Source organism: Labedella endophytica, from assembly GCF_003990045.1.
Classification (GTDB): Bacteria; Actinomycetota; Actinomycetes; order Actinomycetales; family Microbacteriaceae; genus Labedella; species Labedella endophytica.
The window spans coordinates 1-57671 of the sequence record NZ_RZGZ01000002.1; the positions used below are offsets into that span (position 1 = coordinate 1).

The 57671-nt window shown below is 67.7% G+C and carries 51 protein-coding genes and 1 tRNA gene (1 of these 52 running past the window's edge); 16 read left to right on the forward strand and 36 right to left on the reverse strand.

The features are described from left to right. Nucleotides 1–165: 165 nt before the first annotated feature. A complete protein-coding gene (locus ELQ94_RS03545) occupies nt 166–987 on the reverse strand; it encodes a TrmH family RNA methyltransferase (protein WP_127047305.1) in 822 nt (273 codons plus the stop codon). 99 nt (nt 988–1086) lie between these two features. Between ELQ94_RS03545 and ELQ94_RS03550 the strand changes: the two genes are divergently transcribed. After that, complete coding sequence (locus tag ELQ94_RS03550) at nt 1087–1956, forward strand: Sir2 family NAD-dependent protein deacetylase (protein WP_127047307.1); 870 nt, start codon at nt 1087–1089, stop codon at nt 1954–1956. Here the strand turns inward: ELQ94_RS03550 and ELQ94_RS03555 are convergent. Together ELQ94_RS03555 and ELQ94_RS03560 are read right to left on the reverse strand one after the other, a co-directional pair. After that, a complete protein-coding gene (locus ELQ94_RS03555; RefSeq protein WP_127047309.1) occupies nt 1953–2540 on the reverse strand; it encodes a hypothetical protein in 588 nt (195 codons plus the stop codon). The genes ELQ94_RS03550 and ELQ94_RS03555 overlap by 4 nt on opposite strands. Beyond that, complete coding sequence (locus ELQ94_RS03560; protein WP_127047311.1) at nt 2537–3430, reverse strand: alpha/beta fold hydrolase; 894 nt, start codon at nt 3428–3430, stop codon at nt 2537–2539. Before ELQ94_RS03560 ends, ELQ94_RS03555 begins: the two co-directional genes overlap by 4 nt. A gap of 104 nt (nt 3431–3534) precedes the next feature. Here ELQ94_RS03560 and ELQ94_RS03565 point away from each other — a divergent pair, with 104 nt between their 5' ends. Next, the gene (locus ELQ94_RS03565) at nt 3535–4236 is read left to right on the forward strand and encodes a 3'-5' exonuclease (protein WP_127047313.1); all 702 of its coding nucleotides are present in this window, start codon (nt 3535–3537) and stop codon (nt 4234–4236) included. A gap of 86 nt (nt 4237–4322) precedes the next feature. On the opposite strand, the gene ELQ94_RS03570 is transcribed toward ELQ94_RS03565, so the two are convergent. From ELQ94_RS03570 to glgA, 3 genes are all read right to left on the reverse strand, one after another. Continuing rightward, entirely contained in the window at nt 4323–4574 is a 252-nt protein-coding gene (locus ELQ94_RS03570) for a type B 50S ribosomal protein L31 (RefSeq protein ID WP_127047315.1), read from the reverse strand. Between the two features lie 169 nt (nt 4575–4743). Next, nucleotides 4744–5526, reverse strand: coding sequence for an ABC transporter ATP-binding protein (locus ELQ94_RS03575; RefSeq protein WP_127047317.1), 783 nt, complete (start codon nt 5524–5526; stop codon nt 4744–4746). Between the two features lie 41 nt (nt 5527–5567). After that, a complete protein-coding gene (gene glgA, locus ELQ94_RS03580; RefSeq protein ID WP_127047319.1) occupies nt 5568–6752 on the reverse strand; it encodes a glycogen synthase in 1185 nt (394 codons plus the stop codon). 74 nt (nt 6753–6826) lie between these two features. On the opposite strand from glgA, the gene ELQ94_RS03585 reads away from it, so the two are divergent. Together ELQ94_RS03585 and serB are read left to right on the forward strand one after the other, a co-directional pair. Continuing rightward, complete coding sequence (locus ELQ94_RS03585; RefSeq protein WP_127047321.1) at nt 6827–8071, forward strand: glucose-1-phosphate adenylyltransferase; 1245 nt, start codon at nt 6827–6829, stop codon at nt 8069–8071. Beyond that, nucleotides 8068–8739: a phosphoserine phosphatase SerB gene (gene serB / locus ELQ94_RS03590; protein ID WP_127047323.1), complete on the forward strand. Its 672-nt coding sequence runs from the start codon at nt 8068–8070 to the stop codon at nt 8737–8739. Before ELQ94_RS03585 ends, serB begins: the two co-directional genes overlap by 4 nt. Nucleotides 8740–8831: 92 nt before the next feature. Here the strand turns inward: serB and fabG are convergent, their stop codons facing one another. Next, nucleotides 8832–9542 carry a 3-oxoacyl-ACP reductase FabG gene (fabG, locus tag ELQ94_RS03595; protein ID WP_127047325.1) on the reverse strand — a complete coding sequence of 237 codons (711 nt, stop codon included), beginning with the start codon at nt 9540–9542 and terminating at the stop codon, nt 8832–8834. An 87-nt stretch (nt 9543–9629) separates the two neighbouring features. Here fabG and ELQ94_RS03600 point away from each other — a divergent pair, with 87 nt between their 5' ends. The 3 genes from ELQ94_RS03600 to ELQ94_RS03610 are packed head-to-tail and all read left to right on the forward strand — an operon-like array spanning nt 9630 to nt 11016. After that, nucleotides 9630–9947 carry a DUF3099 domain-containing protein gene (locus ELQ94_RS03600; protein WP_127047327.1) on the forward strand — a complete coding sequence of 106 codons (318 nt, stop codon included), beginning with the start codon at nt 9630–9632 and terminating at the stop codon, nt 9945–9947. Further along, entirely contained in the window at nt 9947–10168 is a 222-nt protein-coding gene (locus tag ELQ94_RS03605; RefSeq protein ID WP_424977177.1) for a hypothetical protein, read from the forward strand. Before ELQ94_RS03600 ends, ELQ94_RS03605 begins: the two co-directional genes overlap by 1 nt. After that, on the forward strand, nt 10165–11016 hold the full coding sequence (locus tag ELQ94_RS03610; protein ID WP_127047331.1) for an SURF1 family cytochrome oxidase biogenesis protein: 852 nt from the start codon (nt 10165–10167) through the stop codon (nt 11014–11016). The genes ELQ94_RS03605 and ELQ94_RS03610 overlap by 4 nt, the downstream gene beginning before the upstream one ends. Nucleotides 11017–11173: 157 nt before the next feature. On the opposite strand, the gene ELQ94_RS03615 is transcribed toward ELQ94_RS03610, so the two are convergent. From ELQ94_RS03615 to sufB, 7 genes are all read right to left on the reverse strand, one after another. After that, nucleotides 11174–12772 (reverse strand): ABC-F family ATP-binding cassette domain-containing protein, encoded by a 1599-nt coding sequence (locus ELQ94_RS03615; protein ID WP_127047333.1) that lies wholly within the window; start codon nt 12770–12772, stop codon nt 11174–11176. Nucleotides 12773–12852: 80 nt separating this feature from the next. Next, complete coding sequence (locus tag ELQ94_RS03620; protein WP_127047335.1) at nt 12853–14031, reverse strand: MalY/PatB family protein; 1179 nt, start codon at nt 14029–14031, stop codon at nt 12853–12855. Nucleotides 14032–14159: 128 nt separating this feature from the next. Further along, nucleotides 14160–14489 carry a metal-sulfur cluster assembly factor gene (locus ELQ94_RS03625; protein ID WP_127047337.1) on the reverse strand — a complete coding sequence of 110 codons (330 nt, stop codon included), beginning with the start codon at nt 14487–14489 and terminating at the stop codon, nt 14160–14162. Between the two features lie 5 nt (nt 14490–14494). After that, the gene (gene sufC / locus ELQ94_RS03630) at nt 14495–15259 is read right to left on the reverse strand and encodes a Fe-S cluster assembly ATPase SufC (protein ID WP_127047339.1); all 765 of its coding nucleotides are present in this window, start codon (nt 15257–15259) and stop codon (nt 14495–14497) included. 4 nt (nt 15260–15263) lie between these two features. Continuing rightward, on the reverse strand, nt 15264–15590 hold the full coding sequence (locus ELQ94_RS03635; protein ID WP_127047341.1) for a non-heme iron oxygenase ferredoxin subunit: 327 nt from the start codon (nt 15588–15590) through the stop codon (nt 15264–15266). Beyond that, on the reverse strand, nt 15590–16810 hold the full coding sequence (gene sufD, locus ELQ94_RS03640) for a Fe-S cluster assembly protein SufD (protein WP_127047343.1): 1221 nt from the start codon (nt 16808–16810) through the stop codon (nt 15590–15592). The genes ELQ94_RS03635 and sufD overlap by 1 nt, the downstream gene beginning before the upstream one ends. After that, nucleotides 16811–18229: a Fe-S cluster assembly protein SufB gene (gene sufB, locus ELQ94_RS03645; RefSeq protein ID WP_127047345.1), complete on the reverse strand. Its 1419-nt coding sequence runs from the start codon at nt 18227–18229 to the stop codon at nt 16811–16813. Nucleotides 18230–18558: 329 nt separating this feature from the next. Between sufB and ELQ94_RS03650 the strand changes: the two genes are divergently transcribed. Next, complete coding sequence (locus ELQ94_RS03650; RefSeq protein ID WP_127047347.1) at nt 18559–19551, forward strand: COX15/CtaA family protein; 993 nt, start codon at nt 18559–18561, stop codon at nt 19549–19551. A gap of 240 nt (nt 19552–19791) precedes the next feature. On the opposite strand, the gene ELQ94_RS03655 is transcribed toward ELQ94_RS03650, so the two are convergent. Further along, nucleotides 19792–20712, reverse strand: coding sequence for a heme o synthase (locus ELQ94_RS03655; protein ID WP_127047349.1), 921 nt, complete (start codon nt 20710–20712; stop codon nt 19792–19794). A 266-nt stretch (nt 20713–20978) separates the two neighbouring features. On the opposite strand from ELQ94_RS03655, the gene tkt reads away from it, so the two are divergent. Genes tkt through pgl form a run of 6 tightly spaced genes read left to right on the forward strand, consistent with a single transcriptional unit; the run spans nt 20979 to nt 29118 of the window. Beyond that, nucleotides 20979–23069: a transketolase gene (gene tkt, locus ELQ94_RS03660; protein ID WP_127047351.1), complete on the forward strand. Its 2091-nt coding sequence runs from the start codon at nt 20979–20981 to the stop codon at nt 23067–23069. 30 nt (nt 23070–23099) lie between these two features. After that, on the forward strand, nt 23100–24209 hold the full coding sequence (gene tal / locus ELQ94_RS03665) for a transaldolase (protein WP_127047353.1): 1110 nt from the start codon (nt 23100–23102) through the stop codon (nt 24207–24209). Continuing rightward, nucleotides 24206–25819, forward strand: coding sequence for a glucose-6-phosphate isomerase (locus tag ELQ94_RS03670; protein ID WP_127047355.1), 1614 nt, complete (start codon nt 24206–24208; stop codon nt 25817–25819). Before tal ends, ELQ94_RS03670 begins: the two co-directional genes overlap by 4 nt. 28 nt (nt 25820–25847) lie before the next feature. Beyond that, on the forward strand, nt 25848–27392 hold the full coding sequence (gene zwf, locus ELQ94_RS03675; RefSeq protein ID WP_127047357.1) for a glucose-6-phosphate dehydrogenase: 1545 nt from the start codon (nt 25848–25850) through the stop codon (nt 27390–27392). Then, complete coding sequence (locus ELQ94_RS03680) at nt 27389–28351, forward strand: glucose-6-phosphate dehydrogenase assembly protein OpcA (RefSeq protein WP_127047359.1); 963 nt, start codon at nt 27389–27391, stop codon at nt 28349–28351. The genes zwf and ELQ94_RS03680 overlap by 4 nt, the downstream gene beginning before the upstream one ends. Further along, nucleotides 28348–29118, forward strand: coding sequence for a 6-phosphogluconolactonase (gene pgl, locus ELQ94_RS03685; protein WP_127047361.1), 771 nt, complete (start codon nt 28348–28350; stop codon nt 29116–29118). Before ELQ94_RS03680 ends, pgl begins: the two co-directional genes overlap by 4 nt. Nucleotides 29119–29193: 75 nt before the next feature. On the opposite strand, the gene ELQ94_RS03690 is transcribed toward pgl, so the two are convergent. From ELQ94_RS03690 to polA, 17 genes are all read right to left on the reverse strand, one after another. Then, nucleotides 29194–29553, reverse strand: coding sequence for an RNA polymerase-binding protein RbpA (locus tag ELQ94_RS03690; RefSeq protein ID WP_127047363.1), 360 nt, complete (start codon nt 29551–29553; stop codon nt 29194–29196). Between the two features lie 10 nt (nt 29554–29563). Continuing rightward, the gene (secG, locus tag ELQ94_RS03695; protein ID WP_127047365.1) at nt 29564–29815 is read right to left on the reverse strand and encodes a preprotein translocase subunit SecG; all 252 of its coding nucleotides are present in this window, start codon (nt 29813–29815) and stop codon (nt 29564–29566) included. A gap of 67 nt (nt 29816–29882) precedes the next feature. Further along, the gene (tpiA, locus tag ELQ94_RS03700; RefSeq protein ID WP_127047367.1) at nt 29883–30671 is read right to left on the reverse strand and encodes a triose-phosphate isomerase; all 789 of its coding nucleotides are present in this window, start codon (nt 30669–30671) and stop codon (nt 29883–29885) included. Continuing rightward, on the reverse strand, nt 30662–31876 hold the full coding sequence (locus tag ELQ94_RS03705) for a phosphoglycerate kinase (protein ID WP_127047369.1): 1215 nt from the start codon (nt 31874–31876) through the stop codon (nt 30662–30664). Before ELQ94_RS03705 ends, tpiA begins: the two co-directional genes overlap by 10 nt. A gap of 10 nt (nt 31877–31886) precedes the next feature. Further along, nucleotides 31887–32891 (reverse strand): type I glyceraldehyde-3-phosphate dehydrogenase, encoded by a 1005-nt coding sequence (gene gap, locus ELQ94_RS03710; RefSeq protein ID WP_127047371.1) that lies wholly within the window; start codon nt 32889–32891, stop codon nt 31887–31889. Nucleotides 32892–33027: 136 nt separating this feature from the next. Then, nucleotides 33028–33654, reverse strand: coding sequence for a superoxide dismutase (locus tag ELQ94_RS03715; RefSeq protein WP_127047373.1), 627 nt, complete (start codon nt 33652–33654; stop codon nt 33028–33030). 157 nt (nt 33655–33811) lie between these two features. Next, complete coding sequence (gene whiA / locus ELQ94_RS03720; protein ID WP_127047375.1) at nt 33812–34792, reverse strand: DNA-binding protein WhiA; 981 nt, start codon at nt 34790–34792, stop codon at nt 33812–33814. A 53-nt stretch (nt 34793–34845) separates the two neighbouring features. Beyond that, on the reverse strand, nt 34846–35724 hold the full coding sequence (gene rapZ, locus ELQ94_RS03725) for an RNase adapter RapZ (protein WP_127047377.1): 879 nt from the start codon (nt 35722–35724) through the stop codon (nt 34846–34848). A 44-nt stretch (nt 35725–35768) separates the two neighbouring features. After that, on the reverse strand, nt 35769–37676 hold the full coding sequence (gene uvrC, locus ELQ94_RS03730; RefSeq protein ID WP_127047379.1) for an excinuclease ABC subunit UvrC: 1908 nt from the start codon (nt 37674–37676) through the stop codon (nt 35769–35771). Nucleotides 37677–37678: 2 nt separating this feature from the next. Further along, on the reverse strand, nt 37679–40570 hold the full coding sequence (gene uvrA / locus ELQ94_RS03735) for an excinuclease ABC subunit UvrA (protein WP_127047381.1): 2892 nt from the start codon (nt 40568–40570) through the stop codon (nt 37679–37681). A gap of 93 nt (nt 40571–40663) precedes the next feature. Then, nucleotides 40664–42733, reverse strand: coding sequence for an excinuclease ABC subunit UvrB (uvrB, locus tag ELQ94_RS03740; protein ID WP_127047383.1), 2070 nt, complete (start codon nt 42731–42733; stop codon nt 40664–40666). Between the two features lie 47 nt (nt 42734–42780). Further along, a complete protein-coding gene (locus ELQ94_RS03745) occupies nt 42781–43392 on the reverse strand; it encodes a pyroglutamyl-peptidase I (protein WP_127047386.1) in 612 nt (203 codons plus the stop codon). Next, nucleotides 43389–43994, reverse strand: a complete 606-nt coding sequence (coaE, locus tag ELQ94_RS03750) for a dephospho-CoA kinase (protein WP_127047388.1) — start codon at nt 43992–43994, stop codon at nt 43389–43391. The genes ELQ94_RS03745 and coaE overlap by 4 nt, the downstream gene beginning before the upstream one ends. 3 nt (nt 43995–43997) lie before the next feature. Beyond that, a complete protein-coding gene (locus ELQ94_RS03755) occupies nt 43998–44654 on the reverse strand; it encodes a TetR/AcrR family transcriptional regulator (RefSeq protein WP_166404649.1) in 657 nt (218 codons plus the stop codon). 251 nt (nt 44655–44905) lie between these two features. Continuing rightward, a complete protein-coding gene (gene rpsA, locus ELQ94_RS03760) occupies nt 44906–46360 on the reverse strand; it encodes a 30S ribosomal protein S1 (protein WP_127047392.1) in 1455 nt (484 codons plus the stop codon). 239 nt (nt 46361–46599) lie between these two features. After that, nucleotides 46600–48321 carry a DUF885 domain-containing protein gene (locus ELQ94_RS03765; RefSeq protein ID WP_127047394.1) on the reverse strand — a complete coding sequence of 574 codons (1722 nt, stop codon included), beginning with the start codon at nt 48319–48321 and terminating at the stop codon, nt 46600–46602. 73 nt (nt 48322–48394) lie between these two features. Further along, nucleotides 48395–51049, reverse strand: a complete 2655-nt coding sequence (polA, locus tag ELQ94_RS03770; protein ID WP_127047396.1) for a DNA polymerase I — start codon at nt 51047–51049, stop codon at nt 48395–48397. 59 nt (nt 51050–51108) lie between these two features. Here polA and ELQ94_RS03775 point away from each other — a divergent pair, with 59 nt between their 5' ends. Next, entirely contained in the window at nt 51109–51525 is a 417-nt protein-coding gene (locus ELQ94_RS03775) for a hotdog fold thioesterase (protein WP_127047398.1), read from the forward strand. Between the two features lie 77 nt (nt 51526–51602). On the opposite strand, the gene ELQ94_RS03780 is transcribed toward ELQ94_RS03775, so the two are convergent. Then, nucleotides 51603–52208, reverse strand: coding sequence for an ANTAR domain-containing response regulator (locus ELQ94_RS03780; protein WP_127047400.1), 606 nt, complete (start codon nt 52206–52208; stop codon nt 51603–51605). Between the two features lie 38 nt (nt 52209–52246). Between ELQ94_RS03780 and ELQ94_RS03785 the strand changes: the two genes are divergently transcribed. Continuing rightward, a tRNA-Leu gene (locus ELQ94_RS03785) sits at nt 52247–52329 on the forward strand. Between the two features lie 129 nt (nt 52330–52458). Here ELQ94_RS03785 and pyk read toward each other — a convergent pair. The 3 genes from pyk to gltB all read right to left on the reverse strand — a co-directional run. Next, nucleotides 52459–53874 carry a pyruvate kinase gene (pyk, locus tag ELQ94_RS03790; RefSeq protein ID WP_127047402.1) on the reverse strand — a complete coding sequence of 472 codons (1416 nt, stop codon included), beginning with the start codon at nt 53872–53874 and terminating at the stop codon, nt 52459–52461. Nucleotides 53875–53957: 83 nt separating this feature from the next. Beyond that, a complete protein-coding gene (locus ELQ94_RS03795) occupies nt 53958–55415 on the reverse strand; it encodes a glutamate synthase subunit beta (RefSeq protein ID WP_127047404.1) in 1458 nt (485 codons plus the stop codon). Continuing rightward, on the reverse strand, nt 55408–57671 hold the 3' end of the coding sequence (gene gltB / locus ELQ94_RS03800; protein ID WP_127047406.1) for a glutamate synthase large subunit. It continues 2311 nt past the right edge of the window; the window shows 2264 of its 4575 coding nt (coding positions 2312–4575); the start codon falls outside the window, past its right edge; the stop codon is at nt 55408–55410. Before gltB ends, ELQ94_RS03795 begins: the two co-directional genes overlap by 8 nt.

The following is a 57671-nucleotide window of genomic DNA, read 5'->3' on the forward strand; positions in this document are numbered from 1 at the left end:
GAGGACTAGGCGGGTTCCTCTCCCCGGGCCCGGAGGGCACCAGACGGCGAGGCCCACTCGCCCAGCCGGCGGAACTCCGCGAAGACTAGGCGGGTTCCTCTCCCCGGGCCCGGAGGGCACCAGACGGCGAGGCCCGCTCGCCCAGCCGGCGGAGTTGCGCGAGGACTAGGCGGTCGTCTCTCGCGGGGCGCGCAGGGCCCAGAGCGCGACGGCGCTCGCCGAGGCCACGTTGAGCGAGTCGATTCCGTGCAGCATCGGGATGGTGACGACGGTGTCCGCCGCGGCGAGGGCGGCACGGCTCAAGCCGTCCCCCTCGGTGCCGAGGGCGATCGCGAGCCTCTCCGGCGGGTCGACCTCGAAGGAGTCGAGGCCGACGGCCCCATCGGCGAGGGCCAACGCCGCCACGTGGAAGCCCGCCTCAGAGAGGACCCGCCGCGAGGTCGTCCAGTCGGGCAGTCTCGTCCACGGCACCTGCAGCACCGTCCCCATGCTCACGCGCACGCTCCGGCGGTAGAGCGGATCGGCGCATCGCTCGCTCACGAGCACGGCGTCGGCCCCGAGTCCCGCGACGGACCGGAAGATCGCCCCGACGTTCGTGTGATCCACGATGTCCTCGAGGATCACCACGCGCCGCGCGCCCTCGAGGACCTCCTCGACCGAACGCAGCGGCGGCCGGTGCATCGCCGCGAGAGCTCCCCGGTGGAGGTGGAAGCCCGTGAGCTCTTCGAGCACTGCGGGCTCGCCGACGTAGACGGGAACGTCCGGGAAATCCGCGAGGAGATGCTCGACGTCGGGCAACCACTTCTCCTGGAGGAGGACGGACCGCGGGCGGTGGCCGGCGGCGATCGCGCGCCCGATCACCTTCGTCGACTCCGCGATGTAGAGACCTCCAGCGGGTTCGGTCTTCTTCCGGAGGGCGACGTCCGTGAGTCGCGAGTAGTCCTCGAGGCCGGCCAAACCGTCGGCCGTGATCGTCTCGATGCGCATGTGTGCCCTTCCACCATTCGGTCGCGACCCTCCAGACGGAAACAAAACCGACAGGTGCGTCGTTTACCATCGTGTCAGGTCCGTGAGTCGGGAGGTTCCATGACGACAACCGTCGGGTCGAGCGCTGAGGGCACTGCTCTCGTCGGTGTCGACGACGCCGTCACGCTCCTGCGAGACCGCGTCTCCGTCTTCCTCACGGGCGCCGGGGTGAGCACCGACTCCGGTATCCCGGACTATCGCGGTGAGGGTGCACCCAAGCGGTCCCCCATGAACGTCGCACAGTTCCTCACCGACGACGCGTTCCGACGGCGCTACTGGGCCGGATCCCACCAAGGTTGGAAGCGGTTCGCCTCCTCCCGTCCGAACGACGGCCACCGCGCGATCGCCCGCCTGGAGAGCGCCGATCTGTCGACCGGCGTCGTCACACAGAACGTCGACGGACTGCACGTCCGCGCGGGCTCGCGACGCGTCGTGGACCTCCACGGCTCGATGGACCAGGTCCGTTGCCTCACGTGCGGACAGATGTTCAGCCGCGACAGCATCGCGGAGCGCATGGTCGAGCAGAACCCCGGCTTCGACCTCGACGAGGAACAGGAGCTCGGACCGGACGGCGATGTCCTCGTCTCGGGAATCGACTCGTTCGATGTGCCGTCCTGCACCGTGTGCGGTGGCGTCCTCAAGCCGGACATCGTCTTCTTCGGCGAGTACATCCCCCGCGAGAAGTTCGAGGAGGCCACTCAGATGGTCGCCGCCGCCGAGGTCCTCGTGATCGCCGGATCGTCGCTCGTCGTCAACTCGGGTATTCGCTTGCTCGAGCAGGCCCGCCGGTCGAAGAAGCCGGTCATCATCATCAACAGAGGTATCACCAAGGGCGACACCCGCGCCGCCCTCAAGATCGACGCCGGGGCTTCTCAGACCCTCACTGCGATCGCCGACCGTCTCCTCGGCGACTCGACGGTCGGTTCCTAGCTCCGCGACCCCAGCGCCGCGAACAGCTCGAGGAGGCGCTCCGCCGGTTCCGTCCACGCGTCGGGGTCGGGGGTGTCGACACGCGAGGGCGCGAGCGCGAGAACCGGCTGCCGCGTCCGACTCGCGCCGATGGCCGCTCGCTGATCGGACGCGGAGGTCGTGACGATCGCGTCGGCTCGTGCCAGGAGGAGCCGTCGGAGGAGCGGGATCATCCGGAGCCACGTGAGCACACCCATCGTGGGCCCCGATCGACGCCTGTTCGCGAGGCTCCGCCGCGAGTCCTGTCCCGTTCCCGTGACGAGGGGGTATCGGCGACCGATGCTCCCCCACATCGGAGCGGGCGAGAACACGACGTCCGGCTGCAACGTGTTGAGTCCCAGCGCGGTGAAGAGCTCACGGGGATCGTCCGGGCTGCGCAGGAGCTGCCACGGCAGATCCGGGAGCACTCGGAGCTGATCGTGGGTCGACACGATCATCGTCACGCGAGCGCGTCGAGCGAGCGCCGCCACGAGCCCGCGCGTGGTCGTGGAGTGACGGTCGTTCGGGTCGTCGGTCGCCCACCGGCAGTCGACGAGGATCCTCACGCAGGTCTCCGCGCCAGGAAGTCGTCGATGTAACCCGCTGCCGCTTCGGGGACCTCGTAGTGGATGAGGTGACCGACGGACGGGATGATCTCGAGACGCGCGTCGGCGAACTGCCGCTGCAATCGATGCTGGGCGGCGACGGGGGTGATGTCGTCGCGTTCGGCCGCGATGAGGAGCGTGGGAACGACGATCCGATCCGCGACCATGCTCACGTCGGCGGACACCGATGCTCGGAATGCCTCGAGGACCACCCGTCGCGACGCGAAACGCGAGAAGTAGAGCTGGTGCTGCGCGTGGATCCAGGTCCTCAGAGAGCGCTCACGGGTCTTCGCCATGGCCTCGCTCATGATGCGTACGACGAGCCGGCTGCGCAGCACGGCGAAGCCGATGCGCTCGGGGAGGGCCGCTGCGGCCCAGTAGTAGAAGACGGCGAGGCGGGTGAGCACTCCGCGCGGTCCGGCCAGCGCCGGGGCGGCGATCGGGTTGACCAGGATCAGTGCGGGAGTGCGGAGACCGTCGGCGACCGCCGCCGAGCTGACGATCGATCCGAAGGAGTGACCGAGGATGATCGCCTCCCCACCCGGCACGACCGCGTCGATGAACGCACGGAGCCAGGCGGAGTATCCCGGGATGTCGTGGGCGGAGACGAGCGACTCCGACTCGCCGAAGCCGGGGAGGTCGGGGGCGACGAGGCGGTATCCCGAGAGGTGAGCGACCACCGGCTCGAGACCGTGGTGATCCCCGCGGAAGCCGTGGACGAGCACGATGGTCGTGGTTGCGTCGGGATCCCCGTACTCCCACCACGCTGTCGTGGTGCCGAGCACCGGTGTGGTGTGCTCGCGGACGGGGACTCGGCGCAGAAGCGCCTCGTATGGTGAGGTGACGGCCATGAGACCTCCAGTTTAGGGGTCACGGCGGGCACCTCGGTGTACGCCTCTCCGACTCGCCCGACCCGTGACGACCCGGTATCGGTGGTCCCGTTTATCGTGAAGGCGTGCACAGCGACAGACCCTCCCCCTGGTGGTCGATCCTCGGGGTCTTCGACCTCGAGACGACCGGAATCGATGTCCGGACCTCCCGGATCGTCAGCGCCCACGTCGGACTGCTCGACGCCGACGGATCGGTGATGCGGAGCCGGGACTGGATCGCCGATCCCGGCGTGGAGATCCCCGAGCAGGCCACAGCGGTACACGGCATCACGACCGAGCGTGCGCGCACCGAGGGGCGTCGAGCCCCGGACGTCATCGCGGAGATCATCCACGAACTCCGCATGTTCTTCGACGCCGGCATCCCGGTCGTCATCTACAACGCACCGTACGATCTGTCGTTGCTCGCGGCGGAGGCGGAACGGCACGGAGTCGAGCCGATCAGGGACCCATCGCCGATCATCGACCCGCTCGTCATCGACAAGGAGGTCGACCGCTACCGGCGCGGCAAGCGAACGCTCGCCGCCGCGGCGGAGTTCTACGGCGTCGATCTGCTGTCGGCCCACGAGGCGAGTTCCGACGCGATCGCCGCCGGGCGGGTCGCCCAGGCCATCGCGCGGACGTACACCGAGACGCTCGACGTGGCGCCGGGGCACCTCCACGGTCTCCAGGTCGATTGGTGTCGCACGCAGGCGGAGAGCTTCCAGGACTACATGAGGCGGACGCGTGACCCGGCGTTCGTGTCCCAGGGGACCTGGCCCGTGCGCTGAGGATGTTCGTACACGTCGAAACGGCGATGGCCGGTCCCTGAGGGGACCGGCCATCGCCGTTTCGACCGCCAGAAGGCGGACGGTGGCTACTTGCCGAAGCTCTTGAAGCGCTGGTTGAACTTCTCGACGCGACCGGCCGAGTCCATGATGCGCTGCTTGCCCGTGTAGAACGGGTGCGACTCGGACGAGATCTCGACGTCGATGACCGGGTAGGTGTTGCCGTCTTCGAACTCGACCGTCTTGTCGCTCGACACCGTCGACCGGGTGAGGAAGGTGGCGCCGGAAGCCAGGTCGCGGAACACGACGGCGTTGTACGTCGGGTGGATGTCAGTCTTCATCGGGGATCCTTGCATCGAGAGTGTGGAGGTCGTTTCACGAATGTGGTGGCTCGACCGTCGGGAGGCGGCGCAGAGCGCACGCACGACCGAGGAGCCGACTGTCGAGTTTAGCAGACATGCCGACGAAACGCCGTCATGCCGGGCGTGTCCGACCCGTCGGACCGCGGCGTCAGGCCGATCGGGCCGAGAAGCGACCGTCGCGCTCCTCGAGCACGATCGGGAGGCCGAAGGTCGCCGACAGCGTGTCGGACGTGAGCGACTCCGAGAGAGGACCGCTCGCGACGATCCCACCGCCGGAGATCAAGAGAGCGTGGGTGAATCCCGGGGGGATCTCCTCCACGTGGTGGGTCACCATCACGATCGCGGGCGAATCGTCGGCACGGGCGAAGCCGCTCAGCAATCCGACGAGCTCCTCACGCGCCCCGAGGTCGAGGCTCGCCGCGGGCTCGTCGAGCAAGAGGAGTTCCGGGTCGGTCATCACGCTGCGGGCGATCTGGACACGCTTCTGCTCACCGTCGCTGAGGGATCCGAAGCGACGTTCGGCGAGGGCGTCGAGACGCCACTCGGCGAGAACGCGGTGCGCACGCTTGACGTCGATGTCCTCGTAGGACTCGTGCCAGCGTCCCGTCACGGCGTATGCGGCCGTCAGGACGACGTCGAGCACGGTCTCGGATTCGGGGATGCGCCTCGACATGGCGGTCGAGGCCAGACCCACGCGGGAGCGGACCTCGAAGACGTCGACACGCCCCAGCCGATTCCCGAGGAGTTCGACCGTCCCGGTGGTCGGGAACATGAAGCTCGAGGCGAGTTGGAGGAGCGTCGTCTTGCCTGCGCCGTTCGGCCCGAGGACCACCCAGCGCTGGCCGCCCGTCACCTGCCAATCCACATCGTGCAGGATGGCATTCCCGTTTCGGACGACGGACACAGCGGAGAGATCGAGAACCGACGACATGTCGCCTAGCCTATCGGCCGTACGACGCCGACCGTGCCCCGTCACCGCGAGAGGACCGAGGCGTACAGGGCACGGGTGTCGTCGGCGATCCGCTGCCAGCTGAAGATCTCCTCGGCCCGACGCCGCCCGGCCGCCCCCATCTCGGCGGCACGCGGGTCGGCGACGATCCGGGTGAGCGCATCCGCGAGGTCCGCGACGAATCGGTCGGGGTCGACAGGCGTCCCGGTGCCGTCCGTGACCTGCTCGATCGGAACGAGGTAACCGGTCTCGCCGTCGGCGACGACCTCGGGGATGCCGCCGGTCGCCGAGCCGACCACGGGAGCACCGCACGCCATCGCCTCGAGGTTCACGATCCCGAGGGGCTCGTAGACCGACGGGCAGACGAACGCGGTCGCCGACGTCAGGACCGCGCACAGCTCACGGCGCGCGAGCATCCGGTCGATCCACACCACGCCCTGGCGGGTCTGCTGGAGTTCGCGAACCCCGGCTTCGACCTCCGCGAGGATCTCGGGTGTGTCGGGGGCGCCCGCGCACAGTACGAGCTGGACATCGGCGGGAAGCGACTTCGCCGCGCGAAGGAGGTATGGCAGTCCCTTCTGGCGGGTGATGCGACCGACGAAGACGATGGACGGCTTGTCCGGATCGATTCCGACGGACCGCAGGAAGTCGGGGTCGTCCACGGGGTGCCATTGCTCGAGGTCGATCCCGTTGTAGATCACCTGGACCTTGTCGGGGTCGAGGGCCGGGTAGCTGCGGAGGATGTCCGCCCGCATCCCCCCGCTCACGGCCACCACGGCGGAGGCCGCCTCGAAGGCGGTCTTCTCGATCCAGCTCGACACGCGGTACCCGCCGCCGAGCTGCTCGGCCTTCCAGGGACGGAGCGGCTCGAGACTGTGAGCGGTGACGACGTGCGGGATCCCGTGGAGCAGGCTTGCGAGGTGCCCGGCACCGTTCGCGTACCAGGTGTGCGAGTGCACGAGGTCCGCTCCCCCGCAGTCCTGGGCCATGCGCAGGTCCGTCCCGAGGGTTCCGAGTGCAGGGTTCGCCGACGCCAGTTCGGACGGTACCCCGTAGGAGAAGGTGTCCGGCGCGTCGCGATCGGCGCCGAACGCACGGACCGTGACATCGATGTCCCGCCTCAGCGCTCGGACGAGCTCCGTGACGTGGACGCCGGCGCCCCCGTAGATCTCCGGTGGATACTCCCGTGACAGCAGGTCGACTCGCATCCTCCGACGCTAGTACACGACCCCCCTCTCGACCAGGGTGGGGAAGGCCGCCGTCTCTCCTCTAGTGTGGGGACATGCCTGCAACGAAGAAGGTCTTCGGAATCGTCCTCGCCGGAGGTGAGGGCAAGCGACTCATGCCTCTCACGGCCGATCGCGCGAAGCCCGCCGTACCTTTCGCCGGTCAATACCGGCTCATCGATTTCGCTCTGTCCAACCTGATCAACTCGGGTCTCACGCAGATCGTCGTGCTGACGCAGTACAAGTCGCACAGCCTCGACCGCCACGTCTCGCAGACCTGGCGCTTGTCCGGACTGCTCAATTCCTACGTCGCCTCGGTGCCCGCTCAGCAGCGGCTCGGGAAACGATGGTTCTCCGGATCCGCCGATGCGATCCTCCAGAGCCTCAACCTGATCCGCGACGAGAAGCCCGACATCGTCGTCGTGGTCGGCGCCGATCACGTGTACCGCATGGACTTCAGCGACATGATCGAGGCGCACATCGCCTCCGGCAAGCCGGCGACCGTCGCGGCGATCCGCCAGCCCATCGAGCTCAGCGATCAGTTCGGCGTCATCGACGTGCAGCCGGACGACCCCACGTCGATCCGCGAGTTCCTCGAGAAGCCGATCAACGCGACCGGGCTCGCGGATGCGCCCCACGAGGTCTTCGCGTCCATGGGCAACTACGTCTTCGACGCCGACGCGCTCATCGAGGCCGTCACGTCCGACGGCGAGTCGACCACCTCGAACCACGACATGGGTGGCGACATCGTCCCCTACTTCGTCAACCGCGGCCAGGCCGGCGTCTACGACTTCAAGCGCAACGACGTCCCCGGATCGACGGATAGGGACCGGGCGTACTGGCGGGATGTCGGGACCATCGACAGCTTCTTCGAGGCGCACCAGGACCTCATCTCGACGCTGCCGATCTTCAACCTCTACAACGCCGACTGGCCGATCTTCTCGCAGCAGTTGAACTCGCCGCCCGTCAAGTTCGTGCGCGACGCGAAGGGGAATCTCGGGACGACGATCGACTCGATCGTGTCTCTCGGGTCCCTCATCTCCGGAGCACACATCGAGCGGAGTGTGCTCGGTTCCTGGTCCCTCGTGGAATCGGGGGCCCGCGTCAGCGACGCCGTCCTGTTCGACCGGGTCACCGTGCGCCCGGACGCCGTCGTGCAGCGCGCGATCCTCGACAAGGAGGTCGTCGTCGAGGCCGGCGCCCAGATCGGCGTGGACCACGATCGCGACCGGGCTCGCGGATTCACCGTCACCGACTCCGGGCTGACCGTCGTCGGCAAGGGGGTCAGGGTCGTTCCGTGACCGATCGATCCTCGGACACCCCGGAACGGGCTGACTTCCTCGTCGTCCTCGACGTGGATTCGACGCTCATCGAGAACGAGGCCATCGAGCTCCTCGCGGCCGAGGCCGGTGTGCTCGAGCACGTCGCACAGGTGACCGAGAGGGCGATGCGCGGCGAACTCGACTTCGCGGCGAGTCTGCGCGAACGCGTCGCCACTCTGGCCGGCCTCCCCGACTCGGTGTTCGACACCGTGAGACCGCGGCTCGTCGTGACCGATGGCGTGCCAGCCCTCGTCGAGGGCGTGCACGCGGCGGGCGGGGTGATCTGCGTCGTCTCCGGCGGGTTCCACGAGCTCCTCGATCCGCTCGCCGAGGAGCTCGGGCTCGACGATTGGCGTGCGAACCGCCTCGAGATCCACGGCGGCTCCCTCACGGGCGAGGTCGAGGGCTCCATCGTGGACGCCGCGACGAAGGCGGCCTGTCTGCGCTCGTGGGCCGGTCGCTGGGGCGTTCTCCTCGACCGCACGATCGCGATCGGGGACGGTGCGAACGACCTCGACATGATGGCGGCGGCGGGACTCGGCATCGCCTTCGACGCGAAGCCGGCCGTCCGCGAACGAGCGGACGTCGTCCTCCTCGACCGTGACCTCTCGCTCGTCCTCCCTATCCTCGGCCTCCCCCGCCCCTGACCTCGCCCCACTGAAAATCCCCTCCGTGCACGAGATTTCGGGCACGAAGGGGATTTTAAGGGGGTTAGAGGAACCCCGAGGCACGATGGGGGTCAGTGACCCATGCCGAGGCCTCCGTCGACGGGGATGACCGCGCCGGAGATGTATCCGGCGTCGTCCCCGGCGATCCAGCCGACGACCTTCGCGACCTCGGCGGACGTCGCGTACCGGCCGGCCGGAATCGACTTCAGGTACTCGGCGCGCTGCTCGGCCGGCAGGGCGTCGGTCATGTCGGTCTCGATGAACCCGGGGGCCACGACGTTCGCCGTGATTCCGCGCGCCCCGAGCTCCCGCGTGATCGACCGAGCCATGCCCACGAGACCGGCCTTCGACGCCGCGTAGTTCACCTGGCCGGGCGAGCCGTACAGACCGACGACGCTCGAGATGAGGACGATGCGTCCGAAGCGCGCCTTGAGCATGCCCTTCGAGGCGCGCTTGACGACGCGGAACGAGCCGCCCAGGTTGGTGTCGACGACGCGGTCGAAGTCGTCCTCCGACATGCGCATGAGCAGGGTGTCCGCGGTGATCCCCGCGTTCGAGACGAGCACCTCGACGGGGCCGAGCTCTTTCTCGACCTCGGTGAACGCGGCGTCCACGGACGCGGCGTCCGTGACGTCCGCCCGGACGGTCAGCGCGCCGTCGGGTCCTGCTCCCGATCGCGCGGTGACGGCCACGCGGTGGCCGGCCGCGACGAATTCCTGGGCGATGGCGAAACCGATTCCTCGGTTCCCTCCGGTGACGAGGACTGTGCGTGCTGTAGTCATGAGATCCTTTTCGAAAGTGCAAGGGGGCCGTGAGCATGGCCGCCATCGCCTTACAGCCTAGGAGATGGACGTAGGCTGGTCTGGACGATGAAACAACCCTCCATCACCACCCTCCCGCCGTCGCCTGACGACGAGCGACGGAGCCGGATGCGCAAGTATGCGATCGCGATGAGCGTTCGTATGGTCTGCATCCTGCTCATCTTCGTGGTGCAGGGATGGCTGGTCTGGTTCTTCGCCATCGGTGCCATCGTCCTCCCCTACATCGCCGTGGTGCTGGCGAGCGTCGGAGACGGTCGATCGGGCGGCGCGATCGCGCCGGAGCAGGACGTCCCCCTCGCGATAGAGGGCCGTGCTCACGACACGGAGATGGGCGGGACCCGCAGGGTCGACGAGGAGCGGCCGTGATCGGCCTCGGCGGCGAGATCCCCGCACACACGTGTTCGCGTGCGGGGTGCCGAGAGACCGCGGTATCGCGCGTCGAGTGGCGGAACCCGCGCATCCACGGCCCGGAACGGACGAAGGTCTGGCTCGCGTGCGAGGAGCATGTCGAGTACCTCCGCGACTTCCTCGCGTCGCGTGACTTCCCCGTGGCGGTCGTCCCTCTCCCGAGTGGGGTCGAGCAGTGAATCGTTGGCGCTTCGCGTTCAGCCGACGATGGTTCGGGTACCTCGCCGTCGCGATTGTGTTCGCCATCGTGTGCGTGCTGCTGTCCAACTGGCAGCTGGCCCGACGCGCGGAGAAGACCAACGAGATCTCTCTCGTGACCGACAACTACGACGCCCGGCCCGTCCAGATCGGCTCGCTCCTGCCCGAACTCGACTCGTTCGACCCGGCCGACGAGTGGAGGCCTGTCGTCCTCGAAGGCAGCTACCTCGAGGACGAGCAGGTGCTCGTACGTAACAGGCCGAGGGGCGGACAACCCGGTTTCGATCAGCTCGTGCCCTTCCTCCTCACGGACGGGTCCGTCGTCATCGTCGACCGTGGCTGGCTCCCGACGGGGAACGAGCAGGATCTTCCCGACGTCGTCCCGGCACCCCCTGGCGGATCCGTCACGGTCACCGTCCGGCTTCGTCCCGGCGAGCCGACCGTGGCCGGTCGAGGCGCCGGAGCGGGACAGATCGCCACGATCCATCTCCCCGAACTCGCGGAACGGGTGGACGGACCCCTGTACACGGGGGCCTACGGCATGCTCGCGGACGAGAATCCGGCGCCGTCGGAGCAGCGTCCGGCCGCGGTGCAGAAGCCCGTCGCCGACGAGGGCGCCCACCTGTCGTACGCGCTCCAGTGGCTCATCTTCGGGATCCTCGGATTCGTCTTCCTCGGCTACGCCGTCCGCCAGGAGTACCGGGCGCTCAACGCGGACGATCCCGAGGAGCGTCAGCGCGCCGAGGAACGCGAACGGCGCCGCCGCGCGAAACGGACCGACGCGGACATCGAGGACGAGCTGCTCGACGCATCCTCCGTGAACCGCTGACACTCACGTCGTCGCGCCGGGGATATCACGCCGAGAAACTCGCTCCACGCATGAGGGCGCCCTCGGCCCACCGCTGAGCGTCGCGCCAGCCCGCTGCCCTGGACCCGCCGAGCGTTCCGTCACGGCGCCTCTGGCTACGCGTGGGACGGACGCTGGGTCACGCGAGCGAGATGAGTTCCGCGTAGTCCTTGTTCCAGTGGTCCTCGACGCCGTCCGGCAGGATGAGGACCCGCTCCGGGTTGAGCGCCTCGACGGCACCCTCGTCGTGGCTGACGAGGACGACGGCGCCCTCGTAGTGAGCGAGTGCGTCGAGGATCTCGTCGCGGCTCGCGGGGTCGAGGTTGTTCGTGGGCTCATCGAGCAGGAGGACGTTCGCGCCGGAGACGACGATCATCGCGAGGGCCAGACGCGTCTTCTCTCCGCCCGACAGCACACCGGCGAGCTTGTGGGAGTCGTCTCCCGTGAAGAGGAAGGAGCCGAGCACCTTCCGCGCCTCGGTCTCGGTGATGTTCGGGGAGGACGACACCATGTTCTCGAGCACCGAACGCTTCACGTCGAGCGTCTCGTGCTCCTGCGCGTAGTAGCCGATGCGGAGGCCGTGTCCGGGCTCGATCTGGCCGGTGTCGGGTGTGTCGACACCCGCGAGGATGCGCAGGAGCGTGGTCTTCCCCGCACCGTTGAACCCGAGGATCACGACTTTGCTGCCCCGATCGATCGCGAGATCGACCGCTGTGAAGATCTCGAGCGACCCGTAGGAACGGGACAGGTTCGACGCCATGAGGGGTGTCCGGCCGCACGCGGCGGGCTGGGGGAAGCGCAGCTTCGCGACACGGTCGACGGCACGCACCTCGTCGAGTCCCGCGAGCATCTTCTCGGCGCGCGCCACCATCTGGTGGGCGGCCGCGGCCTTCGACGCCTTGGCGCCGAACCGAGCGGCCTGCAGCTGCAGCGTCGTCGCCTTCTTCTCGACGTTGACGCGCTCCTTCTTACGGCGCTCCTCGTCTGCCTGCCGCTGCTTCTGGTAGTTCTTCCAGTTCATGTTGTACGTGTCGATCATCTGACGGTTCGCGTCGAGATAGAACACGCGGTTGACCGTCTCCCCCACGAGTTCGACGTCGTGGCTGATGACGATGAATCCACCGCTGTAGTTCTTGAGGAACTCCCGCAGCCAGACCACCGAGTCGGCGTCGAGGTGGTTGGTGGGCTCGTCGAGGATCATCGTGCGCGCATCGGAGAACAGGATGCGGGCGAGCTCGATGCGGCGGCGCTGGCCGCCCGAAAGCGTCTTGAGCGGTTGGTCGAGGATCCGGTCAGGGAGCGCGAGGTTGCTCGCGATGGAGGCCGCCTCCGCCTCGGCCGAGTAGCCGCCGAGCGTGGTGAAGCGCTCCTCGAGGTCGCCGTACCGCTTCATCGCTGCGGTACTCTCGGCGTCGTCGGACGACGCCATCGCGACCATCGACTCCTGCATGCCGAGGACGAGGCTGCCCAGCCCGCGGGCGTTCAGGATGCGCGTGCGCGCGAGTTCCTCGGGGTCGCCGGAGCGCGGGTCCTGCGGGAGGTAGCCGAGTTCGCCGCCCAGGTTCACCGAGCCGCCATTCGGCTGCAGCTCACCCGCGAGCACCTTCGTGAGCGTGGTCTTCCCCGCACCGTTGCGACCGACGAGGCCGATCTTGTCGCCGGCGGACACCCGGAAGTCGACGCCCTCCATGAGTACGCGCGCTCCCACGCGGATCTCGAGGTCGTGAACGCTCAGCACGGTGTGTCCTGTTCTCGTCGGGCGCGCTCGGGGGCGCGCCGCTTGTGACGGTGTGGAGGGGAGGGGGTCAGCCCCCCAGTCTACGACCTCGCAGCGGTCTCGGCGCCGTCGCCGCTTCCGCGGGCGACGACGAGCGCCACGATCCGGTCGATCGCCTCGTCGAGGAGCGCCGGATCGCACGCGAGATTGACTCGAACGCGCCCCTCACCACCCGGACCGAAGTCCGTGCCGGTCCGCAGGGCGACGCGGGCGTGTTCGAGGATGGTGTCGGCCGGTTCGTCGCCGAGACCGAGGGAACGGACATCCACCCAGGCGAGGTAGCCCGCGTGCGGTTCCACGACGGAGACGCTCGGCAACTCCCCCGCGAGACGCCCCACGAGGCTGTGACGGTTGCGCTCGATCGTGCGCAGGGCCCGGTCGAGCCATTCCTCACCATCGGTATACGCGGCGACGCTCGCGATCACCCCGAACTGGCCCGTCCGCCAGGCGACCTCGATCGGCAGCGCCTCGAGTAGGGCGTTCGTGCGCTCGTCATCGGCGATCAGCAGGGCGCACTTCAGCCCGGCGAGGTTCCAGGCCTTGCTCGCAGAGTGGAGGGCGAAGCCGGTCCGTCGCGAGGCTTCTGAGACACTCAGGTACGGCACGAATCGCGCATCGGAGTGCGTGAGTGGTGCGTGGATCTCGTCGCTCACGACCGTCGCCCCGTAGCGGTCGGCGAGCTCGGCGAGGGCCGACAGCGACTCGTGAGTGTGGGGGTAGCCGTGCGGGTTGTGCGGATTGCACAGCAGGATCGCCCGGCTGCCGTTCGCGAAGGCGGTCTCGATCGCGACGAGGTCGAGGCTCCCGGTGTCCGACAATGCTGCCTCGACGACGGAGACCCCGGCCTCTTCCGCGAGGAGGAAGAAGGGCGGATAGACGGGCGGCGTGAGGACGAGCCCCTCCCCCACGTCGATGCGGCGCAGGAGCTCGACGATCCCCATGCTCACGTCCGCCGTCGTCTGGATCCGAGCGGACGCGAGGTCCCACCCCCAGCGTCGGACGGCGAAAGCGCTGAACGCCGACGGAAGGGGTGTCCGGGACGCGACGTAGCCGGTGTCGCCCGCGTCGACGGCCGCGTGCAGGGCCGCTGCGATGGGCTCGGCGAGCGGGAAGTCGGCCTCCGCGACGAACATCGGGATGACGTCGTCCGGGTACTCGCTCCATTTCTCGCTCGTGCGGGAGCGGAGGACGTCGATCGGAGCGGCGTGAAGCTCGTTCATGGGTTGTCGTCCGTTCGTCAGGTGGTCCGGCGACGCGATGGTCCCGCGACGAGACCGCCGAGCCGCACTACCGGGTCCGGGAGAAACGACGCAGCCGACCGGTGGAAGCCGGTCGGCTGCGTCGTTCATCAGATGGAGAAACCGAGGGCTCGCATCATGTCCCGGCCGTCGTCCGTGATCTTCTCCGGACCCCACGGCGGCATCCAGACCCAATTGATGCGGAACGCGTCCACCACTCCGTCGAGGGCTTCGGCCGTCTGCTCCTCGAGGACGTCGGTGAGCGGGCACCCGGCCGACGTGAGGGTCATGTGGATGATGAGGGCGTTGTTCTCGTCGTCCCACCCGAGATCGTAGATGAGACCGAGATCGACGATGTTGATCCCGAGTTCGGGATCCATCACGTCCTTGAGGGCTTCCTCGACCTGGTCGAACTTGTCGGGAGCGAGAGTCGTCACCATGGCGTTTATGCTACGGGAGCGTCGGAGAGATAGCGATCGTATCCCTCGTCTTCGAGGCGGTCGGCGAGCTCCGGCCCACCCTGCTCGGCGACCTTGCCCGCCACGAAGACGTGGACGAAGTCCGGCTTGATGTAGCGCAGGATGCGCGTGTAGTGCGTGATGAGGAGAAGGCCGAGTCCGGTGTTCTCCTTCGCGCGGTTGACACCCTCCGACACGATCTTGAGCGCGTCGACGTCGAGCCCAGAGTCCGTCTCGTCGAGAACGGCGAACGTCGGCTTGAGGAGCTCGAGCTGGAGGATCTCGTGGCGCTTCTTCTCGCCACCCGAGAACCCCTCGTTGACGTTGCGCTCGGCGAAGGTCGAATCCATGCGCAGGTCCGTCATAGCGCCGCGCACGTCCTTGATCCAGCTGCGCACCGGCGGCGCCTCCCCCGCGATGGCGGTCTTCGCCGTGCGGAGGAAGTTCGTGACGGTGACGCCCGGGATCTCGACGGGGTACTGCATCGCGAGGAAGAGGCCGGCGCGTGCGCGCTCGTCGACGGACATGGCGAGCACGTCCTCTCCGTCGAGCGTGATCGAGCCAGACTCGACCGAGTACTTGGGGTGCCCGGCGATCGTGTACGCGAGGGTCGACTTGCCCGAGCCGTTCGGTCCCATGATCGCGTGCGTCTCGCCCGTGCGGATCGTGAGGTCGACGCCCTTCAGAATGGGCTTCGTTCCCTGATCGGTCTCCACACTGACGTGGAGGTCGCGGATTTCGAGTACAGACATAGAGCTAGATCACTTTCGTTACGGTCGGGTCGATGTAGATGTCGCCGTCGCGGAGTTCGACCTCGTAGACGGGGACGGGTTCGTAGGCGGGGAGCGTCAGGGGCTTCCCGGTCGTCAGCTCGAACTTCGAGCCGTGCGCCCAGCACTCGAGAGTGTCGTCCTCGACGAAACCCTCGGCGAGCGAGATGTCGCCGTGCGTGCAGGTGTCACCGATGGCGTGCACGACTCCGTCGCCGTCGAGCACGAGCGCCATCGGCGCTCCGTCGACGACCACACGCTTCGCCTGGTTCGGGGCGAGCTCGGAGAGCGAGCCGACGTTCTGCTGCGCCATCAGCGCTCCTCATCGGCGAGCGACGTGCCGGCGAGTTCGGCCTCGATGGCCGCACCGAGACGCTCCTGGAGTTCGGAGTCCGGGATCTGCTGGACGATCTCGGTGAGGAATCCGCGGACGACGAGTCGCCGGGCCTCCTCCTCGCTGATGCCGCGTGCCTGCAGGTAGAACAGCTGCTCGTCGTCGAACCGACCCGTGGCACTCGCGTGACCCGCTCCAGCGATATCGCCGGTCTCGATCTCGAGGTTCGGGATGGAGTCCGCACGCGTGCCGTCCGTGAGGACGAGGTTGCGGTTCTGCTCGTACGAGTCGGTCGCGGTGGCCTTCTGTCCGATCAGGACGTCGCCGATCCACACGGAGCGCGCACCCTCGCCCTGGAGGGCGCCCTTGTAGGTGACGCGGCTGCGGGTATGCGGAGCATCGTGGTTCACGTAGACCTGCTGCTCGAGGTGCTGGCCGGCGTCCGAGAAGTACAGGCCGAGGGCCTCGATGTCGCCGCCCTCCTCCGCGAGGTGCGTGGACGGGTTCACGCGCACGACGGATCCACCGAGGGAGACCACGACGTGCGTGAGCTTGGCGTCGCGACCGATCCGGGCGAAGTGCGCAGCGAGATGCAGCGCGTCGTCGTCCCACCCCTGCACGCTCACGACCGTGAGCTGTGCTCCTGCACCGACGACGATCTCGACGTTCTCCGTGATCTTCGCCTGGCCCGCGCTGTCGAGGATGACGAGGCCGGAACTGAAGGGAGCGGCCGTGATGACCGTGTGCGCGGCGCGGGGCGCGGTCCCGAGCGTCGACCGCCGGACGAGCGAGCGCTTCTTGTCCTCGCCCGTCACGTCGATGCGCAGGACCTGCTCGGTCTGCGTCCACGCGTTCGCCGAGGCCTTCTCCTCGGGGATCCCGGCGAGCCCGCGCTCGACGCCGGCGACGTCGGCCCAGGTCACCGCGATCCCGTCCACGGGATCCGCGTCCACGCGATAGGCGGAGCCGTCGAGGTCCCCGGAGATCAACTCGCCGAGCTTGTCGATTGGTGTCAGTTTCCACGACTGCTCGCGCCCGGTGACGTCGCCGAAGTCACTAACGTCGGTGGACGTGAATCGCTCCGATCGCGTCTGGACGGGCACGAAGGCGCCCGCCCCGTCGCTGTGGGCACGGATGCCGTGCTGGCCGGTGGTCTCGAGGGTCTGGCTGGGTGTCCCAGCCGGCACTGCGGTCGTCATCTAGCCGACGGATCCTTCCATGCCCATTTCGATGAGCTTGTTGAGTTCGAGCGCGTACTCCATGGGCAGCTCCCTGGCGATGGGTTCGATGAACCCGCGGACGATCATGGCCATGGCCTCGTCCTCCGGCATGCCGCGAGACATGAGGTAGAAGAGCTGCTCCTCGCTGACGCGGGAGACGGTGGCCTCGTGGCCGAGCTGCACGTCGTCCACGCGGATGTCGATCGCCGGGTAGGTGTCGCTGCGCGAGATGGAATCCACGAGGAGAGCGTCGCACCGCACGGTGTTCGCCGAGTGGTGCGCGTTGGCGTCCACTCGTACTTCTCCGCGATACCCGGCCCGACCGCCGCCGCGGGCGATCGACTTGGACACGATCGACGACTGCGTGTACGGAGCCATGTGGATCATCTTGGCGCCGGCGTCCTGGTGCTGGCCCGGACCCGCGAAGGCGACCGAGAGCGTCTCCCCCTTGGCGTGCTCGCCCGTGAGGTAGATGGACGGGTACTTCATCGTGACCTTGGAACCGATGTTGCCGTCGATCCACTCCATCGTGGCGCCCTCCTGGGCGATCGCACGCTTCGTGACGAGGTTGTAGACGTTGTTCGACCAGTTCTGGATCGTGGTGTAGCGAACGCGGGCGTTCTTCTTCACGACGATCTCGACGACAGCGGAGTGCAGGGAGTCCGACTTGTAGATCGGGGCCGTGCAGCCCTCGATGTAGTGGACGTAGCTGCCCTCGTCGGCGATGATCAGCGTGCGCTCGAACTGACCCATGTTCTCCGTGTTGATGCGGAAGTAGGCCTGGAGCGGGATCTCCACGTGCACGCCGGGCGGCACGTAGACGAAGGATCCGCCGGACCACACGGCGGTGTTGAGCGCGGCGAACTTGTTGTCGCCGGCGGGGATCACCGTGCCGAAGTACTCCTCGAAGAACTCCGGGTGCTCCTTGAGCGCCGTGTCGGTGTCCATGAAGATGACACCCTGGCGCTCGAGCTCCTCGTTGATCTGGTGGTAGACGACCTCGGACTCGTACTGGGCGGCGACTCCCGAGACGAGGCGCTGACGCTCCGCCTCCGGGATGCCCAGGCGCTCGTACGTGTTCTTGATGTCGTCGGGCAGCTCTTCCCAGGTGGCGGCCTGGCGCTCGGTGGAGCGCACGAAGTACTTGATGTTGTCGAAGTCGATGTCCGAGAGGTCCGCTCCGAACGTCGGCATGGGCTTGCGACCGAACAGGTCGAGGCCGCGCATGCGGCGCTTGAGCATCCACTCGGGCTCGTCCTTCAGCCGCGAGATGTCCGCGACGACCTCCGGCGACACTCCACGGCGCGCGGAAGCTCCCGCGGCGTCGGAGTCCGACCAGCCGAATTCGTACACGCCGAGGCTCTCGAGCTCTGGGCGATCGATCAGGACGTCCGACATGACTACCTCTCTCTCCTCCATCGGCAACGGGGGCGCATGGTGACGCATTCCCTCAACCGACACGTGACACCGTGCGATGCCGCACGGCTCCCGATGTGGGGCCCACCGTTCCCGGGGACCCGCCTCTCGGGCATGGTTCTCGAGACGCCGTCGTCTCCGTAGAATGATTGTGGAAGCACCGATCGGACCGTCGCCGTTCGGGAGAATCCCTCTCCGCGAACACCAGCCGATCCGGTCCCGGCCTCAACCCTACGATTCTACAGGGTGCATCATGCCCACGGGGGTTCGGCCGGGCGGGCTTTCAGCAAAGAGCCCAGGAAGAAGCCCAGATGAACGCCGACACCGGAACGACGAACCGCCTCAGGGGCACGATCGAGCGGTTCTGGCTATGGCTGCCGACGAACGTCGATCGGCGAGTGCGCTTCATCGTCTGGGCGAACCTCGTGGCCCAGACGATCATCGTCGGCACGGGTGGCGCGGTGCGTCTCACGGGCGCTGGTCTCGGATGCCCCACGTGGCCGCGCTGCACCGCGGACTCGTTCGTCACAACCCCCGAGATGGGCATTCACGGGATCATCGAGTTCGGCAACCGGACCCTGTTCTTCGTGGTCGAGATCATCGCGATCATCGCCGTGCTCTTCGTGATCCGTTACCGCGCCCAGCGACGCGATCTCTTCGTCCTCACCGTCATCCCGGCCGCGAGCGTCTTCCTCCAGGCGATCGTCGGCGGAATCACCGTCCTCACCGGCCTGAACCCCTACGTCGTCGGCCTCCACTTCGTGCTGAGCGTCGTCCTCGTCGCGCTCGCGGCCGTGCTCGTCTATCGCGCCTACGAGGCGCCTGGTCCGCGAGTGCGCATCGCTCCGAGCTGGTATGCGGGCCTCACGCACCTCACGACGTTCTTCGTCGCGGTGACCGTGATCGTGGGCATCCTCACGACCGGCTCCGGCCCGCACGCGGGCGACGGCGGCGCGAAGCGCAACGGGCTGGACCCGGAGCTGCTCCAGCACGTGCACAGCTGGCCCGCCTACATCACCCTCGGTCTCACGGTGATCCTCGTGATCGGGGCGGTCCGCTTCCCCCCGCGCCCCCGGACCCGCACGTTCGCGCTCTGGCTGCTCGGCGTGGAGATCGTGCAGATCGTCGTGGGAGTGACCCAGGCACGGCTCGGGCTCCCGGAGATCCTCGTGGGCATCCACATGGTGCTCGCGTGCGTGTTGACCGCCGCCATGGTGGCCGTGGTCCTGTCGCTCAAGACCCCGCTCGCCTCCACGGTCGGCGAGGCCGAGCGTCAGCCGGTCGCCGGCTCCGTGAACGCCTGACGCGGCCGTGAACGCCTGACGCGGCCGTAAACGTCTGACGCGGCCCGCGTGCAACACCGCGGGCGCCTTCTTCGAGGATCGACCGCTACAGAACAAGCCGACCGCTACACGAAAAGGTGTGGCGGTCGGCTTCATCTTTAGCGGTGGCGACCTCGGCCCCCGTGGCATCACCCGGGGATGCAGCTTGAGCGCCGGGCGGACCGATACCGACCTCTGGATCAGGGCCGGAGATCTGGAGGGTCAGAAGTGCAGCAGCGGATCGATCGCGACGGCGAGGAAGAGGATCGACAGGTAACTGATCGATCCGTGGAAGACGCGCATCGGGGAGACCGTCTCGTGACGGATCGCCAGGTTGTACAGGCGGTGCGTCTCGTAGATGAACCACACACCGGCCCCGATGGCCGTCACCGTGTAGACGACACCCATCTCGGCTGCGGGGATGAGGAGCAGGGAGCACGCGACGGTGGCCCAGGTGTACAGGATGACCTGCAGACCGACCTGGGCGCGCCCGCGGACGACGCCGAGCATCGGAACGCCGACCGACTTGTAGTCCTCTCGATACTTCATCGACAGGGGCCAGTAGTGGGGAGGCGTCCAGAGGAAGACGACGCCGAAGAGGATCAACGGCGCCCACGTGAGCGAGTCGGCGACGGCGGCCCAGCCGATGAGAACGGGGAAGCAGCCGGCGATCCCACCCCAGATGATGTTCTGCGACGTCCGCCGCTTCAGCCAGAGCGTGTAGACGACGACATAGAAGAGGATGGCCGCGACCGAGAGACACGCGGTGAGCAGGTTGGTCGTCGCGAGGAGCCAGACCGTCGATCCGATCGCGAGCGTCCAGGCGAACACGAGGGCCTCACGCGGTGACAGGTCCCCGGTCACGAGCGGACGGTTCTTGGTCCGCTTCATGATCTTGTCGATGTCGCGGTCGATGTAGCAGTTGAAGGCCGACGCTGCGCCGGCGCTCATCGCACCACCGATCACGGTCGCGACCATGAGCCACAGGTTCGGGATTCCGCCCTCGGCCAGGATCATCACAGGGATCGTCGTGACCAGCAGGAGTTCCATGACCCGAGGCTTCGTGAGGGAGACGTATCCCTTCACCTTGCGACGGAAGCCGATCCTCTCGGACACGACGCGTTCTTCTACGGCTGCCTTCATCGCTCCTCTAACCGGTTCTCGTCCGGTCGATTCTACGCGATGTCGAAGGGAAGACTCTCCATTACTCCTGCTGAGAGTGGTATGCAACAGCGCGAAACCGTGTACCTCGCGTCCCTATACTGGACACGCCCTCATCGGGCATCCCCCTCCCCTCGCTCGTCGAAGCGGTGGCGTGTCCCGGTGACCACGGCGGCGCCGCGAGCGCGCCAACACCCGACCGGGTCGAACCGCGGTTCGCCGGTTACGAATTGGGAAGGATCAGTCACGTGGCAGCTCTTGAATGGGACGGAATCGACGCGAAGGCCGTCGATACGGCACGAATCCTCGCAGCGGATGCTGTGGAGAAGGTCGGGAACGGCCATCCCGGTACCGCGATGAGCCTCGCGCCCGCCGCCTACCTCCTCTTCCAGAAGGTCATGAGGCGCGACCCGCGCGACCAGGACTGGCTCGGCCGCGACCGCTTCGTCCTGTCGGCCGGACACAGCTCGCTCACCCAGTACGTCCAGCTGTACCTCGGCGGCTACGGGCTCGAGCTCGACGACCTGAAGGCCCTCCGCACCTGGGGATCGAAGACGCCCGGCCACCCGGAATACGGCCACACCGATGGTGTCGAGATCACGACCGGCCCGCTCGGACAGGGCCTCGCGTCCTCCGTCGGATTCGCGTACGCGGCCCGCTACGAGCGCGGTCTGTACGACCCCGAGGCCGCTCCCGGCGAGAGCCCCTTCGACCACTTCGTGTACGTCATCGCGAGCGACGGCGACATCGAGGAGGGCATCACGAGCGAGGCGTCCTCGCTCGCCGGCCACCAGCAGCTCGGCAATCTCGTCGTCATCTACGACGCGAACCAGATCTCGATCGAGGACGACACCGACGTCGCCTTCACCGAGGACGTCGCCGCACGCTACGAGGCCTACCACTGGCACGTGCAGACGGTGGATTGGAAGAAGACGGGCGACTACGTCGAAGACGTCCAGGAGCTCTTCGACGCCATCGAGGCCGCCAAGGCAGAGACCGGCAAGCCGTCGCTCATCGTCCTCAAGACCATCATCGGTTGGCCGAGCCCGACGAAGCAGAACACGGGCAAGATCCACGGCTCCGCCCTCGGAGGCGACGAGCTCGCCGGAGTGAAGACGGTCCTCGGTTTCGACCCGGAGAAGACCTTCGAGGTCTCCGACGAGGTCCTCGAGCGCACGCGCGGTTCGATCGAGCGCGGCGCGGCCGACCGGGCCGAGTGGCAGAAGTCGTTCGACGCCTGGGCTGCGGCGAACCCGGAGCGCAAGAAGCTGCTCGACCGTCTGCTGACGGGCGAGCTGCCCGAGGGGGTCGAGGACGCCCTCCCGGTCTTCGAACCGAACACGGTCGTCTCCACCCGCAAGGCGTCCGGCAAGGTGCTCTCAGCCCTCGGCCCGGTCGTCCCCGAACTGTGGGGCGGATCCGCGGACCTCGCGGAATCGAACAACACAACGATCGAGGGCGCGACCTCGTTCATCCCCGCCGACCGCTCGACCGACATGTGGACGGGTGACCCCTACGGTCGCGTCCTCCACTTCGGAATCCGCGAGCACGCGATGGGCGCGATCCTCAACGGCATCGTGCTGCACGGACCGACGCGCGCCTTCGGCGGTACCTTCCTGATCTTCAGCGACTACATGCGCCCCGCCGTGCGCATCGCAGCCCTCATGCAGATCCCATCCATCTACGTCTGGACCCACGACTCCGTGGCCCTCGGTGAGGACGGACCGACCCACCAGCCGATCGAGCAGCTCTCGACGCTGCGCGCGATCCCGAACCTCGCCGTCGTCCGCCCGGGTGACGCCAACGAGGTCTCCTACGCATGGCTCGAGATCCTCAAGCGTCGCGGCGGACCCGCCGGCATCGCTCTCACGCGTCAGGATATCCCCGTGTTCGAGCGCGGCGACGGCGACGCGAGCGGCGACACCTTCGCCTCGGCGAAGAACGTCGCGAAGGGCGCCTACGTCCTCGCGGAGTCCCCCACCGGCACGACGGACGTCATCCTCCTCGCCACGGGCTCGGAGCTCCAGATCGCGGTCGACGCGCGCTCGACGCTCGCGGAGGAGGGCATCGGCGCCCGCGTCGTGTCCGTGCCGTCGCTCGAGTGGTTCGAGGAGCAGGACGAGGCGTACCGCGAGTCGGTCCTGCCGTCCTCCGTCACCGCCCGGGTATCGATCGAGGCCGGTCTGGCGTTGTCCTGGAGGGACATCGTCGGCGACCGCGGTCGCAGCGTGTCGATCGAGCACTTCGGTGCCTCGGCCGATTACAAGACGCTGTTCAAGAAGTTCGGCATGACGACGGAAGCAGCCGTCGCCGCCGCCAAGGAGTCGCTCGGTCACTGACCGAGCAGGAAGAAGATACGGGTACATCCCATGACTGAAAACCCCACCACCGCCCTCTCCAACGCCGGCGTCAGCATCTGGCTCGACGACCTGTCCCGTCAGCGCATCGCATCGGGCAACCTCGAGCAGCTCATCGCAGAGAAGAACGTCGTCGGAGTCACGACGAACCCGACGATCTTCGCCGGCGCGCTCTCGCAGAGCGAGTCCTACGCGAAGCAGGTCTCCGAGCTCGCCCAGCAGGGCACCAACGTCACCGACGCCGTCTTCGAGATCACGACGGACGACGTCCGTGACGCCGCGAACATCTTCTCGGGCGTCTACGAGGCGAGCTCCGGCTTCGACGGCCGTGTCTCCATCGAGGTCGAGCCGGGCCTCGCTCGTGACGCCGCCGGAACGATCGCGGAGGCGCAGCGCCTCTGGACGAAGATCGACCGACCGAACGTCATGATCAAGATCCCCGCGACCGTCGAGGGCCTCGAGGCCATCGCCGAGACCATCGGCGCCGGGATCAGCGTCAACGTCACGCTCATCTTCAGCCTCGAGCGCTACCGCGAGGTCATCAACGCCTACCTCACGGGGCTCGAGAAGGCGCACGCCGCCGGGATCGATCTGTCGACCATCCACTCGGTCGCCTCCTTCTTCGTCTCGCGCGTCGACACCGAGATCGACAAGCGGCTGACCGAGATCGGGACGGACGAGGCGCTCGCCCTCAAGAGCAAGGCCGGCATCGCCAACGCACGCCTGGCCTACCAGGTCTACGAGCAGGCTTTCGGCTCCGAGCGCGCGAAGGTGCTGACGGACGCCGGGGCGAACCCGCAGCGCCCCCTCTGGGCCTCGACCGGCGTCAAGGACCCGAACCTCTCCGACACGCTCTACGTCACGAGCCTCGTCGCCGACGGCGTCGTCAACACCATGCCGGAGAAGACGCTCGACGCGACCTTCGACCACGGCGACGTCACCGGCGACACGGTGACCGGCGAGTACGACGACGCCAACGCGGTGCTCGATGCACTCGCGGGCCTCGGGATCTCCTACACGGAGGTCACCGAGCAGCTCGAGACCGAGGGTCTCGACAAGTTCGCCGTCTCGTGGGACGAACTGCTCGAGACGGTCGGATCCGCTCTGGAGAGCTCCAAGTGAGCTTCAAGATCCAGGTGAGCGGCGCGGCGGCCGACGCCGTCGCGACCGCCGTGCCCACGCTCGTCGCCGACATGGTGGCCTCGGGCATCACGGGACAGAACCCCGACCTCTGGGGTCCCGACGCGGTCTCCGAGTCCGCGAAGCGTCTCGGCTGGGTGGAGGCGGCGAGCATCTCGCGTCCCCTCGTGGCCGAGATCACCGCGCTGCGTGAGGCGCTCGCTTCCCGCGGCGTGACCCGCATCGTGCTCGCGGGCATGGGCGGGTCCTCGCTCGCTCCCGAGGTCATCACACGCACCGTCGGTGCGGAGCTGACGGTCCTCGATTCGACGGCGCCCGGACAGGTCCGATCGGCTCTCGCCGATCGTCTCGCGGAGACCGCGATCGTGGTGTCCTCGAAGTCGGGGGGCACGGTCGAGACCGACAGCCAGCGACGGATCTTCGAGCAGGCCTTCCGTGAGGCGGGCATCGACCCGACTGAGCGCATCGTCGTCGTGACAGACCCGGGCTCGCCCCTCGAGGAATCCGCTCGTGAGGCCGGCTACACGGTCTTCACCGCCGATCCCAACGTGGGCGGCCGCTACTCGGCACTCACGGCGTTCGGGCTCGTCCCGAGCGGACTGGCCGGCGTCGACATCGCCGAGCTCCTCGACGAGGCCGAGGCCATCGCCGTCGAGCTCTCCGTCGACGACGAGCGGAACCCGGGACTCATCCTCGGCGCGGCGATCGCCGCCACGTCACCGCGTCGTGACAAGCTCGCGATCGTCGCCGACGGAACCCACATCGTGGGCTTCCCCGACTGGGCCGAACAGCTCATCGCCGAGTCCACAGGCAAGTCCGGCACGGGCATCCTCCCCGTCGTCCTCGAACCGCTCGCGACCGAGGTCACGGCCGGCTACCCTGACGTGCAGGTCGTCCGCATCGTTGACGATGCGGACTCGCACGGGCACCTCTTCTCCGGGGAGCGTCACCACGGCGAGATCCACGTGAGTGGCACCCTCGGCGCCCAGATGCTCGTGTGGGAGTACGCGACGGCCGTCGCCGGCCGCCTCCTCGCGATCAACCCGTTCGATCAGCCCGACGTCGAGTCGGCCAAGGTCGCGACGCGCGGACTGCTCGACGCCACGCCCGAACCGACCCAGCCGGCCTTCGTCGACGGCGGCATCGAAGTACGGGCCACCGCCGGCCTCGTCGACGGTCAGTCGACGATCCGCGGCGCGATCGACGCGCTCCTCGCGTCCCTCGGTGACGACGGCTACGTATCGATCCAGGCCTACGTCGATCGAGTCGCGACGCCACAGCTCGACGGCATCCGCGACCTCCTCGCGGCTCGGGCCGGGCGCCCCGTCACCTTCGGCTGGGGTCCGCGCTTCCTCCACTCCACGGGTCAGTACCACAAGGGCGGTCCCGCCATCGGCGTGTTCCTGCAGATCACCGAGAACGCGACGGCGGACCTCGAGGTCCCCGGTCGACCGTTCACGCTCGGACAGCTCATCCAGGCCCAGGCGGCCGGCGACGCGAGCGTGCTCGCCGACCACGGCCGTCCTGTGCTCACGCTGACCCTCTCCGGGGCGGACGACGACATCACCGCGCTCTTCGAAGCCGCAAACTGAGCTCCCGCTCTCCAGCGAAAGAAACTGAATGCCTCCTGTCCAGATCACTGCGGACTCGAACCCGCTCCGGCACGAGTCGGATCGACGCCTCAACCGCATCGCCGGCCCCAGCGGCCTCGTCATCTTCGGGGTGACGGGGGACCTGTCCCGTAAGAAGCTCATGCCGGCCGTGTACGACCTCGCGAACCGCGGGCTCCTCCCTCCGGGCTTCGCGCTCGTCGGGTTCGCCCGGCGGGACTGGGAGGACCAGGACTTCATGGAGGTCGTACACGACTCCGTGAAGCAGTACGCGCGGACCGAGTTCCGTGAGGAGGTCTGGGAGCAGCTCGCTCAGGGCATCCGGTTCGTCCCGGGTGAGTTCGGGGACGACGAGGCGTTCGAGCACCTCAAGCGCACGATCGAGGAGCTCGACGAGGAACGGGGGACGATGGGCAACCACGCGTTCTACCTCTCCATCCCTCCGAAGGCGTTCCCGCAGGTCACCGAGCAGCTCCGCAGATCGGGCCTCGCCGAGCAGAAGGCCGGACAGTGGCGACGCGTCGTCATCGAGAAGCCCTTCGGCAGCAACCTGAAGACGGCTCGGGAGCTCAACGCCGTCGTCGAGTCGGTGTTCCCGGCCGACAGCGTGTTCCGGATCGACCACTACCTGGGTAAGGAGACGGTCCAGAACATCCTGGCCCTGCGCTTCGCGAACCAGCTCTACGAGCCCATCTGGAACGCCAACTACGTCGATCACGTGCAGATCACCATGGCCGAGGACATCGGAGTCGGCGGACGGGCCGGCTATTACGACGGGATCGGCGCCGCTCGCGACGTCATTCAGAATCACATCCTGCAGCTCGTGGCCCTCACCGCGATGGAGGAGCCGATCGCCTTCGACGCCGCTGCTCTGCGTGCCGAGAAGGAGAAGGTGCTCGCCGCCGTCTCGCTCCCGGCCGACCTGTCGACGGCCACGGCACGCGGACAGTACGCGGGCGGCTGGCAGGGGGGACAGCGCGTCCCGAGCTTCCTCGACGAAGACGGGATGAATCCGGCGTCGACGACCGAGACGTTCGCGGCCATGCGGCTCGACATCAACACCCGTCGATGGAACGGTGTACCGTTCTACCTCCGCACCGGCAAGCGCCTCGGGCGCCGTGTCACCGAGATCGCCGTCGTCTTCAAGCGGGCGCCTCAGCATCTCTTCGCCGACTCCCAGACATCCGAGCTCGGGCAGAACGCCCTCGTCATCCGGGTCCAGCCCGATGAGGGCGTCACCATCCGATTCGGCTCCAAGGTGCCGGGCGCGAGCATGCAGGTGCGCGACGTCACCATGGACTTCGGCTACGGCCACGCCTTCACCGAGGCGAGCCCCGAGGCGTACGAGAGGCTCATCCTCGATGTGCTCCTCGGAGATCCTCCCCTCTTCCCCCGCCACGAGGAGGTCGAGCTCTCCTGGAAGATCCTCGACCCCATCGAGGAGTTCTGGGCCGCGCAGGACGGTCCGCTCGAACAGTACACGCCGGGATCCTGGGGTCCCTCGTCAGCCGACGCTCTCATCGAGCGCGACGGCAGAACCTGGAGACGTCCGTGATCGTCGACCTTCCCGACACCACCATCAGCGCGGTCTCGAAGACACTCGTGACCCTGCGTGAGGACGGCGGCGCCGTCGCCCTCGGCCGCGTCCTCACCCTCATCATCGTCTCCTCCGACGGCGAGGAGGAGGAGGCGATCGAGGCCGCGAACGACGCCTCTCGCGAACACCCGATGCGCGTCATCGTCGTCTGCCGCGTCGACGCGGCAGCAGCCGATCCTCGGCTCGACGCCGAGATCCGCGTCGGCGGAGACGCCGGGGCGAGCGAGGTCATCATCCTTCGCGCCCACGGAGATGCCGCGAGCAACGAAGAGAGTCTCGTCACGGGACTGCTCCTGCCGGATGCACCCGTCGTCGCCTGGTGGCCGAGCAAGCCCCCGACCGACGTCGCGCACTCCCCCATCGGACACATCGCCCAGCGGCGCATCACGGACTCCTCCACGGACGTCGATCCGGAGGCGGCGTTGCTGCGCCTCGCGGCCCACTACAAGCCGGGCGACACCGACTTCGCTTGGACCCGACTCACGCTCTGGCGGGCACAGCTCGCCGCCGTCCTCGATCAGCCTCCCTACGAGGATGTGACGGCGGTCTCGGTCTCGGGCGCGTCCGACTCCCCCTCGACGATCCTCCTGGCCGCGTGGCTCGAACTCGCCCTCGACGTCACGGTCGAGCACGAGCTCACGACCGGCCGCTCGGGCATCGGCGGCATCCACGGTGTCACGCTCACGCGTGAGAGCGGTCCGATCTCGCTGGAACGACCGGAGTCGACGATCGCCTCGCTCCAGCAGCCCGATCAGCCGACCCACGACATCGCTCTCCCGCGTCGCACCCTCCGCGACTGCCTCGCGGAGGAGCTGCGTAGACTCGATCCCGACGTCCTGTACGGTGAGGTGATGACCACCGGTCTCCCGCGGTTCCTCGCGGAGACGGCAGCAGTGAAGGGACACTCGGCCGTATGACGAATGACCGTCGCGTACTCGTCCACTCCGATGCGGAGGCCCTCGCCGCCTCCATCACGGCGCGCTTCCTGACGAAGGCGATCGATCTGCTCGACGAGCGCGAGAGGATCAATGTCGTGCTCGAGGGCGGTCGCATGGGTGTCCGCGTTCTCGAGACGATCAACGCCTCCCCTGCCCGTGATGGCGTCGATTGGTCGCGTGTCCACTTCTGGTGGGGCGACGAGCGCTGGGTGCCCGCTGACCACGAAGACCGGAACGACGTGAAGGCGAAGCGCGCGCTGCTCGATCACATCGATCAGCCGACCGAGTGCGTGCATGCTTTCGCCGCGTCCGACTCCGATCTGACGCTGGACGAGGCCGCGGCGGCATACGCCGCCGAGCTCGAGGCGCATGCCGACCACGATTCCGCCCTGCCGATCTTCGACATCACGTTCCTCGGTGTGGGACCGGACGGGCACACCGCTTCGTTGTTCCCCGACCGGGCCGAGGTCAACGAGCGTGACGCCACCGTCGTCGCGGTCCGCAACTCGCCGAAGCCGCCCGCAGAACGCCTCTCCCTCACCCGTCACGTCCTCAACTCGTCGCAGAGGATCTGGGTCGAGATGTCGGGAGCGGACAAGGCGTCCGTCCTCGGGCTCGCTCTCGCGGGTGCCTCCTATGCCGAGGTCCCGATCGCGGGGATCAAGGGGCGCAAGCGCACCGTGTTCTTCGTCGACAGCGCGGCCGCGTCCGAAGTGCCCGAGAGCCTCATCGCCCGGGACTACTGAACGGCATCGCCCACGGCGGCGACGAAGAAGGCCCCGACCGTGACGGTCGGGGCCTTCTTCGTGCTCGCTGTTCGCTCAGGCGTTCGTGCCGCGACGCTCCCGCAGCTGGCGGAGGGCGTCGTCGAGAAGCTGCTCGGCCTCCTCCTCGCTCCGCCGCTCCTTCACGTACGCGAGGTGCGTCTTGTACGGCTCGAGCTTCGACACCTCTGGCGGGTTGTTCCGGTCGCGACCGGCCGGCAGACCGGACGACGGGCAGTCGATGGTCTCGGGGATCTCCTCGTCGGGCAGGTTCGCCGCGAAGTATCGAACCGTCTCATTGCCGAGCGCATCCCAGTAGGAGATCGCGACGCGATCCGCGTGGTACCCGTGGTCCTGTTCGCCCATCGGTCCAGCGCCGACGCGCGATCCCCTGATAGCACTTCCTCCAGCAGCCATTGCGTGCCTCCTAGGCGGCCGTCGCGAACTTCGTGAGAAGCCCGAGGACGACGATCGATGCGAACCAGACGAGGCCGAGGATGACCGTGATGCGGTTCAGGTTGCGCTCAGCGACACCGGAGGCCCCGAGGTTCGAGCCCATTCCCCCACCGAACATGTCGGAGAGGCCTCCGCCGCGACCCTTGTGGAGCAGGATCAGGAACGTCAGCAGGAGGCTGGTGACTCCCAGCACGACCTGGAGGACGACTTGCAGAATATCCACGGAGGACCTTTCTTCGACGGGCGCGGTGATCCGAGGCCGCCGTCAAGTATAACCGGCGACCGGCGGGTCAGACGCCGACGTGCTTCTGGAACCGGACGATGCTCGAGAACTCGGCCACATCCAGGCTCGCCCCGCCGATGAGGGCCCCATCGACGTTGGGCTCGCGCATGAAGCCAGCGATGTTCGAGGACTTCACCGAACCGCCGTAGAGGATCCGCGTCCGAGCGGCCGCATCCTCTCCGAGGACGGAGCGGATGACCTCGCGGAGCGCGGCCGCGACCTGTTCCGCCTGGTCGGGCGTCGCCGCCTGGCCGGATCCGATCGCCCAGACGGGCTCGTACGCCACCACGATGTCCGCGGAGGAGTCGAGACCCTCGAGCGCGGTCGTCAGTTGGGCCACCGGCACGGCGCTCGGGCCCTGCTCGGCGAGGTCTTCGGCGGTCTCGCCGACGCAGATGACCGGGACGAGCCCGTGCTTGACGGCCGCAGCCGTCTTGGCCTTGACCTGCGCGTCGTCCTCCGCGTGGAGAGTGCGACGCTCGGAGTGACCGATGATCACATAGGTGCAGTCGAGCTGGGCGAGGAAAGACCCGGAGATCTCCCCCGTGAAGGCGCCCGAGTCCTGTGCCGACAGATCCTGGGCGCCGTAGGCGATCGGGAGCTTGTCCGCGGCGACCAGGGTCTGGACGCTCCGCAGATCGGTGAAGGGCGGGAACACCGCGACCTCGGCGTCGGCCACGTCGTGGTCGGCGTCCTTCAGGGTCCACGCGAGCTTCTGGACGAACGCGATCGCCTGCAGGTGATCGAGGTTCATCTTCCAGTTCCCCGCAAGGAGCGGGACTCTCTTCACTGCCATCCGAGGACCTCCAGTCCCGGGAGACGCTTACCCTCGAGGAACTCGAGGCTCGCGCCACCGCCTGTTGAAATGTGACCGAATCGATCGTCCGAGAATCCGAGCGCGCGCACGGCGGCCGCCGAGTCTCCGCCGCCGACCACGCCGAGGCCGTCGACCTCGGTGAGCGCCTGCGCGACGGCCTTCGTGCCGGCCGCGAACGGCTCGAGCTCGAAGACGCCCATCGGACCGTTCCAGAAGACCGTCTTCGACGCCTGGATCCGCTCGGCGAAGAGCGTAGCCGTCTCGGGCCCGATGTCGAGACCGAGACCCGACGAACCGAAACTCGTCTCCTCGATCGCATCCGCGGCAGTGACCTCGTGCTCGGCATCGCCGGCGAACGAGGCGGCGACGACGACGTCCGTCGGCAGCACGATCTCGACGCCGCGCTCCGTCGCGTCCGCGATGTAGCCCTTGACCGTCTCGATCTGGTCGGCTTCGAGCAGGCTCGAGCCCACCGAGTGACCGAGCGCGGCGAGGAACGTGAACATCATCCCACCGCCGACGAGCAGCGTGTCGACGCGCGGGAGGAGGTGACCGATCACGCCCAGCTTGTCCGACACCTTCGATCCGCCGAGCACGACCGTGTACGGCCGCTCAGGGTTCTCGGTGAGGCGGTCGAGCACGTCGAGTTCGGCGGCGATGAGGAGGCCCGCTGCGCTCGGGAGCGCCGAGGCGAGCTCGAAGACGCTCGCCTGCTTGCGGTGCACGACACCGAAGCCGTCCGACACGAAGACGTCGCCGAAGGCGGCGAGCTTGTCGGCGAAGGCCGCGCGCTCGTCCGCATCCTTGCTCGTCTCCGCAGCGTTGAAGCGGAGGTTCTCGAGCAGGACGATCTCGCCGTCCGAGAGGGACGCGACCGCCTCCGCGGCGGCGTCCCCGACGGTGTCGGAGGCGAACGTGACGGGCTTCCCGAGCAGCTCGCTCAATCGCTGGGCGACGGGAGCGAGCGAGAACTCGTCCTTCGGTTCCCCGTCGGGGCGACCGAGGTGGGAGATCACGACGACACGGGCACCCTGGGTGAGGATCGCGTCGAGCGTGGCGAGGGAGGCTCGCACACGGCCATCGTCCGTGATGACCCCGTCCTTCACGGGGACGTTGAGATCACAACGGACGATGACGCGCTTGCCGGCGAGCGAGCCCAGGGAATCGAGGGTGCGCAGAGTCACGGCGTCCGGCTCAGAGACGATCGGCGACGTACTCGGTGAGGTCGACGAGGCGGTTGGAGTAGCCCCACTCGTTGTCGTACCACGCGGAGAGCTTGACCTGGTTGCCCAGGACGCGGAGCAGGCCGGCGTCGAAGATCGACGAGTGCGGGTCGCTCACGATGTCGCTCGAGACGATCTCGTCCTCGGTGTACTTCAGAATGCCCTTGAGGGGACCCTCGGCGGCCTCCTTGTACGCGGCCTTGACCTCTTCGACCGTGACAGGGGTCTTGGTCTCGACCGTGAGGTCGGTGATCGAGCCGGTCGGGATCGGGACGCGGAGCGCGAAGCCATCGAGCTTGCCCTTGAGCTCGGGGAGGACGAGGCCGATGGCCTTGGCCGCACCGGTGGAGGTCGGGACGATGTTGACCGCGGCGGCACGGGCACGACGGAGGTCGCTGTGCGGGCCGTCCTGCAGGTTCTGGTCGGCCGTGTAGGCGTGGACCGTGGTCATGAGACCGCGCTCGATACCGAACTTGTCGTTGAACACCTTGGCGAGCGGCGCGAGGCAGTTCGTGGTGCACGAAGCGTTCGAGATGATGTGGTGGTTCGCGGCGTCGTAGTCCTGCTCGTTGACACCCATGACGAACGTGGCGTCCTCGCCCGAGGCGGGAGCCGAGATGAGGACCTTCTTGGCGCCGGCCTCGATGTGCTTGCGCGCGTCGTCGGCCTTGGTGAAGCGGCCGGTCGACTCGATGACGATGTCCACTCCGAGCTCGCCCCACGGGAGGTTAGCGGGATCGCGCTCGGCGAACACCTTGATGGCCTTCCCGTCGACGGTGATCTTCTCGTCGTCGAACTCGACGGTGGCGTCGAGGCGGCCGGTGATCGAGTCGTACTTCAACAGGTGGGCGAGCGTCTTGTTGTCCGTGAGGTCGTTGACCGCGACGATCTCGATGTCGCTGCCCTTGGCGAGGGCGGCGCGGAGGTAGTTGCGGCCGATTCGACCGAACCCGTTGATACCGATCTTTACTGACAAGAGTGACTCCTGTTTATGTGGCGCGTACGCGCTGTTGTCTGTCCGAGTGGACGGGGTGTGGGGTCCGACGCGACGTCACGGTCATCGCCGGAGAAGAACGGGCCGCCCGGGGTGGAGCCCGGGGCGGCCCGATCGATTAAGACAGTACCAGCAGGCCGTCGGTCTTCTCACGCGCCGTGGTGAAGCGCGCCTGAACGTTCGACCAGTCGACGATGTTCCAGAAGGCCTTCACGTAGTCCGCGCGCACGTTCTGGTAGTCGAGGTAGTAGGCATGCTCCCACACGTCCAGCATGAGCAGCGGGACGAGACCGAGAGGGACGTTGCCCTGCTGGTCGAAGAGCTGGAAGACGCTGATGCGCTGTCCGATGACGTCCCACGCGAGGACCGACCAGCCGGAGCCCTGCACTCCCATGGCCGTGGCCGTGAAGTGGGCCTGGAAGGCGTCGAACGAGCCGAACGCGTCGTCGAGAGCCGCGGCGAGTTCACCCGTGGGCTTGTCGCCACCGTTCGGGGACATGTTCGTCCAGAAGATGGAGTGGTTCACGTGTCCGCCGAGGTTGAACGCGAGGTCCTTCTCGAGCTTGTTCACGTTCGCGAAGTTGCCGCTCTCGCGCGCCTCCGCTAGCTGTGCGAGAGCGGTGTTCGCGCCCGTCACGTAGGTCTGGTGGTGCTTCGAGTGGTGCAACTCCATGATGCGTCCCGAGATGCTCGGTTCCAACGCGCTGTAGTCGTAAGCCAGATCGGGAAGTGTGTATTCAGCCATTGATATCTCCTCTTTCTTAGCCCTTCACCCGAGTCGGCGGAGGGCCTTGAGCGACATGTCGAGTCTACTCGCGTGCGGCCCCGCCCGCCCCGCTTCCGAGGGTATCGAGGACGAGGGGAGGACGATCGGCCGGGTGGCCTCTCCCGGCCTCCCGAGATCAGAGGTCGTCGAGGTCGGGAGGCAGATTGGCCGAGGTGCCCGGAAGGCCGAGGTCGGAGGCCTTCTTGTCGGCCATCGCCAGGAGCCGCCGGATGCGACCGGCGATGGCGTCCTTGGTCATGGGAGGGTCTGCGTGGTGGCCGAGCTCGTCGAGACTCGACTCCCGGTGGGCGAGCCGGAGCCGGCCCGCGTACGCGAGGTGCTCTGGCACGTCGTCGGCGAGGATGTCCATGGCGCGCTCGACGCGAGCGCACGCAGCGACGGCCGCCTGAGCGGAGCGGCGGAGGTTGGCGTCGTCGAAGTTGACGAGTCGGTTCGCCGTCGCACGGACCTCTCGCCGCTGACGCATGGCCTCCCACGACGCGACGGTCTCGGCCGCGCCCATGAGGGAGAGGAGGGCGCTGATCGCCTCGCCATCTCGGACGACGACCCGGTTCACGCCGCGGACCTCGCGGGCCTTCGCGGTGACTCCCAGCCGACCGGCGGCACCGACGAGCGCCATGGCGGACTCGTTGCCCGGGCAGGTGACCTCGAGGGCGGACGACCGGCCGGGATCCGTCAACGAGCCGGCTGCCAGGAAGGCGCCGCGCCACACGGCCGCGATCTCGTCTCGCGAACCCGTCGTGAGCCGGTTCGGCAGGCCCCTGACCGGCCGACGGCGTGCGTCCAGGAGACCGGTCTGCCGCGCCAGTGTCTCGCCGCCGTCGATGACCCGCACGAGGTAGTACGGAGTACGTCGGGACCCGGACGGCGAGACGACGGAGCCCTCGCTGCGCATCCCGTAGAGCTCCGCCAGATCACGGCGAACGCGCGTCGCGAGCTCCGGCGTCTCGAGCTCCGCCTCGATCGCGATGCGGCCAGAGATGACGTGCAGCCCGCCGCTGAATCGGAGAATGGAGGCGAGTTCCGCCGCGCGCACCGAGGTGCGGGTCTCCTGCACGCGGGTGAGCTCCGCCTTGACATCCGTCGTGAGGGCCAATCTTCGTCCTTCGTCCTTCGTGTTCCGATCGGGGTCGCGTCTGCGCGACCCGACTATTCGCGACCGAGGTCGCGGTGGGTGAGGGTCACGGCCACACCCTCGAGGTCGCCGAGCCGTGCCGCCAGGTACTCGGTCATCGCCACAGAGCGGTGTTTGCCTCCCGTGCACCCGAGGGCGACCACGGCGTGACGCTTGTTCTCGCGCTGGTACCCGTCGAGAACCGGAATCAGCGCCTCGAAGTAGTGGTCGAGAAACTCCGTCGCCCCTTCGCGACTCAGCACGTACTCGCTGACCGCCTCGTCGAGCCCGGTGAGCGGCTTGAGCTCCGGTACCCAGAACGGGTTGGGGAGGAACCGCGCGTCGGCCACCATGTCGGCGTCCGCCGGGAGCCCGTACTTGAAGCCGAAGCTCATGACCGTGAGGTGCAGGGAGGGTGCGCTGTCGTCGGAGAAGAGCGTCCTGATCTTCGTCGCGAGCTGGTGGATGTTGAAGTCCGAGGTGTCGACGACCGTATCGCTGGACTCGCGGATGGCGGCGAGGCGGCCGCGTTCGATGCGGATGCCGTCGACGATCGTGCCGGACCCCTGCAGAGGGTGGGGACGACGGACGGCCTCGAAACGGCGCACGAGAGCGGCGTCGGAGGCGTCGAGGAAGAGGACGCGGACGTGGGTTCCCTCCCGCATGCTCTGCACGATGTCCTGAAGGGCCGCGAAGAAGTCGCGTCCACGCACGTCGACGACCGCCGCGATCTTCGGGATCGCGCCTTCTGCGCGTTCGGCCAGGTCCGTGAGCGGACGGAGCATCTGCGGCGGCAGGTTGTCGACGACGTACCAGTCGAGGTCCTCGAGGACGTTCGCCGCCGTGGATCGTCCAGCGCCCGACATCCCGGTCACGACGAGCACCTGCTGGGGCGTCGGACTCTCCTCGACCATCCCCACCCCGTTCCTGTGCACCGCTCGATGAACTCCGGTCCAGCCTAGTCACTCCTCAGCCGGTCGTGGACGGCCGTTGCGAGCTGTGGACCGATCCCCTTCACCTCGGCGATCTCGTCCGACGAGGCCGCCTTGAGACGCGATACCGACCCGAAAGCGGTGAGGAGTTGCTTGACCCGCGAGGGCCCGAGACCCGGGATCTCGCCGAGCACAGAGGTGATGTCCCGCTTCCGCCGCTGCCGCTGATAGCTGATGGCGAAGCGATGCGCCTCGTCCCGGACACGCTGGATGAGGAAGAGGGCCTCGCTCCCCCGCGGCAGGATCACCGGGTAGTCGCTGCCGGGGACCCAGATCTCCTCGAGACGCTTCGCGATGCCGGCGAGGGTGATTCCCTCGACGCCCGACTCCTCGAGCGCACGCTGGGCCGCCCCGACCTGCGGCAGGCCACCGTCGACGAGGAGGAGCTGCGGAGGGTAGGCGAACTTCTTCGGCTTGGCGATCGCGTCCACCTCGCCGTCGGCGAGGGGATCCGGTGTCTCCGCGGGCGCGTCCGGGTCGGGCGCCCCGCGCAGATAGGCGAGCCGCCGCGTGAGCACCTGGTGGATCGAGTCCGTGTCGTCGGTCGAGGATGCGATCGAGAATCGCCGGTACTGGTCCTTACGTGGCAGTCCGTCCTCGAACACCACCATGGATGCCACGATGTTCGTGCCCGAGAGGTGGGAGACGTCGTAGCACTCGATTCGGAGCGGCGCCTCGTCCATATCGAGCGCCTCACGGATGTCGCCGAGGGCGTTGGATCGGGCGACGAAGTCGCCGCTACGCCGCATCTTGTAGAGCTGGAGCGAATGCTTCGCATTGACGACGGCCGTGTCCATGAGCGCGACCTTCTCGCCCCGCATCGGGACCTGCACCTTCACCTTGCCCCGGCCTCGCCGAGCTCCGAGGAGTGCCGCGAGTTCGTCCACGTCGTCGGGGACGGCGGGGACGTAGATCTCCTTCGGAATGCTGTCTCGTCCCGCGTCCGCGTAGACGCGGAGGAGCGTCTGCTCGACGAGCTGCGCCGTCTCCATGTCGAGCTCCTTGTCGACCGTCCAGGAGCGCACACCACGGATGCGTCCGCCGCGGACGATGAACTGCTGAACGGCCGCGGACAGCTCGTCGTGTTCGATACCGAAGACGTCGGCATCGACGCGATCCGCGAGCACGACGGCGCTCTTCTCGAGCACGGCCTCCAGCGCGAGCAGGCGATCGCGGTAGCGTGCCGCGGACTCGTAGTCCTGCTGCTCCGCCGCCTTCTTCATCTTCTTCGTGGCGTCGGTGACGAATCGTCGATCGTGCCCCGACATGAACGCGACGAAGTCGTCGACGATCGCCCGGTGCTCCTCGATGGTCACCCGACCGGAACACGGGCCGCCGCATCGCCCGATCTGCCCCGGGAAGCAGGGCCGACCGGACTGCATCGCTCGCTTGTAGTTTGAATCCGAACACGTTCTGATCGGAAACGCCTTGATCATGAGGTCGACGGTGTCGTGCACGGCCCAGATCTTCGGATACGGGCCGAAGTACTTGGCGCCGCGGATGCGGGTGTTCCGCGTGACCATCACGCGTGGGGCCTCGTCGCCGAGGGTGATCGCCATGAAGGGATAGGTCTTGTCGTCGCGGAACTTCACGTTGAACGGCGGATCGAACTCCTTGATCCACGTGTACTCGAGCTGTAGCGCCTCGATGTCGGAACCGACGACGGTCCAGACGACGCCCGTGGCCGAGGTGACCATGCGCCGGGTCCGTTCGTGCAGCGTATGCAGCGGGGCGAAGTAGTTCGACAGCCGGGCGCGCAGGTTCTTCGCCTTGCCGACGTAGAGGACCCGCCCGCCGTCCCCCGTGAACCGGTACACGCCCGGCTCTGTGGGGATCTCACCGGCTTTCGGTCGATAGGTACGTGGATCCGCCATCCTCAACCGGCCTTGCGCGCGAGCTTCCGCTCGGCGTCGAAGATCTCCTTCAGGAAGACGCCGGTGTGGCTCTTCTTGACGGCGGCGATCTTCTCAGGGGTACCGACGGCGAGCACCTTGCCGCCACCCGCGCCACCCTCGGGGCCCATGTCGACGAGCCAGTCCGCCGACTTGATGACATCGAGGTTGTGCTCGATGACGATCACGGTGTTGCCCTTGTCCACGAGGCTTCCGAGCACGAGGAGCAGCTTGCGGACGTCCTCGAAGTGAAGTCCCGTCGTGGGCTCGTCGAGCACGTAGACGCTGCGCCCGTTCGTACGACGCTGCAGCTCGGTGGCGAGCTTGACCCGCTGCGCCTCTCCTCCCGAGAGCGTCGTGGCGCTCTGGCCGAGACGGACGTACCCGAGCCCGACGTCGACGAGGGTCTTCAGGAAGCGGTGGATCGAGGAGATCGGCTCGAAGAACTCCGCGGCTTCCGCGATCGGCATGTCGAGGACCTCGGCGATGTTCTTCCCCTTGTAGTGCACCGTCAGGGTGTCGCGGTTGTACCGCGCTCCCCCGCAGACCTCACAGGCGACGTAGACGTCCGGCAGGAAGTTCATCTCGATCTTGATCGTGCCGTCTCCGGAACACGCCTCGCAGCGGCCTCCCTTGACGTTGAAGCTGAAACGGCCCGGCTGGTAGCCGCGGGTCTTCGCCTCCACCGTCTCGGAGAAGAGCGTCCGGATGCGATCGAACACACCTGTGTACGTGGCCGGATTGGACCGGGGGGTGCGACCGATGGGCGCCTGGTCGACGTGGATCACCTTGTCGAGCTGCTCGAGCCCCGTCACCCGTGTGTGTTTGGCCGGGACCTTGCGGGCTCCGTTGAGCTTGTTGGCGAGGACACGGTAGAGCACGTCGTTGACGAGCGACGACTTCCCGGATCCGCTCACTCCCGTCACCGCTGTGAAGACGCCGAGCGGGAAGTCGACGGTCACGTTCCGGAGGTTGTTGGCCGACGCCCCGACGACGGAGATCATCCGTTCCGGGTCGATCTCGCGCCGCTTCTCGGGCGTCTCGATGGACTTGCGTCCCGAGAGGTAGTCGCCCGTGAGCGACTTCCGCTCGGCCACGAGCGACTCGTAGTCACCCGAGTGCACGACGGTTCCGCCGTTGACGCCGGCGCCCGGTCCGATGTCGACGATCCAGTCTGCCGTGCGGATCGTGTCCTCGTCGTGCTCGACGACGATGAGCGTGTTGCCGAGGTCGCGCAGCTTGATGAGCGTCTCGATCAGTCGCCGATTGTCGCGCTGGTGAAGCCCGATGCTGGGCTCGTCGAGCACGTAGAGCACCCCGGTGAGACCGGAACCGATCTGCGTCGCCAGGCGGATGCGCTGGGCCTCGCCGCCCGAGAGCGAACCCGCCGATCGAGCGAGGTCGAGGTAGCCGAGGCCCACCTCGTTGAGGAAGTCGAGCCGCAGCTTGATCTCGCGCAGCACCTGGGCTGCGATCTTCGCCTCGCGCTCCGTGAGGTCGAGCCGGTCCATGAACGCCCGCGCGTCCTCGAGGCTGAGGAGCGAGACGTCGGCGATGTTCTCACCGTGGATGAGGACCGAGAGGACCTCGGGCTTGAGCCGCTTGCCCTGGCACACGTCGCACGGCACCTCGCGGAGGTACTCAGACCAACGGGACCGCTGCACGTCCGTCTCGGCCTGCAGGTACTGGCGCTCGATGTAGGGCATGACGCCCTCGAAGCCGGAGGAGTAGCTCATCTCGCGGCCGTAGCGGTTGCGCCACTTGACCTTGACCTTGAAGTTCTCTCCGCGCAGGACGGCCTCTCGGACACGCTCCGGGAGCTTCTTCCACGGGGTGTCGAGCGAGAAGTCCAGGTCGCGCGACAGCCCGTCGAGGAGCTTCTCGTAGTACTGGTAGAGCCCCTTGCCCTGGGTGGTCCAGGGGATGATGACACCCTCGTTGAGGCTGAGGGTGTCGTCGCCGAGCAGGAGTTCGTCGTCCACCGCCATGCGCGTTCCGAGGCCCGAGCACTCCGGGCACGCACCGAAGGGAGCGTTGAACGAGAAGGTGCGCGGCTCGATCTCGGTGAGCTGGATGGGGTGGTTGTTCGGGCATGAGAGCTTCTCGGAGTAAGTGATCGTCCCCTCGGGGCCCTCCTCGTCCACGAAGTTGATCTGCACGACGCCGTCGGTCAGCGACAGCGCCGTCTCGAGCGAGTCCGTGAGCCGCGACAGCGCGTCGGGCCCGGCGACGAGCCGGTCGACGACGACGGAGATGTCGTGCTTGTAGGACTTCTTGAGGGTCGGGGGCTCGCTCAGCTGGACCGTTTCGCCGTCGACGACGGCGCGCGCGTATCCCTTCGCCGAGAGCTCCTGGAAGAGATCGACGAACTCGCCCTTCTTCTGCGAGACGACGGGGCTCATGACCATGTAGCGCGTGCCGGTCTCGAGCTCCATGAGCTGATCGGCGATCTGCTGCACGGTCTGGCGTTGGATGCGCTCGCCGCACACCGGGCAGTGCGGGATACCGACGCGGGCCCAGAGGAGACGCATGTAGTCGTAGACCTCGGTGATCGTGCCCACCGTCGATCGCGGATTGCGGTTGGTCGACTTCTGGTCGATCGAGACCGCCGGGCTCAGCCCCTCGATGAAGTCGACGTCGGGTCGGTCGACCTGCCCGAGGAACTGCCGGGCGTATGCCGAGAGCGATTCGACGTAGCGGCGCTGACCCTCGGCGAAGATCGTGTCGAAGGCGAGGGACGACTTCCCCGACCCCGACAGGCCCGTGAACACCACGAGGGAATCACGGGGAATGTCGAGATCGACGTTCTGGAGATTGTGCACACGGGCACCACGGACACTGAGCTGCGCGCTCTGCTTTACGGGGGAAATCGACACCTCGAAAGTCTACGGGGACCCACCGACACTGGGTCCCCGAGGCTGCTCGCCCTCCGCGAACGACGACGCGCGGGTACACTTCGCCGGTCCGCCCTACGACGAGATGTGGCCGGCCTTCTCCATCTGCCGGAGCTCCCTCTTGAGCTCGGAGACCTCGTCGCGCAGACGACCCGCGAGCTCGAACTTGAGCTCGGCGGCGGCCGAGAGCATCTGGGCGTTGAGATCGGCGATGATCGTCTCGAGATCGTTCGCCCCCTCCGCGGCGAGCCCTTGTCGACGGAGGTTCGGAACCGGGCTCTTCTTCTTCCCGTCGCGACCGGCGAGAAGCCGCGCCGTGTCCTCGCCCTCGCGCGCCAGCATGCCCGTGATGTCCGCGATCTTCTTACGGAGCGGAGTGGGATCGATGCCGTGCTCGGCGTTGTAGGCGAGTTGCCGATCGCGACGACGGTCGGTCTCCTCGATCGCGCGCTTCATCGAATCCGTCATGACGTCGGCGTACATGTGCACCTCGCCCGAGACGTTTCGAGCGGCACGACCGATGGTCTGGATGAGGGAGGTCGAGGACCGCAGGAATCCTTCCTTGTCGGCATCGAGGATGGCGACGAGGGAGACCTCGGGGAGGTCGAGCCCCTCTCGCAGCAGGTTGATGCCCACGAGCACGTCGTAGACACCGGCGCGGAGTTCGGTCAGGAGCTCGACCCGCCGGAGCGTGTCCACGTCCGAGTGGAGGTAGCGCACCCGCACCCCGGCCTCCGTGAGGAAGTCGGTGAGTTCCTCCGCCATCTTCTTCGTGAGGGTCGTGACGAGGACGCGTTCGTCCTTCTCCGCCCGCGCGACGATCGACTCGAGGAGGTCGTCGATCTGGCCCTTCGAGGGCTTCACGATGATCTGCGGGTCGACGAGGCCGGTCGGGCGGATGATCTGCTCGACGACGCCGTCCGCGATGCCCATCTCGTAGCGACCGGGCGTCGCCGACAGGTAGACGGTCTGCCCGACGCGGCTCTTGAACTCGTCCCACTTCAGCGGACGGTTGTCCATGGCACTCGGCAGACGGAAGCCGTGCTCGACGAGCGTGCGCTTCCGTGATGCGTCGCCCTCGAACATCGCGCCGATCTGCGGGACCGTGACGTGCGACTCGTCGATCACGACGAGGAAGTCGTCGGGGAAGTAATCGAGCAGGCAGTTGGGCGCCTGCCCGGGTGCCCGGCCGTCGATGTGTCGCGAGTAGTTCTCGATTCCGGAGCAGAACCCGATCTGCTGCATCATCTCGAGGTCGAAGGTCGTGCGCATGCGCAGCCGTTGCGCCTCGAGGAGCTTGTTCTGCTTCTCGAGCTCGGCCAGCCGCTCCTCGAGCTCCACCTGGATCGTGGCGATCGCACGCTGCATGGTCTCGGGGCTGGCCGCGTAGTGGGTGGCCGGGAAGATCGACACCGAATCGAGCTTCTTGACCACGTCGCCCGTGAGCGGGTGGAGCGCGTACAGGGCCTCGATCTCGTCCCCGAACATCTCGATCCGGATGGCGAGCTCTTCGTAGACGGGGATGATCTCGATCGTGTCGCCCCTGACCCGGAAGTTGCCGCGGGAGAAGTCGACGTCGTTGCGGTTGTACTGCATGCCGACGAAGGACCGGATGAGACGGTCGCGGCCGACCGAGTCGCCGACGTGGAGCGCGACCATGGCCTCCAGGTACTCCTCCGCCGCGCCGAGTCCATAGATGCACGAGACGGTCGACACCACGATCACGTCGCGCCGAGACAGGAGCGAGTTCGTCGTGGAGTGCCGGAGCCTCTCGACCTCGGAGTTGATGGACGAATCCTTCTCGATGAAGGTGTCCGTCTGGGGGACGTAGGCCTCTGGCTGGTAGTAGTCGTAGTACGACACGAAGTACTCGACCGAGTTGTTGGGCATGAGCTCGCGGAACTCGTTCGCGAGCTGAGCGGCCAGGGTCTTGTTATGCGCCAGGACGAGGGTGGGGCGCTGCGTCGCCTCGATGAGCCACGCGGTGGTCGCCGACTTGCCCGTTCCCGTCGCACCGAGGAGGACGACGTCGGTCTCACCGGCGTTGATCCGTCCCGCGAGCTCGGCGATGGCCGCCGGCTGGTCGCCGCTCGGCTTGTACTCGCTGACGACCTCGAAGGGGTTCACGGAGCGTGTCGGTTGCATGACTCCAGTCTAAATCCCGCCACCGACACCGGGTCCGGATCCGACGATCAGGACTCGGTGCCCCGGCTGATCCGGATGTCCTCGGTGGTCCGGGCGGCCGTCGCGACCACGGCGGAGAGAGCTCGAGCGGCATCGACCGCGGGGAGACGGTCGAGGGTCGGGACGTGCACGAACCCTCCGCGTCGATCCGGCTCGTCGTCGATGAGATGCATGAGGGAGAAGAACACGTGGTTGCATACGAACGTGCCGGCGGTGTTCGAGACCCCCGAGGCGACACCCACGCCGTCGATCGCCGCGGCGCAGGCCTTGATGGGCAGCCGGGACAGGTAGGCCGTCGGCGCTCCCTCCACGATCGTCCGATCGATCGGACGCGCTCCCGCGTTGTCGGCGATCCGGGCGTCATCGAGGTTCACGGCGATGCGCTCGAGGTCGACGCTCACGCGTCCCCCTGCCTCCCCGACGGCGATGACCACATCCGGTCGCTCCCTGTCGATGAGGGACGCGAGGACGCGAGACGCATCGTCGAACACGCACGGCAGCGTCGCCCGGACGACCTCGACGTCGCCCACGCGATCCGGGAGGAGCGCGACGGCCTCCGCCGAGGCGTTGACGGTCGATCCCCCGAAGGGCTCGAAGCACGTCACGAGGACCCGCGTCATCGTCGGCCGGTCGTCAGATCGTGCCAGAGCGCGTCGACCTGCTCGTCCGTGTGCTCGAGCGTGCCCGTCGTGTCGATGAGAACGTCGGCGACCCGCCGCCGCTCGCCATCGCTCGCCTGTGCGGCCACGCGCCGACGGGCCTCCTCTGGATCGAGACCGCGGCGGGAGATCAGCCGTTCGGTCCGGGTGTCCGCGTCGGCGTCGGCGACGACGACCAGGTCGAAATCGTGATCCACCCCTGTCTCGACGAGCAGCGGGACGTCGTAGACGGCGATCGCGTGAGGATCGGAGCGACCGATCTCCGCGAGCCGGGCAGCCGCCAGTCGGCGCACCTCCGGGTGCACGATGCCGTTGAGGTCGAGTCGCGCTGACTCGTCCGCGAAGACGATCGCTCCGAGGGCCGCCCGATCGAGGGACCCGTCGGGCGCGAGGACGCTCGGCCCGAAGCGCTCGGCCACCTGCGCGAGCCCGGGGCTCCCCGTGGCGACGGCCTCGCGCGACAGGAGATCGGCGTCGACGACGGAGGCGCCGAGCGAGGCGAGCCGCCGGGAGATAGTGGACTTGCCCGACGCGATGCCGCCCGTGAGCGCGATGACGCGCATGGGTCAGCGGGCCGCGAGCTGGGTCTCGAGGTAGGTGGTCGCCACGGAGCGTGCCTCGTCGAGCAGCCAGGCGTCACCGTCCGGCTCGGCGTCGAACGCGAGCCGCTGCAGAGCGCGGGAGAGCTCGATCGCGACCGCGACGCGAGCGGTCCACGCCTCGTCGGACGGCAACTCGAATTGAGCCAGCTGGCCGACGACGGCGTCGATGTACGACGTCGTGCGCAGGGTGTACTTCTCCTGGCTCTCTTCATCGGCCAGCACCTGGTACTGCGTGGCCCGGTAGCCGGGAACGGTGCGACGGGCGACGACGTTGGTTTCCGTGAGGATGTCGAAGGCCTGCTGCCACGTCGTGGGCTCGGCGGCCGTGAGGGCCTCGATGCACATCTCGACGTAGCGCTTGGTCATGTAGTCGTACACGCCCAGCATGAGGGCGACGCGGTCGGGGAAGAACCGGTAGACCGTTCCGATCGCCATCTCGGCGCGCTTCGCGACCTCGGCCGTCGTGACACCCGCGTGTCCGGTCTCGTCGATGATCTCGCCGCACACGCGGAGGATCGTCTCGAGGCTCAGCCTGCTGCGCTCCTGCTGCGGGCTGTTGCGGAGGTCGGCGGACTCGGCGTAGTCGAGGGCGAGGAACCGCCGCAATGGGTCGACATTCACTACGTTCAGGTCCTTCTCGTTGGTTCGAGTGATGAGCACGGAAACCTCTGGGTGTGGGGCGGAAGTACACGCTTACCCTAGCATCAGCGTGCCCGGGGGCCGGTCGGAGCGACACGCACGCCGACGGCGCGGACTCGACGCCCATCGCCGGGTCCCGAACACACGAGAGGCCCGCACAGCCCGGACGGATCCGGGCCACACGGGCCTCAGGTCGTCCGGCCGGACACGAGGTCCGGCCGGACGGGTGCTACTCAGGAGTTGCTGGACAGCTTCTCGCGCAGAGCGGCGAGCGACTCGTCGTCAGCGAGCGTGCCCGCACCGGCGGTCTCGCTCGAGAACGCCGAACCGGCAGAGCTGGTGCTCTCGATGGACGACTCCTCGGCGGCGGCCGTAGCCACCTGGCGCTTGTGAGCCTCCCAGCGGCCCTGGGCTGCGGCGTAGTCCCGCTCCCATGCCTCGCGCTGGGTCTCGAAGCCTTCCTTCCACTCGTTGGTCTCCGAGTCGAAGCCCTCGGGGTACTTGTAGTTCCCCTGCTCGTCGTACTCGGTGAGCATTCCGTAGAGTGCCGGGTCGAACTCGGTGCCCTCGGGGTCGACGCCCTCGTTGGCCTGCTTGAGCGACAGCGAGATGCGGCGACGCTCGAGGTCGATGTCGATGACCTTGACGAAGACCTCTTCGCCGACGGACACGACCTGCTCAGCGAGCTCGACGTGCTTGCCGGAGAGCTCGGAGATGTGGACGAGGCCCTCGATGCCGTCGGCGACGCGGACGAACGCGCCGAACGGGACGAGCTTCGTGACCTTACCCGGGGCGACCTGACCGATCGCGTGGGTACGGGCGAAGACCTGCCACGGGTCCTCCTGCGTGGCCTTGAGCGAGAGCGACACGCGCTCGCGGTCGAGGTCCACCTCGAGGATCTCGACGGTGACCTCCTGGCCGACCTCGACGACCTCGGACGCGTGCTCGATGTGCTTCCAGCTGAGCTCCGAGACGTGGACGAGACCGTCGACGCCGCCGAGGTCCACGAACGCACCGAAGTTGACGATCGAGGACACGACGCCCTTGCGGACCTGGCCCTTCTGGAGGTTGTTCAGGAAGGTCGTACGGCTCTCGGACTGCGTCTGCTCGAGGAGCGCGCGACGCGACAGGACCACGTTGTTGCGGTTCTTGTCGAGTTCGAGGATCTTGGCCTCGATCTCCTGGCCGAGGTACGGCGTGAGGTCGCGAACGCGGCGCAGCTCGATGAGCGAAGCCGGGAGGAAGCCACGGAGTCCGATGTCGACGATGAGACCGCCCTTGACGACCTCGATGACGGATCCGGTGACGACGCCGTCGGCGTCCTTGATCTTCTCGACGTCTCCCCATGCACGCTCGTACTGAGCACGCTTCTTGGAGAGGATGAGGCGACCTTCCTTGTCCTCCTTCTGGAGGACGAGGGCTTCGACGCTGTCGCCGACCTTGACGACCTCGGTGGGGTCGACGTCGTGCTTGATCGAAAGTTCGCGCGAGGGGATGACACCCTCGGTCTTGTATCCCACGTCGAGGAGGACCTCGTCGCGGTCGATCTTCACTACGGTGCCTTCGATGAGGTCACCGTCGTTGAAGAACTTCAGAGTCTTCTCGACCGCGGCAAGGAAGTCTTCAGCAGAGCCGATGTCGTTGATAGCGACCTGCTTGGTTGCCTTTTCGGTCGTTGCGGTTGTCATGTAGTGGGTGCTCCAGTATGGACGGATATCAGGCCGGGCGCGCGTGGTGATGATGAGTGCACGCCGGGCAGGCGGATGGGATGTCGCAAGTGCGACATTCCATCATAGACACCCCTCAGGCCGACGACCAAGCACCCCGGGCGATTCGGCGTGGTTCCGTCCGAGGAGAAGGAGGGCGGAGTCTCCCCCTCTCCCTCCTTCTCCTTCTCCTCGGTCGGGTGTCAGGCGACGAGTGCGCGTCAGCCGACCAGCGCGCGGCGCAGGGTGTCGAGTCCGACGCCGCCGAGGTCGAGCGCCCGCTTGTGGAACGACTTCATGTCGAAGGCCTCCCCCTCGCGGGCCTTCGACTCGTCGCGGATCTGCTCCCAGATCCGCTGGCCGACCTTGTAGGACGGCGCCTGGCCCGGCCAGCCGAGGTAGCGGTTGACCTCGAAGCGCACAAAGCCGGCGTTCATGTTGACGTTGCGTCCCATGAAGTCGAACGCGTGCTCGGCCGTCCACGGTCCCGAGCCGTCCGGCAGCTGCTTCTCGAGGTGCACGCCGATGTCGAGCACGACGCGGGCGGCCCGCATCCGCTGACCGTCGAGCATCCCGAGTCGGTCGGCGGGGTCGTCGAGGTAGCCGAGCTCCTGCATGAGCCGCTCGGCGTAGAGCGCCCAGCCCTCCGCGTGACCCGAGGTCCCGGCGAGCTGCCGCCTCCATGTGTTGAGGAGCGCCCGGTTGTAGACGGCCTGCCCGATCTGCAGGTGGTGGCCGGGGATTCCCTCGTGATAGACCGTCGTCAGCTCGCGCCAGGTGTCGAACTCCTCCACACCCTCGGGCACCGACCACCACATCCGACCCGGCCGGGAGAAGTCGTCGGACGGGCCCGTGTAATAGATCCCGCCCTCCTGGGTCGGCGCGATCATGCACTCGAGCGCACGGATCTGTTCGGGGATGTCGAAGTGGGAACGGGAGAGTTCGGCGACGGCGCGGTCGCTCGTCTCCTGCATCCAGGTGCGGAGGGCATCCGTACCGTGCAGCTTCCTCGACGGATCGCGGTCGAGGAACTCGATCGCCTCGAGCACTCCGGCGCCCGGCTTGATCTGACCGGCGATCGATTCCTGCTCGGCGACCATGCGCGCCAACTCCTCGATGCCCCACTCGTACGTCTCGTCGAGGTCGATCGTGGCTCCGAGGAACTTGCGCGACTGGATCGCGTAGAGCTCGCGTCCCACGGCGTCCTTCTCACCCGCGGCCGGCTCGAGTTCGCGCGCGAAGAAGTCAGCGAGCTCCTGATAGGCGACGGCGGCCTCTCCCGCCCGTCCGGTGAGCTGGCTCGCCAGCGACGCCGGGAGCTGTCCGGTCTCCGGCGAGGCGTTGGCGGCGAGACCTGCGAAGAATCCGTCAGAATCGGCGAGCTTCTTGGCCTGCTCGAAGACCTCGCGCACCTGACGCTTGGCCGGCACGATCCCTCGCCGGATACCCTCGCGGAGCGACGCGATGTAGCCGTCGATGGCTCCCGCGACGTTTCCGAGCCGCACGGAGACGACCTCCCAGTCATCGACGGTGGACGTCGGCATGAGGTCGAAGACCTCCCGGATGTCTTGCGCGGGCGACGCGATCACGTTGACGTCGCGGAGGTGCATACCGGCCTCGCGCTCCTCGAGATCGAGGGCGAGGGAGTCACGGAGATCGGCCTTCGTGACCTCGTCGACGGCGTCCGTCGGGGCGAGGGAGTCGAGGGCCGAGATCGTCCGCCGGGCGGCGTCCGCGTAGGCCTCGGCGCCGGCGGGAGACAGGTCACCGTATCCACCCGAGTCGGGCATCCCTCCGATCCACACCGCGAGGCGCGGCTCGAGGTCGGCGAGCGTCGTGACCCAGCCTTCGGCGACGGCATCGATCGCGGACGGGGTGCGCTCGGGCGGGGCGCCCGCCGCCCCGGTCCCGTCGGAACCGGACGTGTATGCGTTGTCAGTCATGATCGCGAGCCTATGTCGCGAGCGGAGCGCCCTGCAATGCGGAGCCCGCGCTCCGCGACCCGGGTGACGCTCCTCAGTGCGCGGCGGCGTCCCAGTCGGTTCCGTGACCGAGCTGCACCTCGAGAGGCACGGTGAGGTCCGCTGCACCCGCCATGCGGGTGGTCACGATCTCCTCGACCTCATCGGACTCGGAGGAGTCCACCTCGAAGATCAGTTCGTCGTGCACGGTCATGAGCATGCGCGACCGGAGTCCGCGGCTCGTGAGGTCCTGCTCCACACGCATCATCGCGAACTTCATGATGTCGGCCGCCGATCCCTGGATGGGCGAGTTGAGCGCGGCGCGTTCCGCGTTGTCCCGCAGGACCCGGTTGGGGCTCGAGAGGTCGGGGAACGGCCGCCGGCGACCGAAGATCGTCGTCGTGTACCCGTCGACCTTCGCCTGCACGACGACGTCCCTCAGGTAGTCGCGCACCGCGCCGAAGCGCTCGAAGTAGTCGGTCATGAGGACCTTGGCCTCGGACTGCTCGATGCGGAGCTGCTTCGACAACCCGAAGGCGCTGAGGCCGTAGGCGAGACCGTAGGACATCGCCTTCACCTTGGTGCGCATGAGGTTCGTGACGTCCGCGGGCTCCACACCGAAGATGCGGGCCCCGACGAAGCGGTGCAGGTCCTCCCCCGAGCGGAACGCCTCGATGAGCCCCTCGTCTCGGGAGAGGTGCGCCATGATCCGCATCTCGATCTGCGAGTAGTCGGCCGTGAGCAGGGTGTCGTACCCCTCTCCGACCCGGAACGACTGGCGGATGCGCCGCCCCTCCTCCGTACGGACGGGGATGTTCTGCAGGTTGGGGTCCGTGGACGAGATGCGACCGGTGGCTGTCCCGCTCTGAACGTACCGTGTGTGGATGCGGCCGTCTTCGGCGATCGACTTGTCGAGCGTCTCGACGATCTGACGCAGTTTCGTTGCGTCTCGGTGCTGGAGCAGGAGGTCGAGGAACGGATGCGGGTTGCTCGCCTGGAGGTCGGCGAGGGCACCGGCGTCCGTCGAATAACCGGTCTTGTTCGCCCGGGTCTTCGGCATCTGGAGCTGCTCGAAGAGGACCTCCTGGAGTTGCTTGGGCGAGCCGAGGTTGACCTCGCGTCCGATCTCGGCGAAGGCGCTCGCGGCGAGGTCGGCGGCGCGGGACCCGAGCCCGGCCGACAGGTCGGCGAGCGAGGCGTGGTCGACGGTGACGCCGCGCAACTCCATCGCCGCGATCACGAGGAGGGTCGGCATCTCGATGTCACGGAGGACGCCGAGCGAGCCCGGGTCGAGCGCCGTGCGCAGGTGATCGACGATGCGTCCCGTGTACCAGGCCTCCGTCGCGGCCGAGGGGGCGTCGTCGTCGGGCACGAGCTGGTTCGGGTCCGACGTGGGGAGGTCCTCGTCGAGCAGCTTCCGGGTGAGGTCCGCGAGAGTCGCCTCCTTCCCTCCGGGGGCGAGGAGCCACGCGCCGATCTGGGTGTCGAAGGCGAGTCCGTCGAACGCGATGCCGGCGCGGGCGAGCGCCTTCACCTGCGGCTTGGCATCGTGCATGAGTTTGGGCGCGTCGCTCGCGAGCCACTCCTCGAAAGGCGCGTAGTCGGCCCCGCCCGCCTGCCACGGAAGGAGGACGAGCTCGGTGGCCGACGCGATCCCGGCGGACACGGGGCGGCCGTCGAGCACGTCGATGCGGAGGCCGAGGCCGTCGGGCGACGAGACGACGGATCGGGCGAGCCAGCCGCGCAGTTCCTCGTCGAGGAGATGCTGCGTCGCGGGGATGGTCGCGCGGGTGGCCGATACAGCCGGTTCACCTCCGTCGATACCCTCGAGCGTGAGGACCCGATCGAGCAGCGTGCGGAACTCGAGCCGCGCGAAGACGTCGCGCACCTCCTGCTCGTCGATGGGACGCTTGCCGAGCGAGTCGAGCTGGACGTCGACGGGCGCGTCGGTCACGAGCCGGTTGAGGCGGCGGTTGCGCACCGCGTTCTCCTTGTGCTCCCGGAGGCTCTCCCCCACCTTGCCTGTGATCTTCTCGGCGTTCTCGAGGATGCCGTCGAGGCTGCCGTAGAGGCCCAGCCACTTGACGGCCGTCTTCTCCCCCACCTTGGGCACACCCGGGAGGTTGTCGCTCGTCTCGCCGACGAGCGCCGCGACCTCGGGATACTGGTGCGGCTCGATGCCGTAGCGCTCGCGCACCTTCGCCGGGTCGTAGCGGGTGAGGTCCGAGACACCCTGCCTGGACGGGTAGAGCAGGGTGACGTCGTCGTTGACGAGCTGGATCGTGTCGCGGTCGCCGGAGACGAGCAGCGTGCGGTAACCCTGTTCCGTCGCCCGCACCGAGAGCGTTGCGAGCACGTCGTCGGCCTCGTAGTCCTCGAGGGAGATCGTCGAGATGCTCATGGCCTTCAGAGCGTCTTGGAGGAGGGGCACCTGCCCGATGAACTCGGGAGGAGTCTCGCCGCGCGTGCCCTTGTACTCGGGGTATTCGCGCGTGCGGAAGCTGTAGCGCGAGATGTCGAACGCGACCGCGAGGTGGGTCGGCTTCTCCGCCTTGAGCAGGTTGATGAGCATCGCGATGAAGCCGTGGATGGCGTTCGTGTGCTGGCCGTCCCTGGTCTGGAAACTGTCCACCGGAAGGGCGTAGAACGCCCGGAACGCGAGCGAGTGGCCGTCGATGACGAGGAGGGTAGGCTTTTCGGATTCCGACACACGTCCAGCCTACAAGCCACCTCCGACGGTGCCCGGCTGGCGATCGACTGGAGGCGCTCATGGCCGAGGAACGACACGAGGACGCGATCGATTTCGTGAGGAAGCGGGGCGCGGGTGCGCTCGCCGAGAAGATGGGGATCGAGTTCACCGAGTTCTCCGTCGACCGCTCGGTCGCGACCATGCCGGTCGAGGGGAACACCCAGCCGGCGATGCTCCTCCACGGCGGAGCGTACGTCGTCCTCGGAGAGTCCCTCGGGTCGATGGCCGCCAATCTCTGGGCCGGAGCTGGCCGGCTCGCCGTCGGCATCGACATCAACGCGACGCACACCCGTTCAGCGACCTCCGGCGTCGTCACGGGCGTCTGCACCCCGATCCACCTCGGGCGTTCGCTCACGGTGCACGAGATCGCCGTCACCGACGAGGACGGGCGTCGCTGCTCGACCATCCGCATCACGAACCTCATCAAGGATCGCTGACAAGCGGGACCCTGTGACGACGGAAGCCCCCGGCACCTGACGGTGACGGGGGCTTCCGTGATTGCGTGCGGTGTGCGCTACTTCTTGGCGGCGAGCTGCTCGATGATCGCCTGGGCGACGTCGTGCATCGTCAGGCGGCGGTCCATCGACGCCTTCTGGATCCAGCGGAACGCTTCCGGCTCGGACAGGCCCATCTTCTCGTTGAGCAGGCCCTTGGCCCGGTCCACGAGCTTGCGGGTCTCGAAGCGCTCGACCATGTCGGCGACCTCGGCCTCGAGCGTGATGATCTGCTGGTAGCGGCTGAGCGCGATCTCGATGGCGGGGAGGAGGTCGTTGGGGGTGAACGGCTTCACGACGTACGCGAGAGCGCCGGCCTCGGCCGCCTGCTCCACGAGCTCCTTCTGGCTGAACGCCGTGAGGAGGACGACCGGGGCGATCTGCGCCTCGGTGATGCGCCGGGCCGCGGCGATGCCGTCGAGCTGGGGCATGCGGACGTCCATGACGACGAGGTCGGGTCGCAGCTCCGTCGCGAGAGCGACCGCCGTCTCGCCATCGCCGGCCTCGCCGACGACCTCGAATCCGTTGTCTCGGAGGATCTCGACGATGTCCAGTCGGATCAGGGACTCGTCCTCGGCGACGACGACGCGTCGGGGTGCTGTTGCGGTTGCTTCGTGCTCGGTCACAAGTCGATCCTACGGTAACCTGATCCACGGTGTCGTGCGCCGGTGTGGCGGAATGGCAGACGCGGAGCACTCAAAATGCTTTGTCCGAGAGGGCATGTGGGTTCGAGTCCCACCACCGGTACGAGAAACTCCCCGGAACGGCGCCGATACGATCCGGGAGCGACGACCGCCGGAGCGCACCAAGAAACCCCCGGCCCCACGATCGAGATCGTGGGGCCGGGGGTTTCCTCCGTCTCCGGCCGTTACGGGCCTAGAGGACGTCTCCGACGTTGTGCACGCGGATGTCGTTCGTCGATCCGGGGATTCCGGGAGGGGATCCGGAGATGATGATAACCTTCTCGCCGGTCTCGGCACGGCCCGTCGAGGTGAGCACCTCGTCGACCTGCGCCACCATCTGGTCCGTGTGCGTCACGCGGTCCACCACGAACGACTCGACGCCCCAGTTGAGCGCCATGCGCCGACGGATGGCCGGGTCGGGCGTGAACGCGAGGATCGGGATGGAGCTGCGGAGCCGGCTCATCCGGCGGACGGACTCCCCCGACTCGGTGAAGACGCACAGGTACTTGGCCTCGACGAAGTTCGCGATGTCGACGGCTGCGAGCGTGATCGCTCCGGCCTGCGTGCGCGGCTTCGTGCCGAGCGCGGGGACGCGCTCGAGGCCGTGCTCTTCCGTGGAGGCGACGATGCGCGCCATCGTCTGGACCGTGACGACGGGGTACTTGCCCACGCTCGTCTCGCCCGAGAGCATGACGGCGTCGGCACCGTCGAGCACGGCGTTGGCGACGTCGGAGGTCTCAGCGCGCGTCGGCACCGGGCTCGAGATCATCGACTCGAGCATCTGCGTCGCGACGATGACCGGCTTCGCCAGGCGGCGCGCGATCTCGATCGCGCGCTTCTGCACGATGGGGACGGCCTCGAGGGGGAGCTCGACGCCGAGGTCGCCACGAGCGACCATGATCGCGTCGAACGCCTCGGTGATGTCCTCGAGGTTCTCGACGGCCTGCGGCTTCTCGATCTTGGCGACGACGGGGAGTCGACGACCCTCCTCCTCCATGATCTCGTGCACGCGCACGATGTCGGAGGCGTCGCGGACGAACGAGAGGGCGATGATGTCGGCGCCGAGCCGGAGGCCCCAACGGAGGTCGGCCTCGTCCTTCTCGGAGAGCGCCGGCACGTTGACGGCCACGCCCGGGAGGTTGATGCCCTTGTTGTCCGACACGGGGCCGGCGACGATGACCTCGGTCGTGACGACGGTGCCGTCGGTCTCGAGCACCTTGACGCGTACCTTGCCGTCGTCGATGAGGAGGAAGTCGCCGGGAGCGACGTCCTGGGGCAGTCCCTTGAAGGTCGTGCCGCAGATGTCCTTCGTTCCGAGGATGTCCTCGGTCGTGATCTTGAAGATGTCGCCGACGGCGAGGTTGTGGGGACCGTCGGAGAACTTGCCGAGGCGGATCTTCGGACCCTGCAGGTCGACGAGGACGGCGACGGCCTTCTCGACGTCGTCAGCGGCCTTGCGGATGTTCGCGTAGACGCCCTCGTGGACCTCGTAGCTGCCGTGGCTGAGGTTCATCCGGGCGACGTCGACACCGGCTTCGAGGATGGCGCGGATGTTCTCGTAGCTCGAGGTCGCCGGGCCCAGGGTCGCGACGATCTTTGCACGTCTCATGCGTTGGTCTTCTCCATGTTCCTGCGCTCGTGAGCGCGTGGATGGCGGGACGGAGCGGCCGTTCGGCCTCTCCTTGCGGAAGTCTAGAGGCTGATGGGGCGGTCCGTCGGACGCACAGGGAAGGGCAGGCTCGTCTCGCCCTCGAGGTACCGGTCGACGGCCGAGGCGGCTGCCCGGCCCTCGGCGATCGCCCAGACGATGAGCGACTGACCACGACCAGCGTCGCCGGCGACGAAGACGCCGGGTTCGCTCGTCTGGTACTCGCCGTCCCGACGCACGTTGCCGCGATCGTCGAAGGGCACACGGAGCTGGCTGGACAGGTCCTCCGACTCGGGGCCCGTGAATCCGAGCGCCAGCAGCACGAGGTCCGCGGGGATCTCGCGCTCCGTTCCGCTCTTCGGCACGCGCTTGCCGTCGATGAACTCGGTCTCCGCCACGCGGAGCGCGACGACCTCGCCCGCGTCGTTGCCTACGAACTCGACGGTCGACACGAGGTACTCACGTGCTCCACCCTCCTCGTGGGCGCTCGCGACCTCGAAGAGTGTCGGCGTCATCGGCCAGGGCTGCGCCTCGGGGCGCTCGCTCGCAGGCTGGCGTCCGATGGCCAGGTTCGTGACGGATGCGGCCGACTGGCGGTGGGCCGTGCCGATGCAGTCGGCCCCGGTGTCACCGCCGCCGAGGACGACGACGTGCTTGTCCTCCGCGACGATCTGGGACGGGACGGAATCGCCCGCTCCCACCTTGTTGGCCTGCACGAGGTAGTCCATCGCGTAGTGCACGCCCTTGAGATCCCGCCCCGGAATGGGGAGATCCCGCGGGACGAGAGCGCCCGTGGCGACCACGACCGCGTCGTACCGTGCGCGGAGGTCCGACCACGAGATGTCGACGCCGATCGTGACGCCGGCGCGGAAACGCGTTCCCTCGTCCTGCATCTGACGCAGACGCTGATCGAGGTGCCGCTTCTCCATCTTGAAGTCGGGGATGCCGTATCGGAGAAGGCCGCCGATGCGGTCGTCACGCTCGTAGACGGCCACCGTGTGTCCGGCGCGCGTGAGCTGCTGAGCGGCGGCGAGACCGGCGGGACCGGAGCCGACGACGGCCACGGTCTTGCCCGTCAGGCGCTCCGGCGGGTGGGAGTCCACCCAACCGTTCTGGAACGCCTGATCGATGATCGAGACCTCGACCTGCTTGATCGTGACCGCTGGCTGGTTGATCCCGAGAACGCACGATGCCTCGCACGGCGCCGGGCAGAGCCGCCCCGTGAACTCGGGGAAGTTGTTCGTCGCGTGCAGCCGCTCGATGGCCTGTCGGCCCTCGCCGCGCCACATGAGGTCGTTCCACTCGGGGATCAGGTTGCCGAGCGGGCAGCCCTGGTGGCAGAACGGGATGCCGCAGTCCATGCAACGACCGGCCTGACGACGCACTTGCGACGGATCGCCCTGTTCGTAGACCTCTTTCCAGTCCATGATGCGCACGGGTACCGGCCGCCGCGGCGGCAGCTCACGCTCCCGTACCTTCAAGAAACCCTTGGGATCAGCCACCGGTCACCTCCAGAATCCGTCGCCACACGACGTCGCCGTCGGGGTCGAGTCCCTCATCGATCGCCACGCGACGCGTCTCGAGGACGGCCGCGAAATCGCGAGGCAGTACTTTCACGAACCGTTCCATCGTCGACGGATCGGCGAGGAGCCGTGCCGCGAGGGTGGAACCGGTCTCGGCCTCATGCCGCTCGAGCAGGTCCGTCACGATCTCGACGTCCGCCGAGTCCAGCGGAAGGAGCGAGAGTTCCCCCGACTGCAGCGACTGGGTGTTCACCCGTTCGTCGTCGAGTTCGTAGACGTAAGCGGTGCCGCCCGACATCCCGGCACCGAGGTTGCGCCCCGTGCCGCCCAGGATCAGGGCGAGTCCACCCGTCATGTACTCGAGCGCGTGGTCGCCGACGCCCTCGACGACGGCCGTGACGCCCGAGTTGCGGACGAGGAAGCGCTCGCCGACGATTCCACGCAGGAACATCGAACCCTGAGTGGCCCCGTAGCCGATGACGTTGCCGGCGATCACGTTCTCCTCGGCGACGAAGCCGCTGCCCCGCGCCGGTCGGATCACGATCTGGCCGCCGGAGAGGCCCTTGCCGACGTAGTCGTTCGAGTCGCCCTCGAGGCGCAGCGTGATGCCGCTCGGGAGGAACGCGCCGAACGACTGACCGGCGCTGCCGTGCAGCGTCACGTCGATGGAACCGGCCGGGAGTCCGTGCTCCCCGTGCCTCACCGTCACTTCGTGGCCGAGCATGGTGCCGACCGCGCGAGCGGTGTTCCGCACGGGAAGCTCGATCGAGACGGAACCGCCGTGCTCGAGCACGTCGCGGCTGTCGTGGATCAGCCGCACGTCGAAGTGGTCATCGAGCTCGTGGTCCTGGTCGCGCGCGTGGAGGCGCGGCTCGTCCTCGGCGAAGTCCGGACCGACGAGGATCGGGGCGAGGTCGAGACCCGACGCCTTCCAGTGGTCGACCGCGCGGTCGACGTCGAGGACCTCGTTGTGGCCGATCGCCTCGTCGAGGGACCGGAAGCCGAGCTCGGCGAGGTACTCACGCACCTCCTGCGCGATGAACTCGAAGAAGTTGACGATGAACTCTGGCTTGCCGTTGAAACGGGCACGGAGCTCCGGGTTCTGGGTCGCGACGCCCACCGGGCACGTGTCGAGGTGGCACACCCGCATCATGATGCAGCCGGACACGACGAGCGGCGCCGTCGCGAAACCGAACTCCTCGGCGCCGAGGAGCGCGCCGATGATCACGTCGCGACCGGTCTTGAGCTGCCCGTCGACCTGCACGACCACCCGGTCGCGCATGCCGTTGAGCATGAGCGTCTGCTGGGTCTCCGCGAGACCGAGCTCCCAGGGGGTGCCCGCGTGCTTCAGGGAGTTGAGGGGGCTCGCTCCCGTGCCGCCGTCGTGGCCGGAGACGAGGATGACGTCGGAGAGCGCCTTCGCCACGCCGGCCGCGACCGCGCCGATGCCCGACTGGCTCACGAGCTTCGTGTGGATGCGGGCCTTCGGATTCGCGCGCTTGAGATCGAAGATCAGCTGCTTGAGGTCCTCGATCGAGTAGATGTCGTGGTGCGGAGGCGGCGAGATGAGTCCGACACCGGGCGTCGCGTGGCGCGTCCGGGCGACCCACGGGTACACCTTCGCCGGCGGGAGCTGACCACCCTCGCCGGGCTTGGCACCCTGCGCGAGCTTGATCTGGATGTCGTCGGCGTGCGTGAGGTACATGCTCGTCACACCGAAGCGGCCGGAGGCCACCTGCTTGATGCTGCTGCGGCGTTCCGGGTCGAGGAGCCGGTCGACGTCCTCGCCGCCCTCCCCCGTGTTTGACTTCGCTCCGAGACGGTTCATCGCGATCGCGAGTGTCTCGTGCGCCTCCTGCGAGATGGAGCCGTAGCTCATCGCGCCCGTGGAGAATCGCTTCACGATCGCCTCGATCGGCTCGACGTCGTCGAGCGGGATCGACGGTCGCGCGCCCTTCTTGAGGGCGAACATGCCGCGGAGCGTCATGAGCTCCTCAGCCTGTCCGTCGACCATGGCGGTGTACTCCCGGAACACGTCGTAGCGTCGCGTCCGCGTCGAGTGCTGCAGACGGAAGACCGTGTCAGGGTTGAAGAGGTGCGGCTGACCGTCGCGGCGCCACTGGTATTCCCCGCCGCTCGCAAGGCGTTCGTGAGCCACCGCCGCCGGGTCCTCGGGATACGCGGCGCGGTGGCGCTCCGCGTTCTCGCGGGCGATCACATCCATGCCGACACCGC

Excerpts from the sequence above, each read along its gene's own strand:
- ELQ94_RS03545 (WP_127047305.1), bottom strand. The coding sequence starts at position 987 with ATGCGCATCGAGACGATCACGGCCGACGGTTTGGCCGGCCTCGAGGAC.
- ELQ94_RS03550 (WP_127047307.1), top strand. The coding sequence starts at position 1,087 with ATGACGACAACCGTCGGGTCGAGCGCTGAGGGCACTGCTCTCGTCGGT.
- ELQ94_RS03560 (WP_127047311.1), bottom strand. The coding sequence starts at position 3,430 with ATGGCCGTCACCTCACCATACGAGGCGCTTCTGCGCCGAGTCCCCGTC.
- ELQ94_RS03570 (WP_127047315.1), bottom strand. The coding sequence starts at position 4,574 with ATGAAGACTGACATCCACCCGACGTACAACGCCGTCGTGTTCCGCGAC.
- ELQ94_RS03575 (WP_127047317.1), bottom strand. The coding sequence starts at position 5,526 with ATGTCGTCGGTTCTCGATCTCTCCGCTGTGTCCGTCGTCCGAAACGGG.
- glgA (WP_127047319.1), bottom strand. The coding sequence starts at position 6,752 with ATGCGAGTCGACCTGCTGTCACGGGAGTATCCACCGGAGATCTACGGG.
- ELQ94_RS03585 (WP_127047321.1), top strand. The coding sequence starts at position 6,827 with ATGCCTGCAACGAAGAAGGTCTTCGGAATCGTCCTCGCCGGAGGTGAG.
- fabG (WP_127047325.1), bottom strand. The coding sequence starts at position 9,542 with ATGACTACAGCACGCACAGTCCTCGTCACCGGAGGGAACCGAGGAATC.
- ELQ94_RS03600 (WP_127047327.1), top strand. The coding sequence starts at position 9,630 with ATGAAACAACCCTCCATCACCACCCTCCCGCCGTCGCCTGACGACGAG.
- ELQ94_RS03620 (WP_127047335.1), bottom strand. The coding sequence starts at position 14,031 with ATGAACGAGCTTCACGCCGCTCCGATCGACGTCCTCCGCTCCCGCACG.
- ELQ94_RS03625 (WP_127047337.1), bottom strand. The coding sequence starts at position 14,489 with ATGGTGACGACTCTCGCTCCCGACAAGTTCGACCAGGTCGAGGAAGCC.
- sufC (WP_127047339.1), bottom strand. The coding sequence starts at position 15,259 with ATGTCTGTACTCGAAATCCGCGACCTCCACGTCAGTGTGGAGACCGAT.
- ELQ94_RS03635 (WP_127047341.1), bottom strand. The coding sequence starts at position 15,590 with ATGGCGCAGCAGAACGTCGGCTCGCTCTCCGAGCTCGCCCCGAACCAG.
- sufD (WP_127047343.1), bottom strand. The coding sequence starts at position 16,810 with ATGACGACCGCAGTGCCGGCTGGGACACCCAGCCAGACCCTCGAGACC.
- sufB (WP_127047345.1), bottom strand. The coding sequence starts at position 18,229 with ATGTCGGACGTCCTGATCGATCGCCCAGAGCTCGAGAGCCTCGGCGTG.
- ELQ94_RS03650 (WP_127047347.1), top strand. The coding sequence starts at position 18,559 with ATGAACGCCGACACCGGAACGACGAACCGCCTCAGGGGCACGATCGAG.
- ELQ94_RS03655 (WP_127047349.1), bottom strand. The coding sequence starts at position 20,712 with ATGAAGGCAGCCGTAGAAGAACGCGTCGTGTCCGAGAGGATCGGCTTC.
- tal (WP_127047353.1), top strand. The coding sequence starts at position 23,100 with ATGACTGAAAACCCCACCACCGCCCTCTCCAACGCCGGCGTCAGCATC.
- zwf (WP_127047357.1), top strand. The coding sequence starts at position 25,848 with ATGCCTCCTGTCCAGATCACTGCGGACTCGAACCCGCTCCGGCACGAG.
- pgl (WP_127047361.1), top strand. The coding sequence starts at position 28,348 with ATGACGAATGACCGTCGCGTACTCGTCCACTCCGATGCGGAGGCCCTC.
- ELQ94_RS03690 (WP_127047363.1), bottom strand. The coding sequence starts at position 29,553 with ATGGCTGCTGGAGGAAGTGCTATCAGGGGATCGCGCGTCGGCGCTGGA.
- tpiA (WP_127047367.1), bottom strand. The coding sequence starts at position 30,671 with ATGGCAGTGAAGAGAGTCCCGCTCCTTGCGGGGAACTGGAAGATGAAC.
- ELQ94_RS03715 (WP_127047373.1), bottom strand. The coding sequence starts at position 33,654 with ATGGCTGAATACACACTTCCCGATCTGGCTTACGACTACAGCGCGTTG.
- rapZ (WP_127047377.1), bottom strand. The coding sequence starts at position 35,724 with ATGGTCGAGGAGAGTCCGACGCCCCAGCAGGTGCTCGTCGTGACCGGG.
- uvrC (WP_127047379.1), bottom strand. The coding sequence starts at position 37,676 with ATGGCGGATCCACGTACCTATCGACCGAAAGCCGGTGAGATCCCCACA.
- uvrB (WP_127047383.1), bottom strand. The coding sequence starts at position 42,733 with ATGCAACCGACACGCTCCGTGAACCCCTTCGAGGTCGTCAGCGAGTAC.
- ELQ94_RS03745 (WP_127047386.1), bottom strand. The coding sequence starts at position 43,392 with ATGACGCGGGTCCTCGTGACGTGCTTCGAGCCCTTCGGGGGATCGACC.
- coaE (WP_127047388.1), bottom strand. The coding sequence starts at position 43,994 with ATGCGCGTCATCGCGCTCACGGGCGGCATCGCGTCGGGCAAGTCCACT.
- rpsA (WP_127047392.1), bottom strand. The coding sequence starts at position 46,360 with ATGACAACCGCAACGACCGAAAAGGCAACCAAGCAGGTCGCTATCAAC.
- ELQ94_RS03765 (WP_127047394.1), bottom strand. The coding sequence starts at position 48,321 with ATGACTGACAACGCATACACGTCCGGTTCCGACGGGACCGGGGCGGCG.
- ELQ94_RS03775 (WP_127047398.1), top strand. The coding sequence starts at position 51,109 with ATGGCCGAGGAACGACACGAGGACGCGATCGATTTCGTGAGGAAGCGG.
- pyk (WP_127047402.1), bottom strand. The coding sequence starts at position 53,874 with ATGAGACGTGCAAAGATCGTCGCGACCCTGGGCCCGGCGACCTCGAGC.